Source organism: Pseudonocardia sp. MH-G8 (assembly GCF_002262885.1).
Classification (GTDB): Bacteria; Actinomycetota; Actinomycetes; order Mycobacteriales; family Pseudonocardiaceae; genus Pseudonocardia.
In genome coordinates, this window is the sequence record NZ_NKYF01000026.1 from 1 (window position 1) to 55,073 (window position 55,073).

Consider the following 55,073-nt stretch of genomic DNA (forward strand, 5'->3'; position numbering starts at 1 on the left):
GATGGCCAGCACCAGGCAGATCCCATGGCCATCATCGGGCAGATCTCGTGACCGTCACCGGGCAGGTCTCACGGCCGCCGCTGGGCAGTTCCTACTGGCCCTTGACACCCGGCGCCACCAGCAGCGCCGGCGTCGTGGTTGCAACGTGGTCGATTCGTGGCTACCGCGTTGCCGGACTACCTCGGCGAAGACCGGTGTCGGACAGCGCGATCGGCTGACGTTCAGCAGACCGCGGTGGCAGAGCGGGGGACAATACCCCTCAGGGGCGGCGTAGCTGGTCGAATTCGGCAGCGTCGGAGAGATGGTGCAGCGGAACGGCGCTACTGCGCCTCGCAGAAAAGTCTAGTGTGGAATCACGGCGAGTCGCCAAGAGCGGCGGCCGGCCGCGCTCACGCGGACTTCCTGCAAAGGAGCATCCAGGCTGGGTAGTCGCGGTGCTACAGACCGCGGATGTCGGTGTAGGCCGTGAGTCGGATGGCATGGTCGGAGATCGCGGCCGCCGCGGGCTCGGGGATGGGCATGCGGTCGGCCGCCGTGAGTGGGCCGAGGTCGAGACCGGTGAGTTCGGCGATCCGGGCGAGGGGGACCTGGAAGGTTCGGAACTCCCCGAGCGGCGGTGGCTGGCCCTCCTGCTGCAGGTCACCGAGCTGGGGCGTCTGATCGAGCAGGTAGCCGGTGGTGCCGAGCGCGCCGTCGGTGGTGAAGCCACCGATCTTCCAGAACTGCAGTGGGATCTGGAGGCCGCGGTACTGCGGGTCGTCGTCGGCGAGGACGGGGCCGGTGAACACGACGAGCTTGCGGTCGTGGTCTGCGGCGTTGTCGAGTAGGTAGTCCTCGAGGCCGAGCCAGAGCTCGCGGTCCTGGTTGAACGAGGACGCCTGCGGCGCGGCATTGGTGTAGAAGAATGTCTCTGCCTCGGCGCGCTCGGCCTCGGCCTGGTCACCCCACACCGGGTCCCGACGTCGGACCAGGTGGCCGCGGTCGAGGTCGTTGTCGACGTAGATCTCGTCGCCGGCCTGCAGCTGATGTGGGAGCCGGTCGTCGAGTCGCCAGTCGTCGGAACGTTCGACGTCACGCAGGGTCGCGCCGTCGATCGCGACGGCGGTGGCCCCGGCGAGTCGGCGGTCCGGGCGGTGCAGCGTGGAGAAGTGGGTGTAGACGAGCGGCACGGTCGTCACGCCGGGTGCGGTGGGCATCAGTGCGGGAATGCCGAGGAAGTCCGGGTTGTAGCCGGTTGGGTGGGGAGTGGTCACGAGGGCGAACGTAGGGGCGTGGGGTGAACGCGGGATGTCACCCCGCGTCCGAGCCCGGCGTGCGGTCAGATTAATGCCAAGTCGACCGGACGTGCCCGAGCCGCACGAGATGTGGGCACGACTGGGTCACGTCCCGCAGCGTCCTCTGCAGCTCATCCTGACAACGCGACGGCCCGCCGCCGTTGTGAAAGCGTTCTCGACCAGGCCTATACCGGAGCGACTGTTGGTCGGCGCGGGAGGATCATGAACCCATCGGCGACATCTCTGCCGAAGACTCTGCGGGTGGAGCATAAGCGACGGGAGCGTGTTCAAGGGCACTCGAGCAGTGGCACGTGGGAAGGTGCAGGGCTGATACGTAGTGGTGTCAGAGGGGGGACTTGAACCCTTTCCCCACGCCGTCGCGCTGGTAAACGACCTCGTCGTGGCCGGAGCAAGCTGATCAGTGTCGCCTGGAATCGCTCCGATCCGGGTCGCGTCGCCTTCGTGGTGTCCCGCACGGTCGTGTCCAACTAGACTTCCTGGCGCGCCCTGTGCGATCGCAGGCGCGGGCCGGTCGGGCGGCCACTCCCGGCGGAGCGGGGACACCCGGTCGCGCCCGAGTTGGGCGCACGCTCTGGGGACGGGCTCGTCCGCGGTGCCGAGGTCGGCCGGTCCGTCGAGGGGAGCGACGTGGTCCTGGTCCTGACCTCCGGCGTCGTACTGCTGGTGACGGTCGCGCTGTCCGGGCGGGCCGGGCGGTCGGTGTTGTCCACGGCGCTGGTGTTCCTCGCGGCTGGCGCGCTGGTTGGGCGCGACCCGTGAGGTTGCACGGCAGCGTCGTCGCGGGGTTTCACGGCGCGATGATCAGATCTGGGTGGGTGGGGAGGTTGTTGCCGACGAGGACGACGGTGGTGCCTCCGCTGCTTCGTTGGATGTGCACGTCGGCCATGCATCCCGACATGACGGTGAGCCCATGACCGCGGTACCCGGCCAGTTCGGTGCTGCGGTGTTGATGTGCCCAGTCGCCGTGATCTGTCACTGCGACCGTGACGTGCCGCGTGCGCGCAGCTTGGTTGGCGCTGACCCAGGCGTGCACGTGCACTGGGCCTGGCCGGCGAGCGGGGTAGGCATGATCGACGACGTTGGACATCGCCTCGTTGGCTGCCAGCACGATGTCTTCGGCGTCGTCCTCGGGCCAGCCCGCCGCGGCTAGCCAACGGGTGAGTTCAGCGCGCATCTGCTGGAGCGAGGATGGCGCGGCACGGAGCGCGACCAGTAGATCGTCGACGCTGCCCGGTGGCCCGACAGGTAGATCGGGTTCCGATACCTGGCCAGTCGTCATAGCGGTCCCGTCGGTCGCGCCTCGGCCCGCTGCTGGGCCGGCAGCCGTCAGTATGACGCGCAGTGATCCCGCGAGCATGGGGGCGGCAGGCGTCCGCCGGGTGCGTCCCGTACGTCGGCCCAGCAGATTCGGAGCGCGCCGCCGAAACGAGCGGCCGGGCGGTTGCCGCGGGATATTCCCCAGCCCGGCGGGGGCACCTCGTTCACGCCGCCGAAGAACCGTGCGGCCGCCAGCGTGGCCGGGTCGCTGAAGTAGCTCGTCGGTGTCCCGGTGGCCTCGATCCGGCCGTCGAGCATGAGCGCGCCGCCGTCGGCGAGGTCGACCGCCTTCTGCTGGTCGTGGGTCACGAACAGCATCGTGATCGACAGTTCCCGCTGGAGTGCCCGCATCCACCAGGCAGTGATCATCACCGCCGGACGAGCCTCAGCCTCTCACAGCACGCCGACATCGCAACGTGTGCGCAGATCATCGCGACCCTGTTCATCGCTCTGGCCGTCGAGCCAATCACGGTCCGCCAAGCGGGCGGTCGCGTCCGCTGGATGATCTGACGCCAGGCCTACGTGTCGTCCGCATTCCTCCTGCTCGCGGCCGCATTCACGCTCAGATGCGACGGCGTTGTGTTGGCCAGCGGGAGCCATGGAACCTCGGCCCGCTCATCGCGTACCTCGACGACGCTCGGCCGGCGCTTCGCGCAGACGCGCTGACATTGATCCACTCGCGAGTTCACTCACGGTTGCCGCCTTATGACGAATCGGACGGGGTTCATGGCTCGAAGTCCGCTGGCGAGACCGTGTCGATGAAGCGGCGGAACCGCTCGATCTCGCCTACCTCGTCGGCGGCGCCGTCCTCCCGGCGGGCCCGACCGGTGGCCTGGTCGATGTCGCAGATCACTGCCTCCGGGAGCGCCGCCTCGTCGAGGACGGTGTTCTCGGCCTGGATCGGCACGCCGAGGTGCACCGCGAGAACGACCGCGTCGCTGACCCGGGCGGAGACCCGGATGTCGCCGTCGAGGACGACCTCGGCGTGGAAGACGCTGTCATGCAACCCCGTGACGCACACCTGCTCCACCTGACGCGCGCAGGCAGCGACAACGTCGCCGATCAGATGATGAGACGTCGGCCGGGGAGCAGGGACACGTCGAAGCTCGCTCTCGATCGCGGCAGCTTCGGGGAACCCGATCCACACGGGCAGCACCCGCCGCTTCTCCACGGCCTCCTGCAGCAGTAGCACCGGCGCGTCGCGCTGGACATCCAAGCCGATCGCGAGGACCTGCATCTCCCGCATGTCTGACCTCGTCACTCGCCGGTGGGGTAGGTCTCGGGCTCAACGTCCGCGGACTCGATCGGGTGCAGCGGCCGCAGCGGCGTGGTGCGGTCGCAGTGGAGGAAGGCGTCGTAGCGTTCGTCGAGGACGGTGGGCACGTAGTTGCCGTGTCGCTCGGCTTCAGGGTGGTAGACCACGCCGATCGCGCGGTGCGGTCGCCGGGCGTGCGACCAGCGCGAGGAGCCGTCGCCGGAGCCGAGCACGAAGGCGGCGTCGGTGCCGCCCGTGGCCTCGTGCAGCAGGTCCTCCAGACTGCCTGGCCGGGCCGATGAGACCGGCATCCGCTGCACCGGTCCTCCCCAACGCTGCGAAGCGATCACATCGCCGCTGTGCGTGCCGAACCCGACCAGCACAACCTGCTCGCGCCCGTGTCGCTCGCGCATGAGCTGACCCACGTTGAGCAGGCCCGCGGCGGCCATGTCGGTGGCCCGCGCGTCGCCGATGTGGGTGTTGTGCTCCCAGAGCACGGCTTTCGCGGCGGGGGCGTCGTCGGCGGCACCGTAGCGGGACAGGAGGCGGTCGAGGGTGTCAGCCATGTGGCAGTCGCGCACGTTCCATGACTCGGGTCCGCCGCGGACCATTGCGCGGTAGTACCGCTCTGCGCCGGCGGCGGCCGCCGCATTCAGCTCGGCGACGTACCGGTCGTCCAGCACACCGCCGCCGTCTGGCGGTGTGTGGTCGGGGCGGCGCAGCTCGCGCAGGAGGGCGACGACCTCGGCCTCGCAGCTCTGTGGGGCCAGTCGGCTTGCGAACGCGTAGGACTGGGGGTCCTCGCCGTAGGGGTCGAAGCAGCGCAGCGCCTGGTGGGCGGTCGGTAGGTGTGCGGGTTCGTGTTCGGCGAGGTAGTCCAGCACGGCGTGGAGCGAGGTGAACAGGCTGTAGACGTCCAGGCCGTGGAACCCGATGCGTTGGGTGGGCGGGAGGGCCTCGTTGTGCTTGCGCAACCAGCCGGTGAACGCGAGCACCTCCTCGTTGGCCCACATCCACGTGGGCCACCGCTCGAAGGCCTGCAGCACCTCCCGGGACTCGGGGGCGCCTGGCGCCGCCGCGACGCTGCAGTGCACGGCGTGGCAGTCCGGCCAGTCGCCCTCGACGGCGACGAACGCGAAGCCCTTCTCGACGATGAGGCGGCGGGTGAGCTCGGCCCGCCATGTGTAGAACTCGTGGGTGCCGTGGCTGGCCTCGCCGATACCCACGAGTCGGGCGGGTCCGATGCGTTCCAGGATCGGGTCGAGGTCGCCCGAGTGCCGCAGCGGCAGCGCATCGAGACGGACGTCATCGGGACGGGTCACGTCGCACAGCTCCCGCGGAGGGCGGCGAGGACATCGCCGCCAGCGGGTCGGCGGTCGGGGGCGCACACCGTTGCGGCAAACACCAGGCGCCGCGGTCCGGTCGCGCGGAGCTGCTCGCCGTCCGTTGCGCTCACGTTTGCGATCTCGGCCGCGAGCATCCGTCCCAGGACGGCGCCTGCGGCGGCGTCGCGGAACACCCCCTGCGGGTCGCTTCTCATGATCGGCCTAACCATCGATGCCACACGGATGTCCTTCCCGCTCCGACGGGCTCTGACTCCAGACCTACCCACTTGGCAGGGCCGACAACGAGAGTTCGGCCGGCTACTTGTCAGGAACCGACTCTGGCCGGGCACGGCGATCTGCTGGCTGAGGACATCTTCTGCGGCGCTCGCCGAGCGCAGGCACGCCGACCTCGTGCCGATCCACTGCTCTGCACCTCGTCGGAGTGAGCGCGCAGCGCTTGCGTCACCGCACGATGCCGGTGTCGTCTGCCGACCAGCGCGTCGCCGAGGCGATGTCCGCCGATCAGGAGCCCTGGCCCGATGCGCACGACCTGCCCAGCGACGGGCCCGAGGAGGAGACCGCACCTCGAGCGGCGGCCCATATGATCAGCATTCCTCTGACGTGGACCGAGGATGTGCTGCCGGTGGCCGCGGTTGGCGCTGGACTCAGGTGACGAACCGTCGGCGGATCCCGTGAGCGACGGCCTCGGCGCGGTCGTGTACCCCGAGTCTCCGGAAGAGTCGACGCGCGTGGGTCTTGACCGTGTCTTCCGACAGGTGCAGTTCCCGGCCGATCTCGGCATTGCTCTTGCCCTGAGTCATGCCGCGCAGCACCTGCAGCTCGCGAACGGTGAGTTGCGGGCGGTCCGCGCCGGGCAGCGGTCCGGCGTCGCCGGCGAGGGTGTGTACGTGCGCCACCGACACCGGATCCGAGGCATCCCAGCGCAGGCACCCCCTCGCCCCGGTTGCGATCGCTGCGGCCAGGCCGGGCCCGTCGTCGGCGGATCCGAACACGAGGGTGTTCGCGTGCGGGTAGGCGGCGACGAAGCGCCGGGTGTTCTCGACCCCGGCGGGTTCGCCCCGCTGGACGCCGATAAGGACCAACGCGGCTGGTCGGAGCTCGTACCGGGACAGCAGCTCGTCGCCGTGGACTGCGTCGATGCGCTTCACGCCGGGTACTGCGGAGATCGCGTGCGCCAGGCACTCGCGAACCGCTCGTCGACGGTCACAGATGAGGATCGCGTTCATGACCGAGCCATTGCAGCGTTGGAGACTCGGGTTGCGATGTGCAATCCCGATCATCGCACCCTTCCATCTCGTCGACCCGGTCCGTCCGCAGGTACAACGACAGAGAGGGGGCACAGCGACGCCATCGGGTCGCCCCAACTACCCGGGCGAGTGGCAGCGGCCGCAGGGGACCTCTGGGGGTCCCTCGAAGGAGACTCGGCTCGCCGTGTATGCGCGGATCTGGACGGCGGATCCCGGGTATCCATCGGACATGTCGGAGTGCGTGGACGGGTCGTCGTCGGGGTCGACGAGTCCCAGGCCGCGTTGCACTGAGCGGTGCGACACGTGCGACGACAGCCCGCCGGCCCCGGCGGGGCTGTCGCTGGTCTGGACCTGACCCGTCCCGGGACAGGACGCTCGTCAACTAGACCTCATCGGTGCGGTGGACCCAGCCGGCGAACCGCCAATCCGGGCTGAGCTCGGCGATGGTGCCGCCGCGGACAGTGATGCTGTCCTCCGCACGCCAACGGCGTCCGCACCAACACACGTACTCGGTGCCGGCCTGGGCTCGGCGCGGTGGGCGGCAGCGGTGGGCGGTGTCATCCGCCGCCGCCGTGCCGGCCGCGTCATCGGCCGTGTCGCAGGAGGCCGAAGCGCGGGCTTGGGGGCGGTGCTGGTCCATCAATCGCCCGCAGGGCCAGAGCCGGAACCGGCGTCCGAGCGCGCGATCGGGTCGAGGGGCCTCAAGGCAACGGTCTGATCGCAGCACAAAGAGGCGTCGTATCCGGTGGCGCGGACGGCGGTGGGCAACGCCGACGCGTCGTGCCAGGCGACGGCGCTGCGGTCTCGCACGTCCGCGACCATCATGACCTCGGCATGTCGGCGAGGGCGGCGAGGACCTCTTCGTCCGAGGTCTGGCCGAAGTCGTGATACCAGAGCCCCACCGCGCCGAAGTCCGCCGGGGCGGACAGGCACACCACCTCGTCGGCGTCCGCCTCGGCTCGCAGCGCGGCCTGGCTGTCGCGGGCGCACACCGGCGCGGCGAACACCAGGCGACGCGGGCCGGCGGCGCGGAGTTGTCCGAGTGCGGCGCGCGCGGTGACGCCGGTGGCCAGCCCGTCGTCGACGAGCAGCACGTCGCGCCCGGCGAGCGGTACCGGGTCGCGGCCCTGTCGGTAGCGCTGCAACTGGCGCCGGACTTCGGCGCGCTCCCGCTCGCAGTCCTCGCCGAGGTCGTCGGGCGTCAGCCCGAGCCTGGCCAGGGACGTCTGGTCGTAGCAGGGCGGGCCGTCGGCGGTGACCGCGCCGACGCCGAACTCGGGGTGGCGCGGGGCACCGATCTTGCGGGCCACCGCAACCTCGAGCGGTGCATCGAGGGTCTCGGCCACGCTGCGCGCGATCGGCACTCCGCCGCGCGCCAGTCCAAGCACGACCGGATCTGACCACTGCATGTCCGCAAGTCGACCTGCTAGGCGCGCCCCGGCATCGAGTCGGTCGGCGAACCTCGGGTCGTCCTCGAGCCCCGACATCCTTCCAGCTCCTTCTCCTCCTGCCGCTCGTCGCGTTGTTCCCGGCTACCCGCCCTGGCGCGGTCTCAACGAGCCCCGGGCGACGCGTCCCTCGTTGGTGTCCCCCATCGGCAAGGTGTGGCCCGGTCCCTCCAGGCCGTTCCGGTTCCTGTGATATGGATCGGTCACGTCCTCGCACTGAGGTGGGTGATGCGGGGCGAGTCACGTGGGGCCCATGGACGCGGCAGAGCAGGTGGTCCACGCTTGTACCGACGGCGGGGCCGGCGCGGCGACAGGTACCGACAGGCGCGGGGGTTGACAGCGCGTGACCGGACAGGCCGATCGAGGGAGCGACCGGGTGGAATGTCGGAGCTGAGGTGTTGACCAGCGGCATAGGGGAATTCTCCGGGCTCTGCGTCGGCTCCGCTGAGGGATCGGTGCGTGTTGGGGGACATGATGGTGATCGCGGTCCGTGCCCTCGGGGCAATCCTCGGCATCGTGCTCGGTGCGCTCGGGATGCTGGTGCTCTCGTCGAGAGCGATCCCGATCGTGCTCGGATCGGGTCTGATCAGTGGCCTGGTCGCCTGCTGCGCGGCGCCGTCGCTTTTTCCCCGGATTGTCGATCGCGCCGCGGGCACTCGCCTCGGCTTGGCGGGAAGGGTGGCTGCCGCCACCGTCGTCGGTTGCTACGTCATCGCCGGGCTCGTGGCGGCGTTCGGAGGGGCAGCCCTCCTACTCGTGGTCGTTGCTGCGGCGACCGTTGCTGCCCGGCGCCGTTGGCGGGCGGGGGAGCACGGTCACGAGACTGCGGCCTGGCGGGCTGAAACTGCCTCGGCGCCGGAAGCGGGAACGCTGTCACCGCCTGCACGTATCGAGACGATGCCGATCGACGAGCTGTGCTCGGCGTGGCGGAACAGCTATCTGTTGGTGCGAGCCGGGTCCAGTCCCAGTGTGATCGAGCAGATCGCAAAGGCCCGCTGCCGTTACCTTGATGAGCTCGAACGGCGAGATCCGATTGGGTTCCGACGCTGGATTGACAGCGGGGCCCGAGCGGCAGGCGACCCGTCCCGGTTCATCCGTGATGAACGAGGATCGACGACGGCCCGCGATGGCGAGTCGGGAACGTAGCAAAGATCCAGCTTCGCACCCCGTGACTCCGGTCCGATCGGTGGCGACGCCACACGCTCGGGTGGGATTCCCCGCGGGGAGCAACCCGAGCACGCCCCACCGCCGGGGCGAGTCACCCGCGGAGCTCGCCGTGCCGCAGGTGAACAAGCCGCTGCTGCGCTACGGCATGGCATGGCCCAGCAGACACCCAACCGGGAGATGCGCGGCCAGTAACAAGACGGCGGCGGGATCTGCCACCGAGGCCACCGCCGCGGCGATGGCCATCATGGAAGCGGTGAGCTGAAGGCTGTGGCGAGGAGCCCGAGATGCCGATCATTCGAATCACGAAGCGCGGGTACGTGGGAAGGATGAGCAAGCACCAGGCCGATCCCGCCGAGCACGACCAGGATGCGGAACCGACTATGACAGCGCCGCCCGAGGAGCGACCCGACGCCGGCGCGTCGGAGCTGGAGCCTGAGGGACGCGCGGACAATCCGGACGTGATCGATACCGACGTCGACCAGGACGAACGACGCCAGCAGCACGGGTGACGGCTTGCAGGTTCTCGCCGCGTCCGTGCCGGCGTGGGAGACGGCAACCGGGGCAGCGACCCCGCCGCCCCGGTTGCCCAGGGCGGCGGCGACGGAAGCACCGGGTGCCCGCTGCCCGGTCGAGTCGGTCGATCGCGCCAGCCGTGCGCGTACTGGCCGGGCTGGAGCACCCACTGCCGCCCCAAGGGCCTCAGCGTCGACATGACCCGGATGCCCACGCGACCGAGTAGCGCTGTTGTTGCTCGCTGATCGCGATCCGAGTGTGAGGGTTCGCTACTCGTCGCACGGGTACCGCTCACCACGACGACCCGAACGGCAACTCTTTGCGAGGAGGACCCTGATGGCGACCGGTGAGACCGGCTTCGACGACGTGAGCTTCGACCTGATCTCTGTGCAATACCACTCGCTCAAGGCCGGGCACGACTACGGCCAGTACGTGCGGGACGCGGACAACGCGGGTCGCACTGACATCGCCGACTTCTTCCGGAAGGTGATGAAGGAGGATTCGGAGCGCGCGGCGCAGTGCCACGAGTTCCTCAAGGATCTCAGCGGCTCGTCGGAGTCCGGGCCCGCCGTCTCCTGACCACAGGGCCCGCACGGCGATGATCGTGCGCACGGCCAACGGCGGCCCGCCCTGGGTCTGTTCCTGCTCATGCTGGTCGGCCAGGCCGTCGCCGGGCAGGCCCAGCAGCAGCCCTCCCACCTCATGATCGGAGTTTCGGCGCCTCCTCGGGTCGGACTTAGCACGGGTCGGAATCGCCCGTTCTCGCGCCGAAACCCTGATCATGCACGCCACCTCGCCTCCGGTGGCGTCCCGCTTGGCCGCGCCGGGTGCCGCGCCCCCGACCTCGCGGAGCGCCTCGTGCAGCTGCTGGGCTGGCTGCTCGGAAGGTCGTCACCTTCGGTTCGGGAGGGCGAGTTCCCACACCGCGGCGGTGGTGAGCCCGAAGGCCAGGTGCGGGATGAGGTCGGAGACCCATGAGCTCGCGGACCACGAGCGCGGATCGGAGATGCCCAGCGCGGCCATCGGGCCGCTGGTGCCGACGTTCGCGGCCAGCCCGGCTCCGATGCCGAGCACCGGCAGCGGGACGCCGTCGAGTCGCGGGCGCACCAGCCCGTACGCGAGCCCGGTGCAGAGGCCCGCGGCGATCCCCATCAGCGCACCGAGCCCCGAGCGGCGGTTGCTCGCCGACTGGCTGTCCGGGCCCTCTGAGGACAGGGTGCTGTGCGCCAACTCCTCGGTCTTGCGCACCGTCTCCTCGGGCGTGGAGCTCGAGGGCCGGGCGCGTACGACCATGTCGAGGTAGGTGACGAGATTCAATGCGGTGGTGCCGGCGGCTCCGGCGGCGAGTCCGGCCAGGAGTGATCGGTTCATTGGCACGGGCTTCCCAGCCCGTGACCGGTTACTCCTCTGCGTGCCCGCACCGCGGGCTCGGAACTCCGACCGGAAGCGCAGCATCATCCGGCTCCGGTCGGGGAACCCGTCGACGAGCCGACCCGCACCCCACAACAGGAGCATGCTGTGCCGTTGTTATCCCACCCTGCCCGGCGACATCGACCACCTCATCGCCGACGACCACGCGGTCGTCGAGCGCCAGTTCCAGCACCTGGAGGCCGGTCATGGCGATCGCCGGGTGCTCGTCGACCAGGTGGCCTTCGAGCTCGCGCTGCATGCCGACGCCGAGGAGCGCGTGCTCTACCCGGCGATGGCCGAAGCCGGCGAGAACGGCCGAGTCCGAGCACGCGCGCGCCGAGCACCAGGAGGCCAAGGAGCTCCTGGTGACGCTGAGCAACGCCGACCCGGGCGACCCCGAGTTCGAGCAGGCGCTGGGCACGCTCATCCCCGCGATCCGCGAGCACGTGATGGAGGAGGAGCAGCAGAACCTGCCGGCGTTCCGCGCCGCGGTGGGGTCCGAGCGGATGGCAGCGCTGGGTAAGGAGTTCCTGGCCGCCAAGCGCGCCGCCCCGACCTTCGCGCATCCGAATGCGCCGTCCAGCGGCGCCGGGCACAAGCTCCTCGATGCCGGCGCGAAGGCGGTGGACAAGGTCCGGGACATGTCCTCCGGGCGGGTGAAGCATCTGGCGACCGATCCGTCCGGCCGCCTCGATCCGCAGGCTCAGCGCATCCTGGACACCTTCGGCGCGCTCGGCCCGCAGCCCTTCGAGATCCTCGAGCCCGATCAAGCCCGCCGCCAGCCCACCCCGGTCGACGCGGTCATGAAGATCCTCCAGGAGGACGGGAGGCCGACCGACCCGGAGCCCGTCGGCAGGGTCGAGGACATGAGCATCGATGTGCCCGCCGGTTCGCTCGGCGTACGTGTCTACTGGCCCGCCGACGCAGGCGATGGCCCCCTGCCGGTCGTGCTGTGGATCCACGGCGGTGGTTGGGTGCTGTTCACCGTCGACACCTACGACGCCTCCTGCCGCGGGATCGCGAACAAGACCGGCGCGATCGTGGTGTCTCCGGAGTACCGTCGCGCGCCCGAGCACGTGTTCCCCGCCGCCCACGACGATGTGCTGGCGACCTACCGCTGGATCCGTGACAACGCCGAGGGTCTGGGCGGCGATCCAGCCCGGATCGGGATCGGCGGGGAGTCCGTCGGCGGGAACATGGCCGCGGCGACCTGCCTGCAGCTTCTGGGCGCCGCCGAGTCGCTGCCCGTCGCGCAGGTCCTGGTCTACCCGCTGACGACCGGCGAGCAGTTCGGCGAGTCGATGGCCGATGCCGCCGATGCCCGCCCGCTGAACCGGCCGCTGCTGTCCTGGATGGCGATGCACGCGTTCGAGGGCGTACCCGGCGCCGCTTCTGATCCGCGCGCCGACCTGCTGTCGGTGCCCTCCGAGCGGCTCGCCGGGATGCCGCCCACCCTGGTGATCACCGACGAGCGCGATGTGCTGCGCAGTCAGGGCGAGGAGTTCGCCCGGCACCTCGAGCAGGCCGGCGTGCCGGTCACCGCAACTCGCTACGACGGCGTCATGCACGAGTTCTTAGGCGCAGCCGCGGTGCTGGACAAGGCCGAGCAGGCCCAACGCGAGGCCGCCGAACACCTCCGGACCGCCTTCACAGCGCCGGCCGGAGTGCACTGAGCTGAGTGGTCGGCGGCGGGGCCGGAATCGGCCCCGCCGCGCTAGCCGGACGTCGTCTCGGAGCCGCTCGGTCGCCCGGCCGTTCGCGGGCGGCCCTCCGGCCGCGCCACGACGTCCACGCCATCGCCGATGCTCGAGAACTCGGAACTCGCCGTCGGGCAGGCCGCCCAGCGCCTCTTCGTGGTCGACCGGCGCCTGCCGGGGGTGAGCATGACCCGCTACGCCGGGAGCTGGAACCAGGCTGGTCATCCCTTCCTGGCTCGCCGCCGGAATCAGGCCGGGGTGCGCAACGTCTAGTCCCGCCGCAGCCGGACCGGGCCGGCGTCGATGGCGACGCGGAACAGCGAGTACGGGTATCGCCGCAGATCCTCACCGCCCTGGTACTTCGCCTGCCGGTAGAGCTGGTTGGCCGTCACGTACAGGTACCCGTCGGCGACCGACAGGGTGTCCGGCCAGAGCAGGCGGGCGTCGTGCACGACGGTCTCGAGAGTGCCGTCGGATGTGCGCCGCATGACGGCGTTGTGCTCGCCGTCGGTGAGGTAGATGCGGCCGGTGTCGTCGGTCTCGAGCCCGTCGCCGGACGCACCCTTGTCGCCCTCGTCGACGACCGTCGCGGCGACGTCCTCGTCGGGGACCGACCGGTCGGCCAGCGCAGCGGCGGACACGCTGTACCACCGCCGGGACGCGAGCGCGCAGTAGTAGAGGCGCGAACCGTCGGCGGCGATCGCGATGCCGTCTGCGCCCATCATGACCGGCCGCGGCAGCCCGTCGGGTGGACGTTCCATGAACACCCGGCCCTCGACGATGGGGATGAAGTCCGGCGGCTGCTCGGCCTTCGTGGTCGGGTGGTCGTGCAGCCGCCGCCATGCCTCACCGCTGGTCAGGTCGACTACGATGATCCCGTTCGGTCCCTGGTCCGAGGAGTCGGTGATGAACGCGACCCCGGCTTCGCCCCGGCGCAGGTCGAACCGCACGTCGTTGAGGTACGTGGTGTCGAGTGCCACGTGCGGGTCGAAAACGATCGTCTGCGCGACAGTGTTCGTGTCCAGGTCGACGCGGACGAGCTTCGGCCCGCCCGGCTTCGTCGGCTGCATCATCGGGCTGCCGGTGTCGAGGATCCACAGCCGGTCGGCCGGGTCGACGACGATGCTCTGCACCGACACCAGCGCGTTCGCGTCGTCGTCGCCCGATGGGGAGTTCCACGCCTCGTCGGGGAACGGGACCGGACGGCCGTCGCGCAGCTCGACAACGGTGGCCGGTACCTCGTCGCCCCACTTCGGGTAGTTGACGAACACCCGCCCGGACCGGGAGACGCTCACCCCTGTCGGCATCGGTCCTTCGTCGAAGGTGTGCACCGTCTCGAGCTCGCCGACGGCCTCGTCGGTCGGCTGCCTCATAGTGGTGCTCACGCCGCCACTGCCCGGCGGCGTTGTGGGCCTGGTAGCCGTCCGCGTACCACAGCCTTCATGGGGCAGGCCTCCAAGACGTCGGGTTGCCCGCGACCTTCTTGTCTGCGGCCGCGTCTATGACTCGCCTACCCGCGTAGGGCGGCGGGAATCGGCCTCGGGTGATTCGTCCCCGTTCGGCTCAGGGCGCGTCGACGCACCCTGGCGGGGCTCGCACCGGGCTGTTGCCGCTTTCTGGACGCCGTGCTCACATCGGTGGTCTTCGCTGCAGCCGGTGCCGACCTTGCGGTTCGGCAACGGTCCGGGCCGGGCGCCGCCGGGACGTTTCGCACCGCTGCGACCCCGGGCACCGCCTCTCGATCAGGGACGATGAGGAGGCGGGCATGACCACATCCGGTGACGGCGGTCGAGCCGTGGTCGAGCGGTTCCCCAGCAAGCACCTGGCGCGGCCGGAGGTTCGGCCGCTCCCGGAGCCGCCGCGCTCGACGTGGCGGATCATTGGCCCCGGGGTGATCGCGGCCGGGGTCGGGCTCGCGTCCGGAGAGTTCGTCCTGTTCCCCTACATCGCCTCGCAGGTGGGCCTGGTGTTCGTCTGGGCCGCGCTCGTGGGCCTGGCCACCCAGTTCTTCCTCAATATGGAGATCGAGCGCTACACGCTGGCCACCGGGGAGACCGCGCTCACCGGGTTCAGTCGGTTCTGGCGGCACTGGGGTCTGGTGTTCGCGGTGATGACGTACTTCGCGAACCTGTGGCCGGGCTGGGCGACCAGCTCGGCGACGCTCGTCACGTACTTGTGGGGCGGCGATGTGCGGTGGGTCGCGATCGGGATGCTGGTCGCGATCGCGTTGATCCTCACCCTCGCGCCGGTCGTCTACGTCGCCCTGGAGCGGGCCGAGATGCTGAAGGTCGCGGCCGTGTTCGTGTTGCTGGTCGTCGGCGCGCTGTTCGCGATCTCCGCCGACGCGTGGCGCGATCTGCCCCAGGTCGTCACCGACGCCGGGGTGCCGGTGAGCGAGCTCGGCTTCGCGCTGCTGCTCGGTGCACTGGCGTTCGCCGGTGCCGGTGGCGGGCAGAACCTGGTGCAGAGCAACTGGATCCGGGACAAGGGCTTCGGGATGGGGCGTTACGTCCCGCGGATCGCCAGCCCGGTGACCGGTCAGCCGGAGGCGGCGCCGAGCACTGGTTTCGTCTTCGAGACGAGCGAGGAGAACCTGAACCGCTGGCGCTCGTGGTGGCGCTTCGCGAACCGGGAGCAGCTGTACACGTTCGTGCTCATCACGTTCGTGTCGATCCTGTTCACCTCGCTGCTGTCGTATTCGACCGTCTTCGGCCTGCCCGACCTGCCGGACGACATCGGCTTCATCCAGGTGCAAGGCGAGCAGCTCAGCGCGACCGTCGGGCCCTGGTTCGGTGTCTTCTTCTGGTTCATCGGCGCGTTCGCGCTGTTCGCCGCCGCGCTCGGCATCGTCGATTACACGAGCAGGCTCGCCGCCGACGTGCTCAAGACGTCCTACATGCGGCGGGCCAAGGAGAGCACGCTCTACTTCGTGCTGGTCTGGGGCCTCGTGCTCATCGGCTGTGTCGTGCTGCTCATAGGGATTTCCCAGCCGATCGTGCTGCTGGTGATCTCCGCCTGCGTCGGTGGCGCGATGATGGTCATCTACTCGGCACTGCTCATCGTGCTCAACCGGAAGGTGTTGCCCGCCGAGATCGGCATCACGACGGGGCGCGTCGCGGTGCTGGTGTGGGCGTTCCTCCTCTTCGGAGTGCTGTCGGTGCTCACGATCATCGACCAGGTCGGCGGGATGCTCGGAGGCTGACCGTCGTCAGGAGCTCTGCGCGTCCGGCCCGGCACGGTCGATCCGGTGCTGGCCGGTGTAGACGTTCATCGACTCGCCGCGGAGGAAGCCGACGAGGGTGACGCCGGCGTCGGCGGCGAGCTCCACGGCGAGCGACGACGGGGCCGACACCGCCGCGAGCACCGGAACGCCGGCCAGCACGGCCTTCTGCACCAGCTCGAACGACGCCCGCCCGGACACCATGAGCAGGCAGCCCGAGGCCGGAACGCGGCGCTCGAGCAGGGCCCGGCCGAGGACCTTGTCGACCGCGTTGTGCCGCCCGACGTCCTCACGGGCCACGAGCAGCTCGCCGTCCGCGGTGAACAGCCCCGCCGCGTGCAGGCCCCCGGTGGCCGCGAAGACCTTCTGCGCCGCTCGCAGCGTGTCGGGCAGCGTGCTCAGCACGGCGGGCGTGACGGTCACCGGGTCCGCGGCGGGCGGGAACCGGGTCTGCAGGCGCACGGCGTCGAGCGAGGCCTTGCCGCACAGACCGCAGGACGACGTGGTGTAGACCGAGCGGGCGACGCCGGGCTCAGGCGGGGGCACGCCGGCGGCGAGCGCGACGTCCAGCACGTTGTAGGTGCGGCGGCCGTCCTCGCCCGCCGAGTCGCAGAAGCGGGCGGAGTGCACCTCGGTGGCGGCCCCGATCACGCCCTCGCCGAGCAGGAAGCCGTGGGCGAACTCGACGTCGTGGCCGGGGGTGCGCATGGTGACGGCGAGCGAGGTGCCGTTCACACGCAGCTCGAGCGGTTCCTCCCCGGCTAGGGTGTCGGAGCGGCGGCGCGCCCCGGTGGCGGACAAGGTGAGCACCGGCCTGCGCACGGTGACGCGGCCCACCTCAGCGCTCCTGCGCCGACAGCCGGCGCCGCTGGGGGACGACGGTGTCTCGTGGGTCGGCCGCAGAGGCCTTGCCGGCGAGGAAGACCCCGAACCGGGTGGCCAGCGACCCGGCCAGCAGCGCCGCACCGGACGCCGCGGCGACCCCGCGGTGCCGCCGCCCGGCCAGCGCGCCCACCGCGCCCAGAGTGGAGAGCACCCGGGCGGCCCGCATGAAGCGCCCGGCCCGGCCCGTCCGGTACTTCTCGCCGATCTCGCCCAGACGCCGCTCCATCAGCGCGCCCGCCGCGAGCTCCACGGCCGCGCCGGCCGCACCGAGCCGCGCGGCCGGCAGATTCTCGTCGACGGGAGAGCCGACCAGGCCCAGCCCACCCGCGGCGGACACGGCACTGCCGCCGAACACCACCGGCATCTCCCGATAGGCGTCGTGCCACGCGGGCACGGCCGTATTCGTGATCAGCACGGCCGTGTAGGTCGTCATCGGGCCACCGAGCGCGGCGGCGCCGATGCCGGCCGCCCGGCCGAGCCGCGGGGCGATGCCGGTGAGCTCCGACGCGGCCGCGGCAGCGGTGAGCGCCGAGAACGGCGAGAGGATCCACGTCCCGACCGAGAGCGGGGACGTCACTTTGATCATCCGGAGCATGTTCAGGAAGCGGGCCGGCCGGTGCAGGTCGTGGATCAGGAAGCCGACGCCGGCGAGCGCACCGCCCGCGGCGCCCAGGCGTGCGGTGCGGGCCAGACCGGGACGGCCGGTGGTTGCGGCGAGCTCGGCCATCACCGCGGATGCCCCCGCCAGGCCCCCGCTGAAGAAGTAGGCGGGGACGTCGGGGACCTTCCACGTCGGGGGCTTGAGGACCGGCTTGCCGTAGTAGGACCGGAAGTCGGCAGGCGGAACTGCCGGCTCCTCGCCGCCCCCGCCCCCGCGCCTGCGCGGTGGCCGCCCGTCGCGGCGAGCGGGCGCGACCGCGTAGTCGTGGTGGGTCACCGGCGGGCCCCCAGGAACGCCGCGGCCAGGGTGGCCACCACCCCCGCTGCCGCCACGGCGGCCTGTGTCCACATCGCCGGCAGGTCTCGGGTGGTCACGATCGGGTCCGGCGGCAGCCCATAGACCTCGGGCTCGTCGAGCAGTAGGAAGAACGCGCCGTCCCCGCCGACCCCGTCGGCCGGGTCGTGCCCGTAGAGCCGCGCCTGTGGCACCCCGGCTTCGTGCAGCGCGTCCACCCGCTGCGCAGCGCGCTCCCGCAGCTCGTCGAGCTCGCCGTACTGGATGGAGTCGGTCGGGCACGCCTTCGCGCAGGCCGGCTCCTGGCCCGCACCGAGCCGGTCGTAGCACAGGGTGCACTTCCAGGCCCGTCCGTCCTCGGGCCGGATGTCGATCACCCCGTACGGACAGGCCGGCACGCAGTAGCCGCAGCCGTTGCAGATGTCCTCCTGCACCACGACGGTGCCGAACTCCGTCCGGAACAGCGAGCCCGTGGGGCACACGTCCAGGCAGGCCGCGTGGGTGCAGTGCTTGCACACGTCGGAGGACATGAGCCAGCGGACCTCGCCCTCGTCCTCGAGCGCGCCCTGCGGGACCGACGGCATGCCGAGGTCGACGGCGTTCGACTTCTCCGTCGTCTGCTCGACGAACGCCACGTGCCGCCAGGTCGAGGCCCCCAGCCCTTCCGAGTTGTCGTAGGACATCCCGGTGAGGGAGCCGATCGGGTCCGATTGCTCGCTCTCGCTCGCCGGAGGGACGAGGTTCCACTCCTTGCACGCCACCTCGCACGCCTTGCAGCCGATACAGACCGAGGTGTCGGTGAAGAAGCCCATGCGCGGCGGGTGCTCGGCGTAGCCCGCCTCGCCCGCCGGGTCGGCGAGGGGGGCCGCCAGGCGTTGATCGAGGCTGAAACTCATGACGACGACCCTCCGTCGCTGATCGCTTCGGTTCCGGTCTCGGCCGTGATCCCGGCCCGCTGCTGGTACTCCGCCACGAGCGCGCTGCGCGCCGGCCCGCGGGGCCGCCTGCCGGGGCGGATGTCGCAGGTGTCGGCCTTCGTGGGCTGGATGTGCACGTTCGGATCGAGCGCGATCGGCAGCAGCTCGTTGGCCGAGTCGCCGGTCGTGATCCCGTTGTCGCCCCAGTGGTAGGGCAACCCGATCTGGTGGATCGTGCGCCCGCCCGCGCGGATCGGCCGCATCCGCTCGGTCACGAGCACCCGGGCCTCGATCGCGCCGCGTGGGCTGACGATCGTGGCCCAGCCGGTGTGCTCGAGTCCGCGCTCGGCGGCGAGCGCGGGGGAGACCTCGCAGAAGAACTCCGGTTGCAGCTCCGAGAGGTAGGGCAGCCACCGGCTCATCCCCCCGGCGGTGTGGTGCTCGGTGAGCCGGTAGGTGGTGAACACGTACGGGAACACCTCCGCGCCCTGCTGGCCGCCGCTCGGGGCGTAGCGGTTGAGCCGGTGCGGGAACACCCGTCGCGCCGGGTTGGCCTGCTGCCCGTAGAGCGCGTTGGGCAGCGGCGACTCCTGCGGCTCGTAGTGCGTGGGCATCGGCCCGTCGGCGAGCCCGGCCGGCACGTACAGCCAGCCCCGGCCGTCGGCCTGCATGATGAACGGCTCCGCGCCGCCGATCGCGTCCTCGCGCTCAGCGTCCTCCGGCGCCCGGTAGTCGGGTGACTTCGTGGCCTGGAAGTCCGGGACGTCGTGCCCGACCCATTTCTCCTGCTCGGCGTCCCACCAGACGTAGGCCTTGCGCTCGCTCCACGGCGTGCCGTCCCGGTCCGCGGACGCGCGGTTGTAGAGGAGGCGGCGGTTCATCGGCCACGCCCAACCCCACTCCGGGGCCACCCAGCTCTGCTCGCCACCGGGCTTGCGGCGGGCGGGCTGGTTTGTCCCGTCCTTGTAGGAACCGCAGTAGATCCAGCAGCCGCAGCGCGTGGAGCCGTCCGCCTTCAGCGCGGTGTAGCCCGCGAGCGGGTTCCCGTCGGCGTCCCAGCCGTTGATCTCGGCGAGCACGGCCTCGGCATCCGGTTCGGCGAGCGGGCCTTCCGTCGGGTACTCCCACGTGAGGTCGAGCAACGGCCGGTCGCGTTCGTCGGTGGAGCCGGCGAGCTTCTCCCGGATGATCCGGCCGAGGTGGTAGTAGAACCACAGCTCGCTGCGCTGGTCACCCTGCGGTTCCACCGCCTTGTGGTGCCACTGCAGCATGCGCTGAGTGTTGGTGAAGCTGCCGTCCTTCTCGACATGTGCCGCGGCCGGCAGGAAGAAGATCTCGGTGCCGATGTCCTCGGTGCGCAGCTCGCCGGACTCGATCTCCCGGCCCGACTTCCAGAAGGTGGCGCTCTCGATCATGTTGAAGTCGCGCACCACCAGCCACTTCAGGTTGGCCAGGCCCACGACGTTCATCGTCGAGTTGGCCGTGCCTACAGCCGGATTCTCCCCGACGATGAAGTACCCCTCGCACTTCCCCTCGACCTGCTTGGCCACCGTGTCGTAGTTGGAGTGACCGCTGGTCAGGCGCGGCAGGTAGCCGAAGCAGTAGTCGTTGTCCGCGGTGGCCGCGTCGCCCCACCATGCCTTGAGGAGGCTGACGGTGTAGGCGTCCATGTTGCCCCAGTAGCCCTTGCTGCCCGCGCCGGTGGCGACGTAGCCCTGCAGGTCGAGGTGCTCGTGGGCGTGTGGCATCGGTAGGTAGCCGGGGAGGATGTTGAACAGCGTCGGGATGTCGGTGGAGCCCTGGATCGAGGCGTGGCCACGCAGCGCCAGGATCCCTCCGCCCGGCCGACCGATGTTGCCCAGCAGCAGCTGCAGGATCGCGGCCGTGCGGATGTACTGCACCCCGACGGTGTGATGGGTCCAGCCCACGGCGTAGGCGAACGCGCTGGTGCGGTCGCGGCCGGAGTTGTTCGTGAGCGCCTCGGCGACGCGCAGGAACTCCTGCTCCGTGACGCCGCAGATGTCGGCGACCTCGTCGGGGGTGTAGCGCGAGAAGTGCCGCTTGAGCACCTGGAAGACGCAGCGCGGGTGCTGCAGGCTGTCGTCCCGCTTCGGAACCCCGTGGAACGCGCCACCGCCACCGGCGCCAGAGGTCTCCATCTGCGAGGTCTCCTTGTTGCGTGCCCCCTCGTGCTCGCTCCCGTCACCGCCGGACTTCTGCTGGTCGCGCTGCCGTGTGGCCCACTGGTCCCGCTGCCCGGCCGCCGCAGCCACGTCGGCACCCTCGTACTGCCAGGTCTCGGGGTCGTAGTGCCGGCCGTCGGCGTCGAAACCGGAGAACACGCCGTCGAGATCCTCGGTGTCCTGGAAATCCTCCCGCAGGATCATCGGGGCGTTCGTGTAGGCGACGACGTACTCGCGGAACCACTTGTCGTGCGTCAGCGCGTAGTTGATCAATCCGCCGAGGAACGCGATGTCACTACCCGCACGCAGCGGCACGTGGATGTCGGCCAGCGCGCTGGTGCGGGTGAACCGCGGGTCGACGTGGATGATCGTGGCCCCGCGCGCCTTGGCCGCCATCACCCACTGGAACCCGACCGGATGGCACTCGGCCATGTTCGAGCCCTGGATGACAATGCAGTCGGAGTTCTGCAGGTCCTGCTGGAACGTCGTGGCGCCGCCGCGACCGAAGCTGGTCCCCAGACCGGGGACGGTGGAGGAGTGTCAAATACGGGCCTGGTTCTCGATCTCCACAGCGCCGAGGGCGGTGTAGAGCTTCTTCATCAGGTAGTTCTCTTCGTTGTCCAGGGTCGCCCCACCGAGGCTCGCGAACCCGAGGGTGCGGCGCAGCACCATGCCGTTCTCGTCCGTGTCCTGCCAGGTCCGCCGTCGGGTCTCGATGACGCGGTCGGCGATCATGTCCATCGCCCGGTCGAGGTCGAGGTCCTCCCACTCGGTGGCGTGCGGGCGCCGGTAGCGGACCTTGGTCTGCCGGGTCGGCGCGGTCACCAGCTGCTTGGACGCCGCGCCCTTCGGGCACAGCCGTCCCCGCGAGACCGGCGAGTCGGGGTCGCCCTCGATCTGCGTGACCCGCCCGTCGGAGACGTACACCTGCTGCCCGCACCCCACCGCGCAGTAGGGACACACGGACTTGACGGTTCGCTCCGCGCTCGCGGTGCGGACGGGCAACTCGCGGCTGCGCTGCGACTTCGCTGCGGCGCCGCGCCCCAACGGATCTCGCGACGTCATCTGCCGATAGGCGGGCCAGCCCTCGATCCAGGTGCGCAGTCCCATCCGGCCCCCTCCTGAAGATCGTGCTCCCAGCCCTGGTACCCACCGGGGACCGCGACTATGCGCCTTGGAGCAGACACGTCATCAGGACACGGTGGCGCGCAGGATCCGGTCGTCGCCGGGCTGCGCGCCGCCCGGGCGCGGGTGGTCGCCCATCGCTTCCATACGACCGTCGCCGCCGCGAACATGCCTGCCTTTCCGATGAGCGTGCCGCAGCGGAATGCGCCTCCGGCGCGAGGCATTCTCGCCCCGAGGCGCCGTGTTGATCGGACGGCACGGGGTACGCCGCCGACGTCCCGGTCGTGCGTACCACCCCACCACGAAAGCGAGAGCGGAAGATGACCCAAACCCGCAAGGACGTCGTAACAGTGCTCGTCGACGACCACCGCGCGGTCGAGCGCGTGTTCGGCGAACTCGAGAGCCGCGAGGGCACGCCCGAGCACCGCCGCGCGCTTGCCGATCACGTGATCGCCGAGCTGGTGAGGCACTCGGTGGCCGAGGAGCAGTACCTGTACCCGGCCGCCCGCAAGGCCCTCCCCGACGGCGACGAGCTCGCCGACCACGAGGTGTCCGAGCACTCCGAGGCCGAGCAGACGATGAAGGACCTCGACGGGCTCGACCCGACGGATCCGCGGTTCGACGAGCTGCTCGGCACGCTGATGAGCGAGATCCGCCACCACGTCCAGGACGAGGAGTCGGACCTCTTCCCGCGCCTGCAGGCGGCCTGCGACGAGGCAGAGCTGGTCGACCTGGGCGAGAAGATCGTCCGGGCGAAGGAGATCGCACCCACCCGGCCGCACCCTTCTGCGCCCAACACACCACCGGCCAACAAGATCCTCGGTCCGGGAGCGGGCCTGGTCGACAAGATGCGCGACAAGCTTAGCGGTCGCACGACCTGATACCCCCACGCTGGCGCAAGCGGAGCGGATTCGCTCTCACCGCGGTGTTGGTGGCCGGATCGGCGCGGTGTTCACGGCATCTGCGTCCTGCCGCTGCCCGACGTCGTCCGCTGGACGGCCTTGTGGGTGTGAACGACGGTGCGAGCCAGGACGGGATGCCGCGGCTTCCGTTCGGCAGCACCACACGCTCGAACAGGCCCCGAGCACCGCGAGAAGCAGCAGGAACGGACATCGTGCAGGGGACGCCCGTGCGGGATGCGGCAGGTTAGCTGAGGCGGCTGCCGGGCACCCGAAAGAAATGCGGAAGCAGATGGAAGGCGACAACATCCAGCGTCGGCAGAAGGCCCGCGAGGCCCGAGCTGACGAAGGGGTGCCGGCGAGCCAGGCGCAAGTCACGCTGGGAGCATCGAAGGGGCGGGAGCACCTTCCGCACAAGGCGGACGAGGAAGAGCGGCAGCAGACCCAACGGGGTAAGCAGCGCTCCGACGTCGACAGAGGGCCGAAGAAGCGATAGGCCGAACGAGAGAGCGGCGCAAACAGGAGCAGCGCCAGCCGGACGAGGACTCATCGGACATTGGTGTGAGATGCCTAATCTGCGCTCGGCCTCGTCGGGCGCGGTATTCCTCGGGCAGCTCGCAGTCGGGGCGGCCGCGGCCCCGGCCAGCAAGGAACACAGGCTTGTGCTTCGACCAAGTCGTGGCGAGGTCCGCGCCGGCTCCGGCGTACGCGTGGTCTATGACTCTGGATCGGGCGAGGTCAGCAGTCGCCTCGGTTACTGCGGGAAGCTCGGGGTAATCCGCGTGCTGGAGCCGGGGGTGGCGATGCCGAGATCATTGGCCGAGCAGGTTGTCGTCGTCGTCGGCGCATCGAGCGGGATCGGCCGGGCCAGCGCACTCGCCTTCGCGCGACGCGGCGCCATGGTGGTTTGTGCCGCGCGGGGTGTGCGCGCCCTGGATACTGTCGTCGAGGAGATCACCGGCGCAGGTGGCGATGCGATCGCGGTGCCGACCGATGTCGCTGACGCTGCCGCGGTTCGCGCGCTCGCGACGAGGGCCGAGGACCGGTTCGGCAGGATCGACACCTGGGTCAACGTGGCCGCGGTGAGCGTGTTCGGGCGGGTCGAGGACATCACCGGCGACGAGTTCGACCGGGTGATGCGAGTCAACTTCCTCGGTCATGTGCACGGGGTGCATGCGGCTCTGCCGGCCCTGCGTCGCGCGGGCGACGGCGGGATCATCGGTGTGTCGTCGGTGGAGGGGCTGCGCTCGTTCCCGCTGCAAGCGCCGTACGCGGCCAGCAAGTGTGCGTTGCGGGCGCTCTACGACGCGCTGCGTATGGAGCTCGCTCAGGAAGGCGCCCCGATCGCGGTGAGCACGATCCTGCCGGCCGCGATCGACACGCCGTTCTTCGAGCACGCTCGGAGCAAGTTGGGAGCGATGCCGAAGCCGCCGCCGCCGGTCTACGCCCCGGAGATCGTCGCCGATGCCATCGTGTACACCGCTGTGCGCCCGCGCCGCGAGGTGGTCATCGGTGACGCAGCGCTCGGTCTCGTCGCAGCTCAGCAGCTCTCGCCGGCGATGACCGATGTGTTCATGTCGATCCCGGTGTTCGGAGTGGCGAGGCCGGAGGCCGATCGGCCGGACAACGGGAGGGACAACCTCGACGCGCCGATGGACGGGCCGGGGCAGGTGCATGGGAGTTACGGCGGACCCACACTGAGCCACAGCCCGCTCACCGAGCTGCTGCAGCATCTCCCGAGCCCGGCCGAGGCCGTCAGCGGTGCGGCTCGCGCGCTGCGACGTGTACTCCCCACGTCAGACCGCTGAGGAGTTTGTGCGCGCGACGCGTGCTTCGCCGGTGGGCCCCGTGCCGCGGTCGGCGCCCGCGTGGACGCTGACGGTCACCTTGCCCCCGGTCGTTCAGGTTCCGCCGGAGGTGATCGGTACCCGCTTCTGCGTCGGTGGTCGCCAGTCGAGCATGAGCAGGGTGGCATCGTCCTGGATACGGCCGTCCTGGTAGTCGAGGACTGCGTGTGAGAGCCGCCGGAGCGTCTCCGGGATGGGCAGGGCGGCTGCGGAGCTGCGTTCTGCGAACTCGATCAGCCGGGATGTCCCGAACTCGCGGCCCTCGGCGTTGCGGGCCTCGGTGATTCCGTCGGTGTAGAGCAGGAGTCTGTCGCCCGGTTGCAGGTGTTCCTCGCCGAGGGCGACCTCGGGGCCGCCGATGACTCCCAACGGCACGCGGGGGCCGTTCTGCAGAGCCTTGACGGTCTTGTTGCCGCGCAGGAGGAGTGGCGGTGGGTGTCCGGCGATCAGGTAGGTGAGCAGGCCGCTGTCGGTGTCGAGCCAGGCCAGGACCGCTGCGACGAAACGGTAGTCGGCCCGCCGGTTCTCCGCGATCTCGCTGTCGGCGAAACGGGCGAGCGCGTTGAGGTCGTGCTCGCCGCTGCGGCGGGCATTGCGGATCGCGGCGAGCGCGACTGACGTGGTGAGGCCGGACTGCATGTCGTGTCCGACCGCATCGAAGATCGCGACGAACGCCTTGCCCTGGTCGATCGCGTAGTCGAACGCGTCGCCGCCCACTCGCGCGTGAGGCTCGAGGATGGCGCTGACGACGAGGTCCCGCGAGGCGAAGGTGAGCGGCGGCAGCAGTTGCCAGAGCAACTCGGCTGCGGTGGTCATCCCGTCGGCGCGGCGGGCTCGGTGCAGACGGTCCCCGTAGGCGAACTTGGTCGCCAGGACATGTCCCAGCAGGCCGCCGAGCAGCGAGCACCGCTGCTGCAGGTCGAGGTCGCGCGCGTCGATGTCCGGGGGGAGGCTCAGCCGGAGCACGCCGAGCCGTTCGGTGCCGTTGACCACGGGCACCCAGAGGGCATCGCCGTCGTGACCAGAGGCAGGCGAAATCATCACCTGAACCAACTGGAACGCCCGGCCGGGCAGAGTGCCGTCGATGCTGACCACGCTGCCGGTGGCGCTGATCGGCGTGAGGATGCGCTGGGCCCGGTCGGCGAGGTAGAGCTCAGCGCTCATCCCGAGCCGCGCGACCGCATCATCCACGACGCGGGGGAGATCGAGACCGGACGCACTGTGCGTGGCACCGACGAGAGCCGACACAATCTCCCACCACGTGTCTGCCTCGTTCATCCACCGATCTCAGCACGATCGATCCACGAATGGAACGCCTGCCGCCCCGCGTCCGCCGCGCGAGGAGCGGGAAGCTCTCACCCCTCCTCGTTGGCCGGATCGTACTCCAACCTCACAGCCTCCTCGCTGGGTGAAGCGCGTTCCGCCCTCCTGGCGAGGTCGGGGTCGCTCGGTCCGCCCGTGCTGGTTTCGCCGGCCTCCTGCTGGGCATCGTCCGGTTCGTGGCTCGAACGCACGCGGCGTTGCACGGCAGCACGACGGTGACGCGGGAGACTCGACCATGCAGCAGGGGCGAGGGTGTGTCCGAACGCATGCGTCCGGGTAGAGGGATAGGGCGGACACAGGTGCGATCAGTGGCGGGCCGGTGCGACTGCTGCACATACACACCTGTCACGCGAGCGCGTCCGTCCCGTCCAGGGCAGCGCGAGACGCGGCAGACAGGTGAAAGGGAGTGGTGTTGAAGGGTGGAATGACGAGGCGACAGGGTCTCGATCAGGAGCAGTTGTGGGAGTCGCTTCCGGCGGTTCTGAGCGCGATCGGACGGGTCGATCGGGTCGAGCTGAAGGCGATCGTGGACGGCGACCTGGAAACTGCCATGTCGGTGCTCGGCACGAAGGTCGGTCGGCCGCGAATGCGTCACGTCTACTACTTCGACACCCCCGATCTGGCGCTGCATCGGCGCGGTGTCATCGTGCGGGCGCGGGTCACCGACATCCGTGGCGAGGATGTCACCGTGAAGGTTCGCCACCCGGCTCCGGAAAGGCTTCGCTGCCCGAACGGTTTGGCTGTCGAGCTGCATGCTTTGCCACTGGAAACGGCATGGTCGGCTTCCAGGAGGCGGCGGCTGCGCTCGGGAACGATTGAGCGCGCGCTTGTGCGGCGCCGGCCCGTTCGGCACCTGCTCGGGAAGCGGCAGCGTGCGCTCCTGGCCTCCCTCGCTGGAGACGAGATCGACGTCGACAATCTGCTCGTTCTCGGACCGGTGCAGGTCGTGCGGCTGAGGTCAGGATCTGCCAAGGAACGCATCGGGGTCGAAGGGTGGGTCCTGCCTGACGGCTCACGGATCGTCGAGGTGTCCGCCAAGTGCCACCCGGCGCGCTCTTGTTCGGCGGCTGCCCGATTCCGCGATCTCATCCGTGCCCACGGCATCGACGTGGCGGGCCAGCAGAGCACCAAGACGCGGATCTCGGTGGAGCGGCTCGTGCGCGCGGACCGGTCGCGTACAGCCGACGTGGAACCGTCGAGCACGACCATGTCGTTGGGGGGATCGATGTCGCCGGTTACCTGGCGGTAGGCGCCGTCGGCACCGCCAGGTTCAATCCAGCCGAGCTGCGGTGGGCCATCGCCGAGGAAGTCGGGTCAGTTTCTCGACAGACTCGTGCGAGGCCTCGCCGAGGCGAGGATCCGGGGGCGGTGCCAGCCCATGTCCGCCCATCACCATGCGAGGACTGTGGGTAGTCTGGGTCGTGCGGTGAGCCCGTGCGTGCGCAGCGAGCTGTTGTGGTGCGCTCCACCGATCCCGGTCAGTCCCAGCCGTGGGCGTCGCGCTTGGCCTCGATCGGGTCCTCGCCGTGCTCGACACGCCGCAGCGCCTCGCGAAGTTGCTGCTCGTCCATCTTCGAGTTGCCTCGGATCCCGGCGTCGTGAGCGCGCTGCCGTAGCTCACGCAGGTCCTCGTCGCTCATCGTTCCTCCTGTTGGTCAGCGCAGGGTGCCGCCCGGTGTTCCCGGGCCCTCCGGTTGCTGAGGCACCGCATCGGCGACCTCGTCGACGCTGCCGTAGCGGCCCTCCGGCACGGCGCGCAGCGCCTGAAGCGTCTCCTCGTCTGCGCCGCGGGTAGTCGCGAAGTCCAGTAGGGCGGTCCGTGCGGCCGGGAAGTCCGCACCCTGCAACGCCTTCTTGACCCGTGCGTCGTCTCGGCTGGTCATGTTGTACTCCTCCTCCAGTTGCGCATGCCCCGTGTGCCCGGGGGAGGCCGGACCAAACAGGGCGCGGGAGCACGGCCGCATCTGCTCGATGCGAGACGTCGTGATGTCAGGGCTGCTGTCGCATGAAGCGGCGGCGTCCCTGTTCGCGGGTGCTGTAAGCCGCGCGACGGACGGTCTCGTCGTTCTCCAGGCCGGAACCGACGGCTCCGGCGATCGTTCCCAGGACGGTTGCCATGAGCGCGACTCGGAGGTAGCTGGTCAAGTCGACCGGGTGGCCGAGGACCTCGGCCATGTAGTGCGGGGGGATGATCAGGCCTGCTGCGATGATGTTGATGGCGAAGAGGGCGAGGGAGAAGACCAGCACACCGTTCGCGATGGTCAGAACTGTGGCGGTGTTGACGAGCCGGCCCAGGGTTTTGCGCTGCGGACGCTGTTCCCACAGGCTGTGGCCGACGATGAGCCAGACAGCCAATACTGCGATCCCCCCGACCGTGGCCGCGGTCAATCGCCAAGGCTCGAGTACGTTCGCCATCACCCAGATGACCGAGTAGAGGATGCCGAAGGCACTGCCGGCGACCGCGCCAGCGAGGGCTGTCGAAAGCCCGAGAATCAGTTGCCAGGGCCGATTGGCCCGGACGATGCCTGCCAGTAGGCGGAGCCGGCCGCGTCGCGCTGGCATGACCATCTCGAGATCGATATCTCGATCGGTGGGTGTCGCTCGGCGCGTCAGGCGGGATGCCGCGGAGCGTCGCCGGGCGAGGGACAGCATGGATGCGTCCGATCTCTCCTCGTTGGGCAGGGTGGTGAGTTCATCGATCAGCGTGATGGCCAAGTCGCGGGCGCGCCGGCGCAGCCGGATTCCGCCCAGCGCCGGCAACGAGATCAACGCCACTCGATCGTGGAGGTTGATCATGGCGACGGTGGTGCCGCTCGGTCTCTGGATCGGCATGTCGGTGAGGCACAGGGCGATGTCCCAGTGTTTGCCCTCGGCGCGCATGCGCGCTTTGTCGATGATCCGCTCGTGTCGAGTGGACGCCTCGAACGGATCGTCGGCGGTCTCGACCGTCCAGTCGACGTCGCGGCTGAGATGTGTGGACAGGTCATTCGGAAGGACGTCGGCGAGATGCCCGGCGATTTGCTCGGGAAGATCGGGATCGGCGAGTAGTCCGATGACGATCTTCGCGCTGGGCCGGACGAGCAGCGGACCCGTTGCGGCACGCGTAGGCGGAGGTCGCACCGCCCCGAGTACCCGACATCGATACGGAGAAACGCGGCACCAGCACTGGCCGGGCCTGGCAAAGGGGGACCGGGTCGGTCACGCCGGCGGACTTCGCTCGACGGCGAGTTGTGACGGTGGGTCCCCGAGGACCTGTCGCTCCACGTCGCCCGGTTACCGGTCGCGGCCCCCGGGATCAGCACGTGGATGTGTCCACTTGTCGCGTACTGCGCAGGTCAGGTCCATGTGACGGCGTCGGTGCGCCGCTGGGCGAGGAAGAGGTCCAGCTCTTCGAGCGTGAGCGGGGCAGGCGGGGTGATCCGCGGCAGGTCCGCGAGCTCGCGGTGGAACCGCCCGAAGCTGCCGAAATCGCGCGGGTGGCGACAAGGGTCGACCCCAAGGAAAGCGCCGTGCCGTCGGGCCCGGGCGAGCAGCTCGCGCCAGCGTTCTGCCGGAGCGACCCCGACACCCTCGGTCCCGTGCTGGAACAGCGTCAGCAGGATCTCCTCGTAGGGGTCGGCACCGTCGAGGTAGCGCTCCAGCCCGTCGGCAGAGGCCTCCACGGCGAAGTCCGACCAGTACGGCACGGATCCGGTCGCGATGACGAGGTGGGGATCGAGCAGTGCGAAGGACTCGACGAGCAACCGGTCCGCCACCAGGCCGCGACGGCGGTACCACCAGCGGTACAGATCGGCGACCAGCGGGCTCAGGGATTCCGGTTCGTCGAAGGTGACGCGGCGCAGCCGCCAGCCTTGCTCGTCTGCGACCTCGCGCAAGTCGTTCCAGAGTGCGTTGTCGAACCCCCACTCCGCCTCCGGCGCGTCGTCGTCGGCAGGCGGTGGATCCCAGCTGCGGCGTGCTGATCCGTAGCGGCGCAGGTAGTCGGCCACGCGCGCGCTGCCGGTGTGGAACTCTTCCGCCGGCATCCCGCCCAGTGCGCCGAACTGGAACACGTGCCGGTCGCCGAGGCGGGTGACGGGCCAGCGCAGGCGGCAGTCCGCGACCAGCAGAGACGCCCCGCGGGGTAGCGACTCGGTGAGGAAGTCGGTGAAGGCGGGGCCGAGGCGGCGGCGCTTGAGGCGGAAGTAGGTCATGCGGGCCAGCGACAACCGGTCCTGGTTCGGGTCGTGCATGTGGTGCAGTGCGATGTCCGGGTTCGCGTCCAGCAGCATCCGCCCGGGTCCGACGCCCGCTTCGAGGCCGTGGCGGGGGTCGTCCGGATCGACCTGCGGCTGGGCCACCGGAAGCAGGAACGTCTGCGGGAGGAACGGGGCCCCAAGTGCCGCGGCCAGGTGCGCGAGTGCCCCATTGGATGACCCGATGAACGCGGCGGGGAACTGCCGCCGCGGGTACTGCGCCACCATCCAGCGCGCGAGTGCCTCGGCGCTGACCGTGTGCAGCTCGTCCGGCGGCGCCGCCTCGCTCCCGCTGCCGATCCGATACGCCTGCTCGCGCAGCGCGACGGGCAGTGCGTTGACGGCCAGGACGAGCCGTTCCACCAGCGGCGCCAGCGGTCGCGGGACCACGCCGAGGGCGGGCAGGTCCTCGCCCCGCAAGGCGGCTGCGGTCCCGCGCAGGAAGGTCGTCGCGGAGTCGAACTGCGCGATGCTCGCGTCCGCCGGCCGCGTGCCGGGCGCGTCCGGTCCCGGGGGCGGGCCGCCCAGGAACGGCCGGATCGCCGTTGTGAGCGGACCGGGAGCGGAGTAGTTCAGCGTGTGTCCGTGGCGCGGCACGACGGCGAGCCTCCCGTCCGGCAGGTCCGCGACCACCTCCTCGGCCCAGCGTTGCGGCACCACTGCGTCGCGGCTGCCGCGGACGACGAGCACCGGGCTCGTGACCGCGGGCAGATCGTCCTCCAGGCGGTGCGCGAGGGCGTGGCGGGCGGTCGCTGCCACCCGTCCCAACCCGCAGGCGGCGTAGTCCCGCGCGATGACGGCGGCCAGACCGGGTCGTTCGTGCACCGCGGTCCGCAGCAGACGCCCGGCCGACACGAGCGGGCCGCGCCCACGTCGGTCGAACGTCGGGCCGACGAGCACTGCCCGGTCGATCGCGTGCGGCGAGCGGACCATCGCCGATGCCGCCACCTGGCAGCCGATTGAGTTCGCGACCACTGCCGGGGTGCTCAAGCCAGCAGCGTCGATCCACCCCAGCAGGGCGTCAGCCAGGCCGGGTACGTCCAGCGCCACGGGTGCGGGCTCGCTGTGGCCGAAGCCGGGCAGGTCGACCGCGTGCACCCGGAAGTGCGGTGCCAGTTCCCGGGCGAGCGGGAGCATGTAGCGGCTCGACACGCCCAGCCCGTGCACCAGCACGACGGGCGCCCCGTCCAGCCGACCTCCGACCCTGGCGTGCACCCGCCGCCCGTACACCCAGGCCCAGGAGCTGGAGAACCCCTGCCACGCTCGGGGCCGTCCGGTTCGCTCGAGCACCGTCGTCACCGGCGACGCCCGCCCGCGGTCGGCGATCATGTCACCTCGCGTGCGAGCTGACGCACTGGTGCGCTCCACGAGTCCGGGGCGCCCCACAGGAAGGTGTGGGCTCCGGGCAGCTCCTGGTAGCGGCCCGACGGCGTCGCTACGGCCAGTCCGCGAGCCCACTCCGCAGTGGTCAGCCGGTCGTCCGCGCCGCGGAGCACGAGCAGCGGAACTGCCAGCGCGGAGACGGGCTCCTCGATGTGGTCGCGCAGGTGAACCCGCACGAGGTGCAGCAGCCCGCGCACGCCGGCCCGCCGCCATTCCCGCAGGTGCAAGCCGGTGAGGCCCGGTGGTTCGTGCCGTCCGTCGAGGCGCCAGCGCAGCAGCATCCGAGGCAGCGGCCGGGCGATCGGGGCGACCGTGGGGCTTGCCAGCACCACGGCGACGACCCGCCCGACGCCGAGGTTCTGGGCCAGGACCGCTGCCCGCGCGGCGACCTGAGTTCCGCTCGAATGCCCGGCGAGCACGACCGGCCCGAGGTCTGCGGCCTCGAGCCACTCGGCCACCGCCCCCGCGTATCCGGGCACGTCGAGCTTGCGAGTGGGCTCTCCGCTGCCGGCGAAACCGGGAAGCTCGACCAGGTGCGCCCGCGTCCACCGGCCCAGCTCGGCGACCGCAGGCATCAGGTAGTCGGCCACGGCCATGCCCTGTACCAGCACGACCTCGGGCACGCCACGGACGGGCTCGCCCACCGAGCGGCTGCGGATCCGGCCGGCGGACGTGTCGCGGTGCCGCTCCAGGGCGTCCGGTAGCAGCGGGCCGTCGTCCGTCACTCGAACCACTCCTCGACCTGCTGCTGACGTCCACCACCCACCGCCGACCACGCTACTGCTCCGGCCGGTCATTAGCCTCTCGGCAAGCAGGACACGACCGCTACTCGTCGGCGGCATCCTCGTTACTGTCGGCATCGACCTGCGGGAAGGTGGTTCCATGGGGGTCGGTGCCCTGCTGCCATCGATTCACGGAGCCGTCCGCCTCCAGCGGGACCTGAGGGCTTTCGGCATGCGACTCGGCTACCCGCGGGGTTCCTCGAACATCCGGGCTCCGCCGATGCGGTTGGTCGCCGGGGCTGAGACCAGGAGGGCGAGAGTGGACCGCGAACCGTTGCCGAACGTGCTCTTCGCCGCGAAGGCGGACTCGGACGAGCTCATCCATCTCCTGAGAGCTCCGGCTCATGCGGTGGCAGAGCCGCACGCGTTCACGACCGCGTGCCATCGAACCGTCGTCGAGATCTATCGAGAACCGCGCCCGGTCACGTGCGGGCCGTGCTCCCGGATGACCGGGGTGACATCGGTCGAGGACTTCCCTCCCGAACATGCGTTGTGACTGCGGCGCGGCCGAGGCGGACACCAAGGCGGGCCGAAGCGTGAGCACGTCGTCCACGGCCAGGGCACGACGCGGGCAAGTTGTGCCGCGCACCGCGTCACTCCAGCCTTCTTCAGTAGGGAGCAAGCAGGCTTCGCCGTCGACGACGTCCGGCACGCATCCTGCGATCGAGAAGCCGAGCTCGCGTAGAGCCGGCCGGTCGGGTTGGACTGGAGAACCGAGGTGAACAGCATCGCGTCGTAGCCGCGCTCGCGCCGGCCTGCTCTTCATCCGGCTCCGTTCGGCCGAAATCCAGCCTGGCGCAACGGGGCAGGTGGGGGTTTCAATCGGCCCGGAGGTCGCTGCTTCGGCGCCCGCATCCGCGTCGCCTCTACCGGTCGCGGGCCTTGCGGGTCTCGCGGGCGTTGGCCTTCTCGATCCCCTCGACGAGGTCGGCCTTGTGCATGTCCTCCGGGTGCTCGACGCCCAGCTGTCCTGCAACCTTGTCGAGGTGGCCCTTGGACGCGTTGGCATCCACTCCGGATGCGGTGTCGTCGTCACCACGGCGGGCCTGGGGTGCGCCCTGTTCCGCCTGCGGATCGGAAGGCCCCTTGGCGTCCTTGGGCTCCCAGTGGTCGCCCACCTTTTCGTGGGTGTGCTTCAAGGAGGCGAACGCGGCCCGGTGGGTGCGTTCGCCGTTGCCGTAGGTCTCCTCGGCCGACTCGAGCGTCTTCTTGTAGGTGCGAATGGCCTTGTCGTCGGAACGGGCGAGCGTCGACGGCACGTCGTCGCGCATCTGTTCGGCCTGCTCGTGCTTGTCAGGCATCTCCCACCTCAATCATGAGCGTGTCTTCCTCGGGAAGCCCGGCCGGCCGCGCGCGTCGAGTCGTGAGGGCGACCGGGCGTCGGCGGAAGCGACGAGTAGAGGTACTCCGCGCCGCCGCGGTCAGCGGCCGAACCGGCCCACCAGCGTCCCGCGGGCGAACTCGTGCCCACCGGCGGCGGCGTGGACGTCGGCCACGGTGGCATCTTCGCCCAGGTGCAGTGGCTGGTCGAGAACCAGCAGCCGGAACCGGTACCGGTGCGGGTCGTCGCCGATCGGGGGGTGCGGGCCGCTCCAGCCGAGCCCGCCGTCGTCGTTCCGGCCGGGGATCGCGCCGTCGGGCAGCCGGTCCTCGCCGAGCCCGCTCGTGGACGCGGGTATGCCGGTGACGACCCAGTGGACGAAGTCGTTCGCGTCGATGTCCTCGCAGTACAGCGCGAACTCGGCGACGCCATCGGGCACCTGCGCCCATTCCAGCGGCGGCGGGATGTCCCCGCCTGCCTGCGCGTACTGCTCGGGGATCAGGGTGTGGTCGGAGAACGCCGTGCTGCGCAGGACGACACCGCTCGGTGCCGCCTGCGGATCGTCCAGTCCGGGATCGCCGCGACTGTCGCCGCCGCGCCCAGTCGGGCCCGCGGCACGTGCGGGGTCGCCGAGCGGGACGGGTGGGTTGTCGCGCTGGAGCTCGGCGTTGGCGGCGTCGTCCGCGTGCTGGTCGGGAACGCCGGAGTTGTCGTACTGCGCCCGCAACCTGGTGCGCTCGACGTCGTAGCGGTGGCTTCCGGGCTCGGGCATGAACGCCTCCTCTCAGGACGTTCTGGGTGTACCCGGGCACGGCTGGTGCAATCGGACCTCCGGTCGCGTCGGCGATCGTGAGCGTGGTTTCCCGCCGCTGCCCACCGGTGGCGAGGTGCAGATCGGGAGGCTGCGCTCGAGCTGGTGTTCAGTGTCGCGTTCGGGTGACGCTGTCGCGGCTGGCCAGCCTGCTGCTGCGGTCGCCGGTGCTCGGCCTGGAGGAGGTCGCCGGGCTGCCCGGCGACGCGGGACTGGATGCGGCGCAGCGCGCGCCGGCGGCACTGCGTGACGACGGATTCGTGTGGTGGGCGACGCCGCGGGTAGCCCCACGCGAACATGCTCGCGATCGAAGGGAAGTCCTGATGGCTTCGACGGTGGCTCAGATCATGGCCCGTGATCCGGAGTCCGTCACGGCGGACGCGACGGTCGGCGATGCCGCCCAGCGCATGCGTGACGCCGATACCGGGGATGTGGTGGTGCTCGACAGCGACCGGCTGGTCGGGATCCTGACCGACCGGGACATCGCGGTGCGGGTCGTCGCCGAGGGCAGGGCTGCCTCGACCGGGGTGCGGGAGGTCTGCAGCGGGCAGGACCTCACCACGGTCACGCCCGACACCTCGATCGATGCGGCGGCGCAGCTGATGCGCGAGAAGGCGGTCCGGCGGCTGCCGGTCGTCGAGGGCGACCACGTCGTGGGGGTGGTCAGCATCGGCGACCTCGCCATCGAACGCGACGAGAGGTCCGCGCTTGCCGATATCAGCGCGACGGAGGCGAACCGCTGAGACCCGGCGACGCCGGGCCGGCGCTCGGGCAACTTCTCATCGCGGCCGCGGCGGCAAGTGGTGACGCGGTGCCACCGCCATCGTCGGCGATCGCTCAGCCCGGTTGGAGGGTACGACCCGTTGGTGCGGTGGTAGGTAACGTCGAGGCGCGGGGCGTCGCTCCTGCTCGCGCAGCTGGACAAGCGTCGATCAGCAGCGCTTGCGTGTGTTGAATCGACGCGTAGCGTCAGGCTTCGTGAGCCACGAGGATCGTGGCACTGCTGGCGGTGCCCAGCCGCCGGTTGTGTCGAGCACACACGTCGGAGATGCCGTCGTGGTGTCGCTGACCGGTGTTGTCGACATGCTGACCGCGCCAAGGCTGCTTCCCGCGGTGGACGACTGCGTGACCGACGGCCGATGCACGCTGCTGGCGGTGGACCTGCGCCAGGTGACGTTTCTGGCTTCGGCCGGGCTGGTGGCGTTGATGGATGTGCGGGAGTTCGCCGAGGGGCGCGGGCTGCCGTTCCGGGTGGTGACGGGGGACAACCGTCGTGTGCTGCGTCCGTTCGAGATCACAGGGATTGGACGTGCGGTGACCGTCTGCGGCAGCATGAGCGAGGCGCTGTCTGCGCCCGGCAGGTCAGGGAGCTGACACGACGACCCGCTCGTTGTTCTGTTCGGCTGCTCTACTCGTGCGACCGATATCTGAGCGCGCCCGCCTTGCGCGTGCGCAGGAGTCGACGTGTTGTGGTTGGAACCTTCGCCGTGCTCGTCGCGCTGCTCGCCTATCGTTCCGCCTGCGTCAGGATTTCAGCCTCGACGAGACACGTGCTGCCAGCGGCGCGTGCTGCGGTGCAGTTGCACCGTGTCCGCATGCGCTCCAGGATCTCGGTGTCGCCGATGGGAAGTGCGACCCGCAGGTGCTGGCACGCCGCGACTTCGGGAAGATCCAGTACGGCATCGACGAGACGGCTCCGGGTGCCGCACGGCACGTGGCCAGACTCGACGTGCAGGCATGCCCAGGCAGTCGATGCATCGATGACGGTGATCCGCGCGGTCGCCAGCGGGCGCCCGTCCTCGCCGTCGATCGTGACCTCGCGCTCTGGACGATCTCTCATCGGTGCTCTCCCTGAGGACGGGGAGGTCGAGTGCAGCTCGGCATGGCGAAACGTGGATCACGAGCCCTGACAGCGGCATCGTCGCCCAGCTCATCAAGGTCGTCATGGCCACCTTTCGGCAGCCGTTTCCGCCTGTCAATCACACCATGGTGGAACTCCCCCTGCCGTCGCGAGGAGACCAGATCCCGGCGGAACGTGTACCCGTCGCAAGGCGGGTACCCGACGGACATGCAGCAGCACGAGATCGCAGCAGCAGTTGCCGCGACTGCCGGGATCGCCGACCACCAGGACGCCGAGCGCGCCGTGCGTTCGACCGTGCAGGTGCTCGGTGCCCGGCTCGCCGGCGGGCAGACTCGCAACCTCGCCGCCCAGTTGCCCACCGAGCTCGCCTCCGCGTTGCCGTCCGAGGGGCCGGGGGAGCGGTTCGGGGTGGAGGAGTTCTACCGCCGGGTGGCTGAGGTCGAAGGGGGGAGCTGCACCGAGCAGCAGGCCAGGCAGCATGCGAGGGCCACCTTCGCCGCATTCAAGGCCGGCCTGACCGGGCACGAGTTCGACAACCTCGCCGCGCAGCTGCCCGCGGACTACGCGGATCTCCTGGGCACCGAGTCGGTCCAGCACCACTGACCCGGCCCTCGCGAGCGGGACCAATTCGGCCACCCGACTCGCCACCGGCGCGATGACGGTCGCGGCAGCGCGGTGGCCGCTGAGATCGCCGAGTGGAGGAGCCCTCCCGGGGATGCCGTCAGAAGTGCGGTCGCTCGGCGCGCCGCATCCGGCGGCGGACGACGAGGATGAGCACGAGCACCGCGACGACGAGCCAGAGCGGCGCCCTCCCGGGAGCTGCCGCGTCGGCCTCGGGCCGGCTCTCGTACTGCAGTTCGATGCCGGGATAGGCGGCGACGGCGCTGTCGCGGGCCTCGGTGACTGACTCGTAGGCCCGGTGCCCGGTCAGGGTGACCTCGCTCTCGTGGGCCCGCCCGGGATCGACGTAGCACCATCGCCACAGCCCGTCGGGCTGGCGCCAGATCCGGACGTGCGGGCCCGGCTGCGCCTCCGGTTGCGTCATCATCGTGCGGCCTCCCGATCGGCGCGCTGCTGCGGCGGGGCCGGCTCCTGGAGTGCATCGTCATCGGGCGGCTCCTGCTGCGGTCGACGCCGTCGGCCCATCGCCGCGGTGAGGTCGGACCAGGCGAGGTGCATCACGCCCGGCGCGCCGCTGTCGCGCAGCGCGCGGGCGAGGACATACACCACCGCGCCGACGACGAACGGCACCACGAGGACGGCGCCCCGGAGCACGGCGACCACGTCGCCCACCGGCACGTCGAGCCGCTTCGCGATGATGTCGCCCGCACCGCCGAGCAGGAGCAGCCCGTAGAACGCCAGCCCCCAGCCGCCGATGGCCGTGCGGACGGGCCAGTCCCGCGGCCGACCTGCGACGTGGTGCGCGCCCCGGTCCCCGGTGACCCACTTCTCGAGCAGTGGCCACGCGTAGAGCACGACGAATGTGATGCCGGGAACGACCACCGCGGGGAGGAACACGCTGGGGACCAGGTAGCCGAACACCGTGAACTCCACGGGCGGGAAGAGCCGCAGTGCGCCGTCGACCCAGCCGACGTACCAGTCCGGTTGCGCCGGGGACGTGACGGCCGCGGGGTCGAAGGCACCCCAGACCCACACGGGGTTGATCTGGGCGAGCCCGCCGAGTGCGAAGATCACGGCCGCGACGGCGAACAGCAAACCGAGGGATCGGAAGGCGTACGTCGGCCACATCCGGGAGCCGACCACGTTGCGGTCGCTGCGGCCGCGGCCCGCGAAGTGGGTGTGTTTCTGACGGACCAGGATCGCCAGGTGGACGCTGATGAGCACCGCGATGAGGGCGGGGACGAGCAGGATGTGCGCGGCGTACATGCGCGGGATGAGCTGGTTGCCGGGGAACTCGCCGCCGAACAGCAGGAACGCAACCCATGCTCCGACCACCGGTAGCGAGAGCACCACGGAGTAGGCGATGCGCAGGCCGGTACCGGAGAGCAGGTCGTCGGGCAGCGAGTAGCCCAGGAAACCGTTGAGGATCGCGAGCAGGAGCAGGGTCAGCCCGACGATCCAGTTGAGCTCCCGCGGCTTGCGGAACACGCCGGTGAAGAAGATCCGGCACAGGTGCAGGACGATCGCGGCGACGAAGACGAGCGCGGCCCAGTGGTGGGCCTGGCGCATGAGCAGGCCTGCGGGGACGTCCCAGCTGAGCTCGACGCTCGACGCGTAGGCCGCGGACACCTCCTGGCCCTGCAGCGGTGCGTAGCTGCCGGTGTAGTGGCGTTCGGCGGTGGTCGGCTCGAAGAACAGGGTGAGGAACACCCCCGTCCCGACCAACAGCATGAACGAGTAGAGCGCGATCTCCCCGAGCATGAACGACCAGTGGTCGGGGAAGACCTTCGCCAGTGCGCTGCGTCCGAGCCGGGACACGCGCAGCCGCTCGTCCAGTAGGCGGACGACCCAGCGGGTGATCATGGGCGGCTCCAGTAGCCGGGCCCGACGGGCGCGGCGAAGCCGCCGCGCGCCACCAGGGCACCGTCGGGCCCGAGGCCGATCGGCAGCTGCGGCAGCGGCCGCGCGGCGGGGCCGGCGATCGGGACCGCGCCGTCGAGCACCGTGAACACCGACTGGTGGCACGGGCAGAACAGCTGAGCGAGGGTCTGCGCGTAGAGCCCGACGGGGCAGCCGGCGTGCGTGCACAGCTTCGAGTAGGCGATCAGGCCGTCGACCGTCCAATCCGCGCGGTCGGGCGGCAGCTGCAGGTCCTGCGGGGCCACCCGGATCAGCACCGCGGGCGCGTCCGCCGCCTCCTCGTGCCCTTCGGGGAACACCGTGAGGATGGTGCCGACGTCGAGGTCCTCGGGCCGCACCCGTTGCCCGTCCGCGGTGACGACCCGGCTGCCGTCGCGCCAGGGCGTGCGGGCGAGGGCGGGGCCCGGCGTTGGGCCGGTGGGCAGCAGCGACCGGACCGGGAAGAGCAGGGCGGCGCCGAGGCTGGCCAGCGCGACGGCCAGCATCCCGCGCACCATGCGCCCCCGGCTCAGCGGCGCAGGCGAGAGCGCCGTCCGGAACGCGCGCTCCTGTGAGGGGGGCGACGGCAACGGCTCGCGCTCCTCGACGTGCTGTTCCTGCGGCGTGAGGTGCAGCGCCCACGCGGCGAAGGCGTAGGCGAGCGCCGCGAACGCGACGGCCAGTGCGATGCCCAGGACCTGCGTCCCGGCGTCGAGGACGTAACCGACGGCGAACCCGGCGGCGGCGAGCGTCGTCACCGCGAGCGCGATGGTGATGCGCCGCTCGCCCCGGGCCACGTCCTTCGGTTCCGTCACGGGGCCTTCCTCCCGAGCAGGCGGATGACGATCAGCAGCAGCGGGATCGCCACGAAGAACGCGACGAAACCCTCGGCGACCGGTCCGATGCGCTCCAGGGCGGCTCCGCCGCGGTTCTGCTCGGTGCCCAGCTGCTGCACGTAGGCGACGAGGTCGTCGAGCTCCCGGTCGTCGACCACGTGCTGCGAGAACTGCGGCATCTGCCCGGGCCCGACGCGAACGGCCTCGGCGACCTGGGTCGGCGAGGCCGCGAACAGGTCAGGCGCGTGCCGGCCACCCGGCAGGACGGATCCGGTGCCGGTGGAGGAGTGGCAGGACGCGCAGTTGCGCACGTACGGATCCCGCCCGGAGACCGGGTCACCGGGCCCCAGCTGCGGCACGGGCGGCCCGCCGCCGAGGCTCCCGACGTAACCGACGAGCGCGTCGATCTCGGCGGGGGAGAACGCCGGCTCGCCGCGCTGCGGGTCGGCCTGCTCGGACGCGAGCGGCATCCGTCCCGTGCCGAGCTGGAAGTCAGCACTCGCCTCGCCGACCCCGACGAGGCTCGGTCCGTACTGGCTGCCGGCGCCGTCCTGCCCGTGGCACCAGGCGCAGTTGCGCAGGAACAGCTCGCGGCCGGGATCGGCGGGGGGCTGCGCCGCCACGACCGGAGGGCTGTCCGCCGCCGCGGTGCCGCGGGTGCCGAGCTGGACGAGCGCGGCACCGGTCAGCACGGCGGCGAGCAGGAGGAGGGCGGCCAGGGAGCGTGGTGTGCGGGCAGCCATCGACTACTCCAGCGTGAACAGGTAGGCGGCGATGTCCCGGGCGTCCGCCGGCGTCACGTCGAGGTCGGGCATGGCTGTGCCCGGCTCGACCCCCTGCGGGTCGCGGATCCAGCGCTGCAGGTTCGGACCGGTGTTCACGAGGGCTCCCGCGATGTAGCTGCGGTTGCCGAAGTGGTCCAGCGGGGGCCCGACCAGCGCGTTCGCGCCCCGCATGCCGGGCACCGTGTGGCAGGTCGCGCAGCCGTAGTCGGTGATGAGCTGCGCACCCCGCGCCGGGTTGCCGTCGCTCACCTCGGCGGGCGGCAGCTTCGCCTGCTGCCCGCAGCCGATCGCCGCGGCGCCGGCCGCGAGCGTCACGGCGAGCAACACGACTCCGGATCGGAGGCTCTCATCGGTCCGCACCTCCCGAGACGGGGGCCGCCGCGGCGTCCTCCCGCGCGTCGAGCGGGAGCGGGCCGGCCGTGGCGCTGCCGCGGATGAACCAGGACAGGAATAGCGCCACGGCGACGGCGAAGTAGATGACGTCGGCGGGGATCCACATGATCAGTCCGGCCAGTTGCTGGTCGGTCAGCGCGTCGGCGCCCGCGTGCCCGGTCGCGTGCGCGGGGTAGAGGGGCTCGGGAGCGAACGTGAGGATGGCGCCGAGCGCTGCCATCGGCAGCATCGCCGTGGCGAGGTACAGCGCACCGAGCGGTGGGCTCAATCGCCGTCGGGACGGGGTGAGGGCGTGCCACCAGAACAGCCACGCGGTGCCGAGGAACAAGGCGTGCTCGGTGGCGTGCAGCACCGCCGAGTGCAGGGCGGCGTCGTAGGCGGCCGGCAGGTGCCATGCCCACAGTGCCCCGACGTGCACGCTCCACGCCACGGCGGGCAGCAGCAGGACGTCGCGCACCGCGGTCGGCGCGGGGCGGTGCAGCCAGCGGGCCGGTCCGGTGCGAAGCCCCCGCGGCAGGCCGATCCACACCGCCCGACCGGGGGCCAGCGCGAGCAGCGGCGCCGCGATCACGATCAGCGTCATGTGCTGGAGCATGTGCGTGAAGAGCTGGTCGTCGGTGAACCGCTCGACCGGCGGGGCGACTGCGGCGGCGGTGACGGCGATTCCGGCCCAGCCGGCCAGCAGCCGCCACCGCTGTGCGCGCCACGCCCGCCGGTGGCGGCGCATCACCCAGGTGCCGCGTGCGTAGCAGGCGACGGCGAGCAGCGCGAGGAGCGTCCCCGGCACGAGCAACAGTTGCTCGGCCGGGTGCGCGGGCACGTCGTGGGCGAGGACCGTCATGTGGCGCACGGCTCCAGGACCAGCAGCGCGGCGCCGCCGAACACGATGGTCGCGACCGCGAGCAGGCTCAGCGCCAGACCGACCCCGGCCAGGAACCCCGCGCGCTGCAGGCGCCGGTCGTCGGTGTCCGACTGGGCGATCCGCCGGCGCAGGCGCCAGGAGGTCCACGTGGCGGCGAGCGCGACCAGCAGCGGCACGACGGTGGCTACCAGGACGAGGCCGCGCAGCGGCAGCCCCAGCACCGTGTCGCGCCCGCTCGCGCAGGCGAGCTCGACCACGCCCCAGGCGACGAACAGGTGCAACGCCCACGCGACCGAGGCGCCGAGCACCGCGAACCACATCAGCCACGGCCCGACCCGCCGCGCGGCCGGCGGCAGGTGCCCGTTCTCCGCGACCGGGTTCACAGGTGCGGGCTGAGGTAGAGGGCGGACAGGATCGCGATCCACACGCCGTCGACGAAGTGCCAGTAGAAGGCGACGAGCTTGACCCGCTCGTTGCGCCGCGCGTCGTAGCGACCGCGGGCCATGCCGGCCAGTACGAACACCATCATCAGCAGGCCGACGGCTACGTGGAAGCCGTGGAAGCCGGTGATCCCGTAGAACAGCGACCCGTAGGCGTTGGTCGTCCAGGTGAACATGTGCAGCTTCTCGGAGTACTCCACCGCCTGGAGCACCAGGAACGCCGCGCCGAGCAGCAGGCTCATGGTGACCCCGGTCGCGGTCCGACCGATCCGGCCCTTGCGGACCTGCCGGTCGGCCCAGACCATCGGGGCGCTGCTGGAGAGCAGCAGTGCGGTCATGATCAGGGGTTTGGTGAGCTTGGGGTCCTCGATCCCCTCGGGCGGCCAGGGACCGCCGCCGGAGAAGCGCACGTAGAAGTAGCTGGCGAGCAGCACGGCGAAGAACGCCGCCTCGGTCGTGATGAACATGACCATGCCCCACCAGGCCGTGGTCCGGCCGGCGGGCTGTTCGATCGCGACCGCGGCGGGCCGATCGGCCTTTCGCACACCGCGCACGTCAAGGCTCACTGGCGCTTCTCCTGTTCGGGCGGGGGCCACAGCCACCACACCAGCCCACCCGCGAGGACCAGCGCGGCGATCACGGACACGACGTACCCTCCGAGCAGCAGGCCGAGCACCCCGACCAGCAGCGCCGCGGCGACGACGAACGGCACGAGGCTGTCGCCGGGCATCTCGACGGGGTGCTCGGGCTCGCCGTCGAGCTCGCTGCTGCGCAGCACCTGGTGCCCGTCGGCGAGCACGCGGGTCTCGTCGTCGCGGTGGTGTTCGAGCGTCGCCAGGCTCTGCTCGTCCCACATGGGGTGCAGGGTCGCCACGGTGGGCAGCACCGGGAAGTTGTAGTGCTCGGGGGGAGAGGCGGTCGCCCACTCCAGGCTGTCGCCGCCCCAGGGGTCGTCGGGGGCGCGGGCGCCGCGGCGCAGGCTGTGCGCGAAGGCGACGACGGTGAGCAGCAGCCCGACGGTGAGTACGTACGCGCCGACGGTCGACAGCAGGTTCCAGACCGTCCACCCCGCGTCAGCCGGATAGGTGTAGATCCGGCGCGGCATGCCGAGCAGGCCCGACAGGTGCATCGGGAAGAACGTGAGGTTGAACCCGATGAAGATGATCCAGAAGCTCCAGACGCCGAGCCGTGCGCTCGTCATCCGGCCGGTGAACTTGGGCCACCAGTAGTAGAGCCCGGCCAGCACCGGGAAGACCGCGCCGCCGAAGAGCACGTAGTGGAAGTGAGCGACCACGAAGTAGGTGTCGGTCGTCTGCTGGTCGAAGGCCACGAGGGCGAACATCACGCCGGTGACGCCGCCGAGGACGAACGAGACGAGGAACCCGAGCGCGAACAGCATCGGTGCCGCCAGAACCAGCCGGCCCCACAGCATCGTCGCGAGCCAGGAGAACACCTGGATGCCCGCCGGGATCGTGATGACGATGCTCGCCGCCGAGAAGAACGCCAGCGACAGCTGCGGCAGCCCCACGGCGAACATGTGGTGCACCCAGACGCCGAAGCTGAGGATCGCCGTGGCCACGGTGGCGATGACGATGAGCGGGTACGCCGCGATCGGCCGCCGGGAGAACGTCGGGATCACTGCGGAGATGATGCCGAGCGCGGGCAGCACGATGATGTAGACGTCGGGGTGTCCGAAGATCCAGAACAGGTGCTGCCACAGGATGACGTCCCCGCCGGTCTCGGGGCGGAAGAAGCTGGTGCCGAACCGCCGGTCGAGGAACAGCATCACATTGGCGAGGTTCAGCGGCGGCAGCGCGAAGATGACCATGAAGGAGGTGGCGACGAGCGCCCACACGAAGACCGGGACCCGGTTCATCGACATGCCGGGCGCCCGCAGCTTGAACGCCGTCACGATGAAGTTGATCGCACCCGCCGTGGTGGAGATGCCGAGGAAGAGCAGCCCGAGGCTGTAGACGTCGAGGTTGAGCCCGGGCGAGTAGCGGTCGCTCGCGAGCGGCACGTAGGAGAACCAGCCGGCGTTCGGCGCCGCCCCGAACAGCAGGCTGCTGAACATGAGCAGCCCCGCGGCCGCGAAGACCCAGTAGCCGAACGCGTTCAGCCTCGGGAAGGCCATGTCCCGCGTCCCGAGCATCAGCGGGAAGAGGAAGTTGCCGAACCCGAAGAGCATCGGGGTGGCGAACAGGAAGATCATCGCTGTGCCGTGCAGCGAGAACAGCTGGTTGTACTGGTCGGGGTTCACCACGTCGTTGTCCGGCGTCGCCAGCTGGGTGCGCAGGACCAGCGCGTCGAGCCCGGCCAGCGTGAAGTACACGGCCGCGGTGACCATGTAGCGGCGGCCGATCCTCTTGTGGTCGACGGTCGAGAGCCAGCCGCGCAGGCCGGGCTCCTCGCTCCAGATCGGGTGCAGCCGGGGGCCGGCCGCCTCCTCGGCGGCGAGGCGTTCGGGAACGGTCATTCCAGCCCCTGCAGGTAGGCGACGACCGCCCGCAGGTCCTCGGGGGACAGCGGCTGCGGGGGCATGAGGTTGCCGGGCTTGACCGTCTGGGAGTTGCTGACCCAGCCCGCCAAGTGGCCAACGTCGTTCGGGATCGCCCCGGCCGCCAGCCGCTCCCGGCTCCCGACGTGGGTCAGATCGGGCCCCACGTCGCCGTCCGCGCCGGTTCCGGCGACGGTATGGCAGGTGGCGCACGCGGTGGTCTCGAGGACCGTGCGGCCGCGTGCGGCGAGCTCGGTGGCCGGCTCCTGCGCCGGCCGGCTCTGCTTCGCCAGCCACGCGTCGAACCGCTCCCGCGGCTCGGCGACCACCTGGAAGGCCATGTGCGAGTGCTGCAGCCCGCAGTACTCGGCGCACTGGCCGCGGTAGGTGCCGGGCTCGTCCGCGAGGAACCAGGTCTCGTTGACCCGCTCGGGCAGGAGATCCATCTTGGGCATCAGCTCCGGAACCCAGAAGCTGTGGATGACGTCGTCCGTGGTCAAGCGCAGCGCGACCGGCTCCCCGACCGGGATGTGGATCTCGTTGGCCGTGGTGAAGCCCGCGTCGGGGTAGCGCACCTCCCACCACCACATGTGGCCCACGACCTCCACCGTGAACTCCGGCGGGCGTGGCGGTTCGGCGAGCGCGCGCATGTCCGACAGGCCGACGGCGTAGACGAAGGTGAGCACGACCGCCGGCACGGCGACGCCGAGGACGAGGACGAAGCTGCGCCCGCCGGCCGGCCGGACGCGCGTCCGCGGCCCTCGACGGCGCAGGACCGCCCAGCCCACCATCGCCACGACCACGGCCGACACGGCGACCGCGATCCAGAACAGCAGCCACCACAGGCCGGCCACCCGCTCGGCGGCCGGCCCGGCCGGCGTGAGGGTGGACTGGAACGAGCGGGCACACCCCGCGGTCGCGCCGAGCCCGGTGGCGATCAGGAGACCGGTGAGGAGGCGCCGGTGCGAGCAGGACGGCCGGAACCGCTCGGAGCTGTCCCGGACCATCGTGGTGACCCTCCCCTCGCGCCGGCCGTTGCCGCTCCTGTAGCCGCCGCCCGGAGCCGCCAACCGCGATCGAACATCACGATGGGGCAACGTGCGCTCACCCGCAGGGCGGGACGTCCCCCTCCCGGGTCGCCGGAGATCGCCGCGGGCCCCATCATCTGCCCGGTGGAGGACAGCGACTCGCCGGTGCTCGAGCTCGCCGGCGCGGGCCGCCGGTTCGGTTCCCGGCTCGTGCTGCACCCGGTCAGCCTCCGGGTGGCCCGGGGCACGGTGTGCCTGGTGCACGGCGCGAACGGCAGCGGCAAGACCACGCTCCTGCGCGTCGCGGCCGGCCTGCTGTCCCCTTCGGTGGGGAGCCGGTACGCCCGCGAGCGGGCGGTGTACCTGCGCCCCGGCAGCGGGGCCCGCGCCCGACAGCGGGTGGCCGACGCCGTGCGCGCGGCGGCCGTGCTCGCCACGGGAGAGGCGGCAGGCGTCGCGTCGGCGCTGGCCCGGGCCGGGCTGGCCGATCTCGCGGACCGGCGCGTCGGCGCGCTGTCGGCCGGTCAGCGCGCCCGGCTGCTCGTCGCGCTGGCAGTGGTCACCCAGCCGGGCATCGCCTGCCTGGACGAGCCGACCGCCCACCTCGACGACGCAGGTGCGGCGGCCGTGTGGACGGCGGTCCGCGACCTGGCCGACGCCGGGTGCGCGGTCCTCGTCGCGACCCCGAACCGCATCGAGCTCACCCCGGAGCCCGACGCCCGGCTGCGGATCGCCGGCGGGACCGTCGGGGTGGACCGGTGACCCGGCCCACGCTGCGCCCCCGGACCGCTCGGACCGAGCCCGGGCTGCTCGCCCAGGCGGTGCACATCCTGCGCCGCGACCTGGCCGTCGAGGCTGCCACCCGGGACGCGGCGGCGAGCGTGCCCTCGTTCGTACTCGTCGCCGTGGTGCTGGCCGGGCTCGGCTTCGGGCCGCAGCGCGCGGTGCTGGCGGCCGTCGCCCCTGGTCTCGTGTGGCTGCTCGTGCTCACCGCGGCGGTGCCGCTCGCCCGCGGCGTCACCGCCGCGGAGCTCGACGACGACGCGTGGGACCTGCTGCGCGCGGTGACCCGGCCGGCGGCCCTGTTCCTCGGCAAGACCGCGTCGCTGTGGATCCAGGCGGCGCTCACGTGGACGTTCGGCGCGCTGCTGGTGACGGTGCTGATGGACGCGCGCCTGCCGCCGGCCGCGCTCGCCGCCGCGGCGCTGGGCACGCTCGGGGTGGCAGCCGACATCGTGTTGTTCGGCGTCGTGCTCGGCAGGCTCCGCCGGCCGGCGCTGCTCTCGACGCTCGTGCTCACCGCCGGCCTCCCGGCGTTGCTGGCGGGCACCCAGACCGCGGTGACCGAAGACCCCTGGCCCTGGCTGCTGCTCCTGGTCGTCTACGACGTGGTCACGGTGACGACGGCGTGGGCGACGTTCCCCGTCCTGCTCGATGAGTAGCGTGCGCCGTCGCCGGGTAGAGGCCCACATCGCACCGCCCTGCACCCACCACCTCATCGGAGGCTCCATGCCGCAGCCGACGACGGACACGCCCTCAGGGCGTCGGCTGCGCCTGCTGGCCGCCGCCGCGGTGCTCGCCGCTGCCGCGGCGCTGACGCTCGGCCTCGTGGTCGCGCCGCCCGATGCGGTGCAAGGGCAGCCGCAGCGGCTGATGTACGTGCACGTCCCGGCGGCGTGGACCGCCTTCGCGTCCTTCACCGTGGTCCTGGTGGCCAGCGTCGCCTACCTGCTGCGGCGACGCCCGGTCTGGGACGCCGCGGCACAGGCGGCCGCCGAGCTGGGCACCGGGATGACGGCGCTGGCGATCGCGCTCGGCAGCATCTGGGGCCGGTCGGTCTGGGGTGTGTGGTGGGCGTGGGACGCCCGGCTGGTGACCACGGCCGTCCTGCTGCTGATCTACCTCGGCTACCTCGGCGTGCGGGGTCTCTCCGACGATCCCGACACCAACGCCCGGCGCGCCGCGGTGATCGGCATCGCCGGGTTCGTGCAGGTGCCCATCGTCCACTTCTCGGTGCTGTGGTGGCGCACCCTGCACCAGGAACCCACGATCCTCGCCCCGGACACGTCCCCACCGATCGACGGGCGGATGGCCGCCGCCCTCGGCGCGGGGTTCCTCGCGTTCACGCTCGCCGGAGCGTGGTTCTTCCTCCACCGGCTGGCCCAGCTGCGCATCGCGCGGGTGGAGCCCGCGGCTCCCGTGCCGGTCGGCCCGATCGTCGTCGAGAGGTCCGAATCATGACGGAATGGGCGTGGGTCTGGGCGGGCTACGCCGTCGCGGGCGGCACGTGGGCCGCGTACATCACCTGGGCGATCAAGGGATCGGGCAGGGCCGGGCGGTGACGGTCGGTGGCACCCGGCGGGCACTGACGAGCCGCTGGCGGCTGCTGGTCGTCGTGCTCGTCGCCGTCGCGGGCACCGGGGTGCTCGCGATGAGCGGGCTGCAGGGCACGACCGTCTACTACCTGACCCCGACCGAGATCCTCGGCTCCGATCCCGGCGAGCACGTGCGGCTGGGCGGGCTCGTCGAGGTCGGCACGGTGCGCGGCACCGGGGACCAGGTCGAGTTCGTCCTCACCGACGGCACGCAGGACGTGCTCGTCGCGGCGACCGTCGCCCTGCCGCGGGTCTTCACCGAGGGCGAGGGCGCGGTCGTCGAGGGGACGCTCGGCGCCGACGGCGTGTTCCACGCGGACCAGGTCATGGTGCGGCACTCGAACGAGTACCGCGCGCCCGAGGCCGGTTCCTGACGCGCGCATGACGGCCTACGTCGGCTCCTTCGCGCTCGGGTGCGGGTTCTTCGCGGCCCTCGCGGGGGCGGTGCTGTGGTGGCGGGTGGCGCGGCGTGGGCACGACGTCGGGCTCGCCCGGCAGGCGCTGCTGCTCATGCTGCTCGGCGCGGCCGCCGCGTTCGGTGCTCTGGAGTGGGCGCTGCTCACCGACGACTTCTCGGTGCGGTACGTGGCCGAGCACGGCAGCCGGGCGACGCCGGCGTTCTACACGGCGACGAGCCTGTGGTCGGCGCTGGACGGCTCGCTGCTGCTGTGGCTGCTCGTGCTGGCCGGGTACGCGCTGGCGCTGGGCCGTCGGGTGCCGCGCGGGGCCGCGGCGCTGCATGCGTGGGCGATGGTCGTGCTCTGCGGGATCGCCGTGTTCTTCTTCGGCCTGTCGCTGTTCGCGGGGCACGCCTTCGACGTCGTGGACCCGGCGCCGCTGGACGGTCCCGGCCCGAACCCGTTGCTGGCCGACCACCCGGCGATGGCCATCCACCCGCCGCTGCTCTACCTCGGGTTCGTCGGGCTCGCCGTGCCGTTCGCGTACGCGCTGGCGGCGCTGATCACCGGCGAGGCCGGTGCGGGGTGGTTGCGCGCCACCCGGAGCTGGACGCTGCTCGCCTGGTGCGGCCTCACCGCGGGGATCGTGCTCGGTGCCTGGTGGTCCTACGCTGTGCTGGGCTGGGGCGGGTACTGGGCGTGGGACCCGGTGGAGAACGCCTCGCTGCTGCCCTGGCTGGCGGCGACCGCGCTGCTGCACTCCTCCACCGTGCAGCGGCGCCGCGCCGCGCTGCCGGCCTGGAACGTCGCGCTTGCGGCAAGCGGGTTCCTGCTCGTCTGCGTCGGCACCTTCCTCACCCGGTCCGACGTGCTGGCGAGCGTGCACTCGTTCACTGCGTCCCCGATCGGCCCGCTGCTGCTGGGATTCCTCGTCGTGCTGCTCGCCGTCACCGCCGTGCTGCTGGTGTGGCGGGCCGACCGGCTGGGTGCGCCCCGGCCGGTGGGGTCGCCGGTCTCCCGGGGATCGGCGCTGCTGGTCAACAACCTGCTGCTGCTCAGCCTCACCGGCACGGTCCTGATCGGTACGTTGTTCCCGCTGGTCGCCGAGCTCGTCTCGGGAGCGGAGCTGTCGGTGGGGCCGCCGTACTTCGACCGGATGGCCGTGCCGATCGCGCTGGCGCTCCTGGTGCTGATGGCCGTCGGGCCGCTCCTGCGCTGGACGGGCGACAGCCTCGTGGCGGCCGCGCGCCGGGCCGCACCCGCCTTCGCCGTCGGCGGGGTCGTGGTGGGGGTGCTGGGCATCGCCGGGGTCGAGGGCGTGTCGGCCCTGCTCACCTTCGGGCTCGCGGCCGTCGTGGCGACCACGGTGGTCGGGGAGTGGATCGGCGTGCGCAGCGCCCGCGACCTCGTCCGGGGGCGTCGCCGCCACGGCGCGCTCGTGGCTCACCTCGGGGTGGCCGTCCTCGCGGTCGGGGTCGCCGCGTCCTCCTCCTACACGACCGCGACCGAGCACCGGCTCGCACCGGGCGAGGAGGTCGTCGTCCAGGGCGTACCCGTGCAGCTCGCCGACCTCGAACGCACCCGCGGCTCGGGCGCGATGACGACCGCCGCTCACCTGAGGATCGACGGCGGCGCGGACGGGTTCACCTCCCGGCTGAGCTACTACCCGGCGCACGGCATGACGGTCAGCAACCCCGCGATCCGCAGCGGCCCGACCCAGGACGTCTACGTCACGCTGCTCGAGGTGGACGAGCCGGCCACCTCCGCCCTGCTGCGGATCGCGGTCAACCCCCTGGTGACCTGGATCTGGGCCGGGGGAGCGCTGATGGTGCTCGGCGCGGTGATCGCCGGCTGGCCCGTCCGGCGAAGGCCGCGGGCGGGAGGCGCCGTTCCCGAACGGCAGAGCGAGTCGGTGGCCCCGTGACCGGCCGGCGGGTCTGGTGGTCGGTCCTCGCGCTCGTCGTCGTGGGGATCGTGGTCCTCCCGTTGCTCGGCGGGCTGGGCGGCGCGTCCGGCCAACCGGTGCGCTCGGCGCTCGTCGGCCGGGCGGCGCCGGCGCTGGCCGGGCCCACCCTGGACGGCGGGTCGTTCGACCTCGGCGCGCTGCGCGGGCAGGTCGTGCTCGTCAACGTGTGGGCCTCGTGGTGCGGGCCGTGCCGCGACGAGCTTCCCCTGATCGCGAAGACAGAGCAGCGGCTCGCGCCCGCCGGGCTGCGGGTGGTCACGATCGACACCCGCGACGGCCCGGTCGCCGCGCGGTCGCTGCTCGCCGAGACCGGCGCCACCGGTCTCACCACCGTCCTGGACCCGGACGGCAGGCTGGCCGTGTCCTGGGGCGCCCACGGGGTTCCCGAGACGTTCCTGCTCGACCCCAGCGGCACGATCCAGGCCTTCCACCCCGGGCCGATCAACCAGGAGTGGGTGCGCAGTCACGTGGATCCACTCGTGGACGCGTCGTGACCCGGCGCGTGCTGGCCGTCGTCGGCGTCGTCGCGGTGCTCGTGCTGGCGGGTGTCGGGCTGTGGCGGGCCGGGCAGGACCGGCCCGAGACCCTCGAGCAGCGCACCGAGGCGATCGCCGCGGAGCTGGGGTGCCCGACATGCGAGGCGCAGTCGGTGGCGATGTCGCGCAGCGAGATCGCCACGGCGATGCGCGCCGAGATCAGCGGCCAGCTGAACGAAGGCCGCACACCGGAACAGATCCGCGCCTGGTTCGCCGACCGGTACGGGCCGGCCGTCCTGCTCGATCCGCCTGCGGCCGGCGTGGGCCTGGTCGTGTGGGTCGTTCCCGCGGTGCTGCTCGGCGCCGGGCTCGCGCTCACCGCCGTCGTCGTCCGACGACGCGCCCCGGCGCAGGCCGCTGTTCCACGGGTCCCCGCGCCACGCGTCCGATGGGTGGTGCCGCTGGCCGCCCTCGGTGTGGCGGCGGCCGGTGTCACGGCGTGGCTCACGGTCGACAGCCCCGCCGCTCCCGCGCCGCCGCCGGCGGTTGCCGCCGCCGTGGCCGCACCGGAGCCGGCCGCGGATCCGGAGGCGTGGCTGGCGCGCGGCGCCGCCCTCGAGGCCGAGCGGAAGTACGGACCGTCGGCCGACGCCTACCGCACGGCGGCGGACCTGCGCCCCCAGGACGTGCGGGCCCAGGTGCGGCTCGGCCTGGTCCTGCTGAAGGCGGGGGAGCCCGCGGAAGCCGAGTCCGCGGCGCGGCGGATCCTGGTCGACCGGCCCGCGCACCCGGAAGGGCTGCTCGTGCTCGGCCTGGCCCAGCGGGCCCTCGGTGCGGCGGAGGCGCCCGGCACCCTGCAGCGCTTCCTCGAGACCGCGCCGACCCACCCGGCGGCCGCCGAGGTCCGCCGCCTGCTCGCCGGCACATAGGACCCCGGTGGCCGAGAAGCGGATGCGCAGCATGCGATCAGCTGACGGTCCCGACGGATCACCGAGATCCGGTTCGGAGGAGGACCACCATGAGCTCCGACGCTCTGCGCCCCGGAGAGGACGCCCTCGCGGACGTGCACGAGGGGATGCGCGTCGTCGACAGCGCCGGAGCGGACGTGGGCACCGTGGAACTGGTGAAAGTCGGTGACCCCGAGGCCGTCACCGGGCAAGGGCAGTCCACCCCGGGCGGGCTGGTCGAGGACCTGCAGGAGGCGTTCGGCGGCGGTGAGCCGCAGGTGCCCGCCCAGTTTGCGGCCCAGCTGATGCGCGTCGGCTTCGTCAAGGTCGACGGCAAGGGGCTGCTCGACCGCGACACCTATGTCCCCGCCGACCAGGTCGCGTCGGTGACTGCCGGCGCCGTGCACCTCACCGTCCCCGGCGCGGACCTGGTCCCACGCGCGTAGAACTCCGGTCGTCCGGCTGCCCACCTCGGCATCTCCGGCGTCGAGCAGCCCGCCGACGGCCCGCAGCAGGGCCGCCTCCCGGATCCGAGGGGCCGACGGGTGCGGTGCGGACTTGCGGCCGGAACCGCGAGGTTTACGTCGTCGAAGCGGGGCCGGCCGGGTGCGTACGTCACCCGGCATCCGGGCAGGCACGACCGGCGCACGTGACGACGAGCGTCCCGGTCCACGGTTGCGGTACGGGTACCGGGGTACGGCTCGGGGGGACCGCGAACGTCGGAAGGAGCGATCGGTGAAGGCCGTGATCTGGCAAGGACCGGGCGACATCGCCATGAGCGAGGTGCCCGACCCGCAGGTGCAGGACGGGGGCGACGCGATCGTGCGCCTGACGATGAGCGCGATCTGCGGTACCGACCTGCACATGATCCGGGGGACGATGCCGGGGATGCGACCGGGAACGGTGCTCGGCCACGAGGGCGTCGGAGTCGTTGAGGAGGTCGGTGGCAGCGTGCGGGCGTTCCGGCCCGGCGACCGGGTGGTGATCCCGTCGACGATCTGCTGCGGGGCGTGCTCCTACTGCCGGGCGGGCTACACCTCGCAGTGCGATGTCGCAAACCCGAACGGTGCGCTGGCCGGGACGGCCTTCTACGGCGGTCCCGAGCCGACGGGGCCATTCGACGGTCTGCAGGCCCAGTTCGCCCGCGTGCCGCGGGCCGATGCGAACCTGGTTCCGCTGCCGGACACCGTCAGCGACGAGCAGGCAATCATCCTGTCGGACGTGTTCACCACCGGGTTCTACGGTGCGCAGTTGGCCGAAGTCGGTCCCGGTGACACGGTCGCGGTGTTCGGCTGCGGGCCGGTGGGGCAGCTGGCGATCGCCAGCGCCCGGCACCTCGGTGCGACCAGGGTGTTCGCCGTCGACGGCGTGCCCGGCCGCCTGGAGAAGGCGCGTCGCCAGCACGTGGAACCGGTCGACTTCACCTCGGAGGACCCCGTCGCCGCGATCCGCGAGCTGACCGGCGGCATCGGCGCGGACCGCGTGATCGACGCGGTCGGGGTGGACGCCTACGCCCCTCCTGGCGCCGGTGACCCGGAGCGCCGCACTGAGGAGCTCGAGGAGGTCAGTGGGGGCGGGGACACCGCGTGGAACGTCGGGGACGCCCCGTCGCAGGCATCGCAGTGGGCGGTGCAGGCGGTGGCGAAGGCCGGCACCGTGGGCATCGTCGGTGTGTATCCGCAGACGGCGGCGAGCTGGCCGATCGGGATGGCGATGAACCGCAACCTGACGGTGAAGATGGGCAACTGCCCGCATCGGGCGCTGATGCCCGAGCTGATCGACATCGTGGCCGCGGGCCAGCTCGACCCTGCGCGGGCGATCACCGAGAAGGAACCGATGACCGACGCGGTCGAGGCCTACCGGACCTTCGACGCGCACGAACCGGGCTGGGTCAAGGTCGCTGTCGAGCCGGCTACATAGCCCGCCCGGCTTGCTTGCGGAGGCGCGGATCGACGACTGGGTGGACGACGCCCGGCAGCCACTCTGACCGGACCCGTGGATCAGGGTTGGTCCGCCGCGTAGCCCCTGGCGCCCGCGACGCCCGTGGGTGGAGTGCCGCTGGACGCGCGGAGGTGCCCGCTCCGCCGACGATTCCGGGCTTCCGCCCGCGGGTATCCCGGACGGACGAACCGAGCACCCGGCCACGAGACCGACGACCGCCCGAACTGCCAGGAGGCGCCGATGCTCAGCGACCGGGACCGGCGCACGCTGCGGGAGATGGAGGAGGCGCTCGAGCGGAGCGACGAGCGCTACGCATCGACCTTCGCCCTCCGCGCCGATCGGCTGCGCGATGTCCCTCGAGGGCCCAGGTTCGTGCGCGTGGTCGTCGTTCTGGTGGTCCTGACCGTGCTTCTGCTCGTGCTCGGACTCGCGAGCATCGCGCTCGTCACCGCATCGCTGCTCGGGCTGGCAGTATTGCTGTCCGCCGTGGCGGGACAGCGGGACCGTCGCGGAGGGCCCTGGTGATTCGGGGAATGATCCGGAACGTGCTGCGGCGCGTGTTCGGCCGCGACCGGCGGCTCCCGGATCCGGCGGAGCCGCGGTCGGAGTCCGACGTCGACCGCGACGAGGGGGTGGCGAACAGCCGGGCGCACGGCGGTCGCCCGACTCGCACCGACGGGGACGCGCCGACGTCGACGGGAACGGGGCCCAACGAGCTCTTCGTGGGTCGTGCCGCCGGTCAGGACCCGGGCCATGCAGGCCGGACCGGCGCCGAGGCACGAGCCGCGGACGAGCGGGATGTCGACCGGCAACGCCGGGATTGACGCAGGGTCGATGGCCGTGCGCCCGCCCGGACGTGCCCACGGGCGCAGCTCGGGGCTGAGGTGTCGGGCGACCCGCGTCAGAGCCAGCGCGGTGCGATGCGGCGTTGCTGGCGTCGCCCGGATGGCGCTGCGCGGCTGTCGGACTCCACCAGCACCACGCTGTCGTCGAAGCACCAGTACCCGGCGATCTGAACCGCGTCGGGGTACGGCTCGGGGTAGCTCCACGCCACGTCGGAGATGCCGTCGGCGTCGGAGTACCGGGCGACGCCCTTGTACGGGCAGACGCTCGTGGTCGTGCTGCTCGTCAGGGTGTCGGGCCGGACGTCGGCGGGCGGGATGTAGA

Annotated in this window: 61 protein-coding genes (1 of these 61 running past the window's edge); 26 read left to right on the plus strand and 35 right to left on the minus strand. The window is 71.4% G+C overall.

Annotation, left to right across the window (positions count from 1 at the left end; genetic code table 11):
* Positions 1–437: 437 nt before the first annotated feature.
* Positions 438–1,253 (minus strand): DNA/RNA non-specific endonuclease, encoded by an 816-nt coding sequence (locus CFP66_RS36625; RefSeq protein WP_198961913.1) that lies wholly within the window; start codon positions 1,251–1,253, stop codon positions 438–440.
* 669 nt (positions 1,254–1,922) lie between these two features.
* Here CFP66_RS36625 and CFP66_RS50050 point away from each other — a divergent pair.
* Positions 1,923–2,054, plus strand: coding sequence for a hypothetical protein (locus tag CFP66_RS50050; protein ID WP_255413920.1), 132 nt, complete (start codon positions 1,923–1,925; stop codon positions 2,052–2,054).
* A 28-nt stretch (positions 2,055–2,082) separates the two neighbouring features.
* On the opposite strand, the gene CFP66_RS36635 is transcribed toward CFP66_RS50050, so the two are convergent.
* The 4 genes from CFP66_RS36635 to CFP66_RS36650 form a co-directional block, all read right to left on the minus strand.
* The gene (locus tag CFP66_RS36635) at positions 2,083–2,574 is read right to left on the minus strand and encodes an ATP-binding protein (protein ID WP_158228337.1); all 492 of its coding nucleotides are present in this window, start codon (positions 2,572–2,574) and stop codon (positions 2,083–2,085) included.
* A gap of 47 nt (positions 2,575–2,621) precedes the next feature.
* Positions 2,622–2,963, minus strand: coding sequence for a hypothetical protein (locus CFP66_RS36640; protein ID WP_094929955.1), 342 nt, complete (start codon positions 2,961–2,963; stop codon positions 2,622–2,624).
* 373 nt (positions 2,964–3,336) lie between these two features.
* Positions 3,337–3,858, minus strand: a complete 522-nt coding sequence (locus CFP66_RS36645) for a bifunctional nuclease family protein (protein WP_094929956.1) — start codon at positions 3,856–3,858, stop codon at positions 3,337–3,339.
* Positions 3,859–3,869: 11 nt separating this feature from the next.
* Positions 3,870–5,189 (minus strand): erythromycin esterase family protein, encoded by a 1,320-nt coding sequence (locus CFP66_RS36650; RefSeq protein ID WP_198961914.1) that lies wholly within the window; start codon positions 5,187–5,189, stop codon positions 3,870–3,872.
* A gap of 445 nt (positions 5,190–5,634) precedes the next feature.
* On the opposite strand from CFP66_RS36650, the gene CFP66_RS36660 reads away from it, so the two are divergent.
* Entirely contained in the window at positions 5,635–5,865 is a 231-nt protein-coding gene (locus CFP66_RS36660) for a hypothetical protein (RefSeq protein WP_094929958.1), read from the plus strand.
* On the opposite strand, the gene CFP66_RS36665 is transcribed toward CFP66_RS36660, so the two are convergent.
* On the minus strand, positions 5,858–6,439 hold the full coding sequence (locus tag CFP66_RS36665) for a response regulator transcription factor (RefSeq protein WP_094929959.1): 582 nt from the start codon (positions 6,437–6,439) through the stop codon (positions 5,858–5,860). The genes CFP66_RS36660 and CFP66_RS36665 overlap by 8 nt on opposite strands.
* Positions 6,440–7,281: 842 nt before the next feature.
* Positions 7,282–7,947: a phosphoribosyltransferase gene (locus CFP66_RS36680; protein WP_094929962.1), complete on the minus strand. Its 666-nt coding sequence runs from the start codon at positions 7,945–7,947 to the stop codon at positions 7,282–7,284.
* A 420-nt stretch (positions 7,948–8,367) separates the two neighbouring features.
* Between CFP66_RS36680 and CFP66_RS36685 the strand changes: the two genes are divergently transcribed.
* The 4 genes from CFP66_RS36685 to CFP66_RS36695 all read left to right on the plus strand — a co-directional run bounded on the left by CFP66_RS36685 (position 8,368) and on the right by CFP66_RS36695 (position 10,167).
* Positions 8,368–9,054, plus strand: a complete 687-nt coding sequence (locus tag CFP66_RS36685; RefSeq protein ID WP_094929963.1) for a hypothetical protein — start codon at positions 8,368–8,370, stop codon at positions 9,052–9,054.
* A gap of 130 nt (positions 9,055–9,184) precedes the next feature.
* Complete coding sequence (locus tag CFP66_RS48185; RefSeq protein ID WP_158228338.1) at positions 9,185–9,337, plus strand: hypothetical protein; 153 nt, start codon at positions 9,185–9,187, stop codon at positions 9,335–9,337.
* Positions 9,338–9,359: 22 nt separating this feature from the next.
* Positions 9,360–9,584 (plus strand): hypothetical protein, encoded by a 225-nt coding sequence (locus CFP66_RS36690; RefSeq protein WP_094929964.1) that lies wholly within the window; start codon positions 9,360–9,362, stop codon positions 9,582–9,584.
* A 340-nt stretch (positions 9,585–9,924) separates the two neighbouring features.
* Positions 9,925–10,167: an acyl carrier protein gene (locus tag CFP66_RS36695; protein WP_094929965.1), complete on the plus strand. Its 243-nt coding sequence runs from the start codon at positions 9,925–9,927 to the stop codon at positions 10,165–10,167.
* Positions 10,168–10,479: 312 nt separating this feature from the next.
* Here the strand turns inward: CFP66_RS36695 and CFP66_RS36700 are convergent, their stop codons facing one another.
* A complete protein-coding gene (locus CFP66_RS36700; RefSeq protein WP_094929966.1) occupies positions 10,480–10,959 on the minus strand; it encodes a hypothetical protein in 480 nt (159 codons plus the stop codon).
* 28 nt (positions 10,960–10,987) lie between these two features.
* Positions 10,988–11,353: a hypothetical protein gene (locus CFP66_RS48715; RefSeq protein ID WP_198961915.1), complete on the minus strand. Its 366-nt coding sequence runs from the start codon at positions 11,351–11,353 to the stop codon at positions 10,988–10,990.
* 10 nt (positions 11,354–11,363) lie between these two features.
* Between CFP66_RS48715 and CFP66_RS36705 the strand changes: the two genes are divergently transcribed.
* Together CFP66_RS36705 and CFP66_RS48190 are read left to right on the plus strand one after the other, a co-directional pair.
* Positions 11,364–12,671: an alpha/beta hydrolase gene (locus CFP66_RS36705; RefSeq protein ID WP_198961916.1), complete on the plus strand. Its 1,308-nt coding sequence runs from the start codon at positions 11,364–11,366 to the stop codon at positions 12,669–12,671.
* Between the two features lie 129 nt (positions 12,672–12,800).
* Complete coding sequence (locus CFP66_RS48190; protein WP_158228339.1) at positions 12,801–12,968, plus strand: hypothetical protein; 168 nt, start codon at positions 12,801–12,803, stop codon at positions 12,966–12,968.
* On the opposite strand, the gene CFP66_RS36710 is transcribed toward CFP66_RS48190, so the two are convergent.
* Complete coding sequence (locus CFP66_RS36710; RefSeq protein WP_094929967.1) at positions 12,965–14,068, minus strand: L-dopachrome tautomerase-related protein; 1,104 nt, start codon at positions 14,066–14,068, stop codon at positions 12,965–12,967. The genes CFP66_RS48190 and CFP66_RS36710 overlap by 4 nt on opposite strands.
* A 392-nt stretch (positions 14,069–14,460) precedes the next feature.
* Between CFP66_RS36710 and CFP66_RS36715 the strand changes: the two genes are divergently transcribed.
* A complete protein-coding gene (locus CFP66_RS36715) occupies positions 14,461–15,897 on the plus strand; it encodes an Nramp family divalent metal transporter (RefSeq protein ID WP_094929968.1) in 1,437 nt (478 codons plus the stop codon).
* Between the two features lie 6 nt (positions 15,898–15,903).
* On the opposite strand, the gene fdhD is transcribed toward CFP66_RS36715, so the two are convergent.
* From fdhD to fdh, 4 genes are read right to left on the minus strand one after another with little or no spacing between them, the layout of a single operon-like run.
* Positions 15,904–16,752: a formate dehydrogenase accessory sulfurtransferase FdhD gene (fdhD, locus tag CFP66_RS36720; RefSeq protein ID WP_094929969.1), complete on the minus strand. Its 849-nt coding sequence runs from the start codon at positions 16,750–16,752 to the stop codon at positions 15,904–15,906.
* A gap of 1 nt (position 16,753) precedes the next feature.
* Positions 16,754–17,737 carry an NrfD/PsrC family molybdoenzyme membrane anchor subunit gene (gene nrfD / locus CFP66_RS36725; RefSeq protein WP_094929970.1) on the minus strand — a complete coding sequence of 328 codons (984 nt, stop codon included), beginning with the start codon at positions 17,735–17,737 and terminating at the stop codon, positions 16,754–16,756.
* Positions 17,734–18,651 carry a 4Fe-4S dicluster domain-containing protein gene (locus CFP66_RS36730; RefSeq protein WP_094929971.1) on the minus strand — a complete coding sequence of 306 codons (918 nt, stop codon included), beginning with the start codon at positions 18,649–18,651 and terminating at the stop codon, positions 17,734–17,736. Before CFP66_RS36730 ends, nrfD begins: the two co-directional genes overlap by 4 nt.
* The gene (fdh, locus tag CFP66_RS36735; RefSeq protein ID WP_198961917.1) at positions 18,648–21,965 is read right to left on the minus strand and encodes a formate dehydrogenase; all 3,318 of its coding nucleotides are present in this window, start codon (positions 21,963–21,965) and stop codon (positions 18,648–18,650) included. The genes CFP66_RS36730 and fdh overlap by 4 nt, the downstream gene beginning before the upstream one ends.
* A gap of 335 nt (positions 21,966–22,300) precedes the next feature.
* On the opposite strand from fdh, the gene CFP66_RS36745 reads away from it, so the two are divergent.
* A complete protein-coding gene (locus CFP66_RS36745; RefSeq protein ID WP_094929974.1) occupies positions 22,301–22,861 on the plus strand; it encodes a hemerythrin domain-containing protein in 561 nt (186 codons plus the stop codon).
* A gap of 584 nt (positions 22,862–23,445) precedes the next feature.
* Positions 23,446–24,687: an SDR family oxidoreductase gene (locus tag CFP66_RS36755; RefSeq protein ID WP_233160015.1), complete on the plus strand. Its 1,242-nt coding sequence runs from the start codon at positions 23,446–23,448 to the stop codon at positions 24,685–24,687.
* Between the two features lie 93 nt (positions 24,688–24,780).
* On the opposite strand, the gene CFP66_RS36760 is transcribed toward CFP66_RS36755, so the two are convergent.
* On the minus strand, positions 24,781–25,917 hold the full coding sequence (locus tag CFP66_RS36760) for a PP2C family protein-serine/threonine phosphatase (protein ID WP_369805252.1): 1,137 nt from the start codon (positions 25,915–25,917) through the stop codon (positions 24,781–24,783).
* Positions 25,918–26,455: 538 nt separating this feature from the next.
* On the opposite strand from CFP66_RS36760, the gene CFP66_RS36765 reads away from it, so the two are divergent.
* On the plus strand, positions 26,456–27,298 hold the full coding sequence (locus CFP66_RS36765; protein ID WP_094929977.1) for a hypothetical protein: 843 nt from the start codon (positions 26,456–26,458) through the stop codon (positions 27,296–27,298).
* A gap of 229 nt (positions 27,299–27,527) precedes the next feature.
* Here CFP66_RS36765 and CFP66_RS48195 read toward each other — a convergent pair whose 3' ends face one another.
* The 8 genes from CFP66_RS48195 to CFP66_RS36805 form a co-directional block, all read right to left on the minus strand.
* Entirely contained in the window at positions 27,528–27,689 is a 162-nt protein-coding gene (locus CFP66_RS48195; protein WP_158228340.1) for a hypothetical protein, read from the minus strand.
* Positions 27,690–27,704: 15 nt separating this feature from the next.
* On the minus strand, positions 27,705–27,932 hold the full coding sequence (locus CFP66_RS36770; protein WP_094930070.1) for a DUF2795 domain-containing protein: 228 nt from the start codon (positions 27,930–27,932) through the stop codon (positions 27,705–27,707).
* A gap of 106 nt (positions 27,933–28,038) precedes the next feature.
* Positions 28,039–29,169 carry a hypothetical protein gene (locus tag CFP66_RS36775; RefSeq protein WP_143517477.1) on the minus strand — a complete coding sequence of 377 codons (1,131 nt, stop codon included), beginning with the start codon at positions 29,167–29,169 and terminating at the stop codon, positions 28,039–28,041.
* 215 nt (positions 29,170–29,384) lie between these two features.
* Complete coding sequence (locus tag CFP66_RS48720; protein WP_198961918.1) at positions 29,385–31,613, minus strand: alpha/beta fold hydrolase; 2,229 nt, start codon at positions 31,611–31,613, stop codon at positions 29,385–29,387.
* On the minus strand, positions 31,610–32,392 hold the full coding sequence (locus CFP66_RS36795; protein ID WP_198961919.1) for an alpha/beta fold hydrolase: 783 nt from the start codon (positions 32,390–32,392) through the stop codon (positions 31,610–31,612). The genes CFP66_RS48720 and CFP66_RS36795 overlap by 4 nt, the downstream gene beginning before the upstream one ends.
* 240 nt (positions 32,393–32,632) lie before the next feature.
* Complete coding sequence (locus CFP66_RS48200; RefSeq protein WP_158228341.1) at positions 32,633–32,770, minus strand: hypothetical protein; 138 nt, start codon at positions 32,768–32,770, stop codon at positions 32,633–32,635.
* A 545-nt stretch (positions 32,771–33,315) separates the two neighbouring features.
* On the minus strand, positions 33,316–33,750 hold the full coding sequence (locus CFP66_RS36800) for a ChaB family protein (protein WP_233160016.1): 435 nt from the start codon (positions 33,748–33,750) through the stop codon (positions 33,316–33,318).
* 120 nt (positions 33,751–33,870) lie between these two features.
* Positions 33,871–34,542 (minus strand): YbhB/YbcL family Raf kinase inhibitor-like protein, encoded by a 672-nt coding sequence (locus CFP66_RS36805; RefSeq protein WP_094929981.1) that lies wholly within the window; start codon positions 34,540–34,542, stop codon positions 33,871–33,873.
* Between the two features lie 164 nt (positions 34,543–34,706).
* Here CFP66_RS36805 and CFP66_RS36810 point away from each other — a divergent pair, with 164 nt between their 5' ends.
* Both CFP66_RS36810 and CFP66_RS36815 read left to right on the plus strand, forming a co-directional pair.
* On the plus strand, positions 34,707–35,324 hold the full coding sequence (locus CFP66_RS36810; RefSeq protein WP_233160018.1) for a CBS domain-containing protein: 618 nt from the start codon (positions 34,707–34,709) through the stop codon (positions 35,322–35,324).
* Positions 35,325–35,559: 235 nt separating this feature from the next.
* Entirely contained in the window at positions 35,560–35,955 is a 396-nt protein-coding gene (locus CFP66_RS36815; protein WP_143517478.1) for an STAS domain-containing protein, read from the plus strand.
* A 133-nt stretch (positions 35,956–36,088) separates the two neighbouring features.
* Here CFP66_RS36815 and CFP66_RS36820 read toward each other — a convergent pair whose 3' ends face one another.
* Complete coding sequence (locus tag CFP66_RS36820; RefSeq protein ID WP_094929983.1) at positions 36,089–36,421, minus strand: hypothetical protein; 333 nt, start codon at positions 36,419–36,421, stop codon at positions 36,089–36,091.
* A 228-nt stretch (positions 36,422–36,649) separates the two neighbouring features.
* On the opposite strand from CFP66_RS36820, the gene CFP66_RS36825 reads away from it, so the two are divergent.
* Positions 36,650–37,045, plus strand: a complete 396-nt coding sequence (locus CFP66_RS36825; protein ID WP_094930074.1) for a DUF2267 domain-containing protein — start codon at positions 36,650–36,652, stop codon at positions 37,043–37,045.
* A 118-nt stretch (positions 37,046–37,163) separates the two neighbouring features.
* On the opposite strand, the gene CFP66_RS36830 is transcribed toward CFP66_RS36825, so the two are convergent.
* From CFP66_RS36830 to coxB, 10 genes are read right to left on the minus strand one after another with little or no spacing between them, the layout of a single operon-like run.
* Positions 37,164–37,490, minus strand: a complete 327-nt coding sequence (locus CFP66_RS36830) for a hypothetical protein (protein ID WP_143517479.1) — start codon at positions 37,488–37,490, stop codon at positions 37,164–37,166.
* Entirely contained in the window at positions 37,487–38,926 is a 1,440-nt protein-coding gene (locus CFP66_RS36835) for a cytochrome bc complex cytochrome b subunit (protein WP_094929985.1), read from the minus strand. The genes CFP66_RS36830 and CFP66_RS36835 overlap by 4 nt, the downstream gene beginning before the upstream one ends.
* Positions 38,923–39,777: a ubiquinol-cytochrome c reductase iron-sulfur subunit gene (locus tag CFP66_RS36840; RefSeq protein ID WP_094929986.1), complete on the minus strand. Its 855-nt coding sequence runs from the start codon at positions 39,775–39,777 to the stop codon at positions 38,923–38,925. Before CFP66_RS36840 ends, CFP66_RS36835 begins: the two co-directional genes overlap by 4 nt.
* The gene (locus tag CFP66_RS36845; RefSeq protein ID WP_094929987.1) at positions 39,774–40,541 is read right to left on the minus strand and encodes a c-type cytochrome; all 768 of its coding nucleotides are present in this window, start codon (positions 40,539–40,541) and stop codon (positions 39,774–39,776) included. The genes CFP66_RS36840 and CFP66_RS36845 overlap by 4 nt, the downstream gene beginning before the upstream one ends.
* A 3-nt stretch (positions 40,542–40,544) precedes the next feature.
* Positions 40,545–40,910 carry a cytochrome c family protein gene (locus CFP66_RS36850; RefSeq protein WP_198961920.1) on the minus strand — a complete coding sequence of 122 codons (366 nt, stop codon included), beginning with the start codon at positions 40,908–40,910 and terminating at the stop codon, positions 40,545–40,547.
* Between the two features lie 19 nt (positions 40,911–40,929).
* On the minus strand, positions 40,930–41,817 hold the full coding sequence (locus CFP66_RS36855; RefSeq protein WP_094929988.1) for a cytochrome c oxidase assembly protein: 888 nt from the start codon (positions 41,815–41,817) through the stop codon (positions 40,930–40,932).
* The gene (locus tag CFP66_RS36860) at positions 41,814–42,221 is read right to left on the minus strand and encodes a hypothetical protein (protein WP_094929989.1); all 408 of its coding nucleotides are present in this window, start codon (positions 42,219–42,221) and stop codon (positions 41,814–41,816) included. Before CFP66_RS36860 ends, CFP66_RS36855 begins: the two co-directional genes overlap by 4 nt.
* Positions 42,218–42,844, minus strand: coding sequence for a heme-copper oxidase subunit III (locus tag CFP66_RS36865; RefSeq protein ID WP_094929990.1), 627 nt, complete (start codon positions 42,842–42,844; stop codon positions 42,218–42,220). Before CFP66_RS36865 ends, CFP66_RS36860 begins: the two co-directional genes overlap by 4 nt.
* Complete coding sequence (gene ctaD, locus CFP66_RS36870) at positions 42,841–44,754, minus strand: cytochrome c oxidase subunit I (protein ID WP_094929991.1); 1,914 nt, start codon at positions 44,752–44,754, stop codon at positions 42,841–42,843. The genes CFP66_RS36865 and ctaD overlap by 4 nt, the downstream gene beginning before the upstream one ends.
* Positions 44,751–45,782 (minus strand): cytochrome c oxidase subunit II, encoded by a 1,032-nt coding sequence (gene coxB, locus CFP66_RS36875; protein ID WP_094929992.1) that lies wholly within the window; start codon positions 45,780–45,782, stop codon positions 44,751–44,753. Before coxB ends, ctaD begins: the two co-directional genes overlap by 4 nt.
* A gap of 165 nt (positions 45,783–45,947) precedes the next feature.
* Between coxB and CFP66_RS36880 the strand changes: the two genes are divergently transcribed.
* The 11 genes from CFP66_RS36880 to CFP66_RS36930 all read left to right on the plus strand — a co-directional run bounded on the left by CFP66_RS36880 (position 45,948) and on the right by CFP66_RS36930 (position 54,730).
* Positions 45,948–46,565, plus strand: a complete 618-nt coding sequence (locus tag CFP66_RS36880) for an ATP-binding cassette domain-containing protein (protein WP_158228342.1) — start codon at positions 45,948–45,950, stop codon at positions 46,563–46,565.
* Positions 46,562–47,245: a heme exporter protein CcmB gene (locus CFP66_RS48205; RefSeq protein WP_158228343.1), complete on the plus strand. Its 684-nt coding sequence runs from the start codon at positions 46,562–46,564 to the stop codon at positions 47,243–47,245. The genes CFP66_RS36880 and CFP66_RS48205 overlap by 4 nt, the downstream gene beginning before the upstream one ends.
* 67 nt (positions 47,246–47,312) lie before the next feature.
* Complete coding sequence (ccsA, locus tag CFP66_RS36890; RefSeq protein ID WP_094929994.1) at positions 47,313–48,044, plus strand: cytochrome c biogenesis protein CcsA; 732 nt, start codon at positions 47,313–47,315, stop codon at positions 48,042–48,044.
* 97 nt (positions 48,045–48,141) lie between these two features.
* Positions 48,142–48,552, plus strand: coding sequence for a cytochrome c maturation protein CcmE (locus CFP66_RS36895; RefSeq protein ID WP_158228344.1), 411 nt, complete (start codon positions 48,142–48,144; stop codon positions 48,550–48,552).
* A gap of 7 nt (positions 48,553–48,559) precedes the next feature.
* Positions 48,560–50,500 carry a heme lyase CcmF/NrfE family subunit gene (locus tag CFP66_RS36900; RefSeq protein ID WP_094929996.1) on the plus strand — a complete coding sequence of 647 codons (1,941 nt, stop codon included), beginning with the start codon at positions 48,560–48,562 and terminating at the stop codon, positions 50,498–50,500.
* A complete protein-coding gene (locus CFP66_RS36905; protein WP_158228345.1) occupies positions 50,497–51,036 on the plus strand; it encodes a TlpA disulfide reductase family protein in 540 nt (179 codons plus the stop codon). Before CFP66_RS36900 ends, CFP66_RS36905 begins: the two co-directional genes overlap by 4 nt.
* Entirely contained in the window at positions 51,033–51,947 is a 915-nt protein-coding gene (locus CFP66_RS36910; protein WP_158228346.1) for a cytochrome c-type biogenesis protein CcmH, read from the plus strand. The genes CFP66_RS36905 and CFP66_RS36910 overlap by 4 nt, the downstream gene beginning before the upstream one ends.
* 89 nt (positions 51,948–52,036) lie before the next feature.
* A complete protein-coding gene (locus tag CFP66_RS36915) occupies positions 52,037–52,411 on the plus strand; it encodes a hypothetical protein (protein ID WP_094929998.1) in 375 nt (124 codons plus the stop codon).
* Positions 52,412–52,700: 289 nt separating this feature from the next.
* The gene (locus CFP66_RS36920) at positions 52,701–53,885 is read left to right on the plus strand and encodes an alcohol dehydrogenase catalytic domain-containing protein (RefSeq protein ID WP_094929999.1); all 1,185 of its coding nucleotides are present in this window, start codon (positions 52,701–52,703) and stop codon (positions 53,883–53,885) included.
* Positions 53,886–54,146: 261 nt separating this feature from the next.
* Entirely contained in the window at positions 54,147–54,431 is a 285-nt protein-coding gene (locus CFP66_RS36925) for a DUF3040 domain-containing protein (RefSeq protein WP_094930000.1), read from the plus strand.
* 8 nt (positions 54,432–54,439) lie between these two features.
* On the plus strand, positions 54,440–54,730 hold the full coding sequence (locus CFP66_RS36930; protein ID WP_094930001.1) for a hypothetical protein: 291 nt from the start codon (positions 54,440–54,442) through the stop codon (positions 54,728–54,730).
* 77 nt (positions 54,731–54,807) lie between these two features.
* On the opposite strand, the gene CFP66_RS36935 is transcribed toward CFP66_RS36930, so the two are convergent.
* Positions 54,808–55,073, minus strand: the 3' end of a protein-coding gene (locus tag CFP66_RS36935; protein WP_094930002.1) for a DUF427 domain-containing protein. 565 nt of this gene lie beyond the right edge of the window; only the last 266 of its 831 coding nucleotides appear in the window; the start codon falls outside the window, past its right edge; it ends in the stop codon at positions 54,808–54,810.

Coding starts and splice junctions, on each gene's coding strand:
- CFP66_RS36635 (WP_158228337.1), bottom strand. CDS start 2,574: ATGACGACTGGCCAGGTATCGGAACCCGATCTACCTGTCGGGCCACCG.
- CFP66_RS36640 (WP_094929955.1), bottom strand. CDS start 2,963: ATGCGGGCACTCCAGCGGGAACTGTCGATCACGATGCTGTTCGTGACC.
- CFP66_RS36645 (WP_094929956.1), bottom strand. CDS start 3,858: ATGCGGGAGATGCAGGTCCTCGCGATCGGCTTGGATGTCCAGCGCGAC.
- CFP66_RS36665 (WP_094929959.1), bottom strand. CDS start 6,439: ATGAACGCGATCCTCATCTGTGACCGTCGACGAGCGGTTCGCGAGTGC.
- CFP66_RS36680 (WP_094929962.1), bottom strand. CDS start 7,947: ATGTCGGGGCTCGAGGACGACCCGAGGTTCGCCGACCGACTCGATGCC.
- CFP66_RS36690 (WP_094929964.1), top strand. CDS start 9,360: ATGCCGATCATTCGAATCACGAAGCGCGGGTACGTGGGAAGGATGAGC.
- CFP66_RS36695 (WP_094929965.1), top strand. CDS start 9,925: ATGGCGACCGGTGAGACCGGCTTCGACGACGTGAGCTTCGACCTGATC.
- CFP66_RS36700 (WP_094929966.1), bottom strand. CDS start 10,959: ATGAACCGATCACTCCTGGCCGGACTCGCCGCCGGAGCCGCCGGCACC.
- CFP66_RS48190 (WP_158228339.1), top strand. CDS start 12,801: ATGCTCGAGAACTCGGAACTCGCCGTCGGGCAGGCCGCCCAGCGCCTC.
- CFP66_RS36710 (WP_094929967.1), bottom strand. CDS start 14,068: ATGAGGCAGCCGACCGACGAGGCCGTCGGCGAGCTCGAGACGGTGCAC.
- CFP66_RS36715 (WP_094929968.1), top strand. CDS start 14,461: ATGACCACATCCGGTGACGGCGGTCGAGCCGTGGTCGAGCGGTTCCCC.
- CFP66_RS36730 (WP_094929971.1), bottom strand. CDS start 18,651: ATGAGTTTCAGCCTCGATCAACGCCTGGCGGCCCCCCTCGCCGACCCG.
- CFP66_RS36745 (WP_094929974.1), top strand. CDS start 22,301: ATGACCCAAACCCGCAAGGACGTCGTAACAGTGCTCGTCGACGACCAC.
- CFP66_RS36755 (WP_233160015.1), top strand. CDS start 23,446: ATGCCTAATCTGCGCTCGGCCTCGTCGGGCGCGGTATTCCTCGGGCAG.
- CFP66_RS48195 (WP_158228340.1), bottom strand. CDS start 27,689: ATGAGCGACGAGGACCTGCGTGAGCTACGGCAGCGCGCTCACGACGCC.
- CFP66_RS36770 (WP_094930070.1), bottom strand. CDS start 27,932: ATGACCAGCCGAGACGACGCACGGGTCAAGAAGGCGTTGCAGGGTGCG.
- CFP66_RS48720 (WP_198961918.1), bottom strand. CDS start 31,613: ATGATCGCCGACCGCGGGCGGGCGTCGCCGGTGACGACGGTGCTCGAG.
- CFP66_RS48200 (WP_158228341.1), bottom strand. CDS start 32,770: ATGAGCTCGTCCGAGTCCGCCTTCGCGGCGAAGAGCACGTTCGGCAAC.
- CFP66_RS36800 (WP_233160016.1), bottom strand. CDS start 33,750: ATGCCTGACAAGCACGAGCAGGCCGAACAGATGCGCGACGACGTGCCG.
- CFP66_RS36805 (WP_094929981.1), bottom strand. CDS start 34,542: ATGCCCGAGCCCGGAAGCCACCGCTACGACGTCGAGCGCACCAGGTTG.
- CFP66_RS36820 (WP_094929983.1), bottom strand. CDS start 36,421: ATGAGAGATCGTCCAGAGCGCGAGGTCACGATCGACGGCGAGGACGGG.
- CFP66_RS36825 (WP_094930074.1), top strand. CDS start 36,650: ATGCAGCAGCACGAGATCGCAGCAGCAGTTGCCGCGACTGCCGGGATC.
- CFP66_RS36830 (WP_143517479.1), bottom strand. CDS start 37,490: ATGATGACGCAACCGGAGGCGCAGCCGGGCCCGCACGTCCGGATCTGG.
- CFP66_RS36835 (WP_094929985.1), bottom strand. CDS start 38,926: ATGATCACCCGCTGGGTCGTCCGCCTACTGGACGAGCGGCTGCGCGTG.
- CFP66_RS36845 (WP_094929987.1), bottom strand. CDS start 40,541: ATGGCTGCCCGCACACCACGCTCCCTGGCCGCCCTCCTCCTGCTCGCC.
- CFP66_RS36855 (WP_094929988.1), bottom strand. CDS start 41,817: ATGACGGTCCTCGCCCACGACGTGCCCGCGCACCCGGCCGAGCAACTG.
- ctaD (WP_094929991.1), bottom strand. CDS start 44,754: ATGACCGTTCCCGAACGCCTCGCCGCCGAGGAGGCGGCCGGCCCCCGG.
- coxB (WP_094929992.1), bottom strand. CDS start 45,782: ATGGTCCGGGACAGCTCCGAGCGGTTCCGGCCGTCCTGCTCGCACCGG.
- ccsA (WP_094929994.1), top strand. CDS start 47,313: ATGCCGCAGCCGACGACGGACACGCCCTCAGGGCGTCGGCTGCGCCTG.
- CFP66_RS36900 (WP_094929996.1), top strand. CDS start 48,560: ATGACGGCCTACGTCGGCTCCTTCGCGCTCGGGTGCGGGTTCTTCGCG.
- CFP66_RS36915 (WP_094929998.1), top strand. CDS start 52,037: ATGAGCTCCGACGCTCTGCGCCCCGGAGAGGACGCCCTCGCGGACGTG.
- CFP66_RS36925 (WP_094930000.1), top strand. CDS start 54,147: ATGCTCAGCGACCGGGACCGGCGCACGCTGCGGGAGATGGAGGAGGCG.
- CFP66_RS36930 (WP_094930001.1), top strand. CDS start 54,440: ATGATCCGGAACGTGCTGCGGCGCGTGTTCGGCCGCGACCGGCGGCTC.